The 53,403-nt window shown below is 41.1% G+C and carries 46 protein-coding genes and 1 pseudogene; 27 read left to right on the top strand and 20 right to left on the bottom strand.

Annotation, left to right across the window (positions count from 1 at the left end; genetic code table 11):
• The first annotated feature begins 91 nt into the window (after positions 1-91).
• From H6G18_RS18870 to H6G18_RS18840, 7 genes are all read left to right on the top strand, one after another.
• The gene (locus H6G18_RS18870; RefSeq protein WP_313954444.1) at positions 92-712 is read left to right on the top strand and encodes an antibiotic biosynthesis monooxygenase; all 621 of its coding nucleotides are present in this window, start codon (positions 92-94) and stop codon (positions 710-712) included.
• A 177-nt stretch (positions 713-889) separates the two neighbouring features.
• Entirely contained in the window at positions 890-1,186 is a 297-nt protein-coding gene (locus H6G18_RS18865) for an HU family DNA-binding protein (protein ID WP_190408637.1), read from the top strand.
• Positions 1,187-1,299: 113 nt separating this feature from the next.
• Positions 1,300-1,548, top strand: coding sequence for a hypothetical protein (locus H6G18_RS18860; protein ID WP_190408636.1), 249 nt, complete (start codon positions 1,300-1,302; stop codon positions 1,546-1,548).
• A 565-nt stretch (positions 1,549-2,113) separates the two neighbouring features.
• Positions 2,114-3,433, top strand: coding sequence for a hybrid sensor histidine kinase/response regulator (locus tag H6G18_RS18855; protein WP_190408635.1), 1,320 nt, complete (start codon positions 2,114-2,116; stop codon positions 3,431-3,433).
• Between the two features lie 187 nt (positions 3,434-3,620).
• Complete coding sequence (gene ldpA, locus H6G18_RS18850; RefSeq protein WP_190408634.1) at positions 3,621-4,847, top strand: circadian clock protein LdpA; 1,227 nt, start codon at positions 3,621-3,623, stop codon at positions 4,845-4,847.
• A 39-nt stretch (positions 4,848-4,886) separates the two neighbouring features.
• Positions 4,887-6,623 carry a R3H domain-containing nucleic acid-binding protein gene (locus tag H6G18_RS18845; RefSeq protein ID WP_190408633.1) on the top strand — a complete coding sequence of 579 codons (1,737 nt, stop codon included), beginning with the start codon at positions 4,887-4,889 and terminating at the stop codon, positions 6,621-6,623.
• A 263-nt stretch (positions 6,624-6,886) separates the two neighbouring features.
• Complete coding sequence (locus tag H6G18_RS18840) at positions 6,887-7,951, top strand: lysophospholipid acyltransferase family protein (protein ID WP_190408632.1); 1,065 nt, start codon at positions 6,887-6,889, stop codon at positions 7,949-7,951.
• A gap of 50 nt (positions 7,952-8,001) precedes the next feature.
• On the opposite strand, the gene H6G18_RS25275 is transcribed toward H6G18_RS18840, so the two are convergent.
• The 5 genes from H6G18_RS25275 to rppA form a co-directional block, all read right to left on the bottom strand.
• A complete protein-coding gene (locus H6G18_RS25275) occupies positions 8,002-11,025 on the bottom strand; it encodes a formylglycine-generating enzyme family protein (protein ID WP_390825383.1) in 3,024 nt (1,007 codons plus the stop codon).
• Positions 10,995-11,999 (bottom strand): AAA family ATPase, encoded by a 1,005-nt coding sequence (locus H6G18_RS18830; protein ID WP_190408631.1) that lies wholly within the window; start codon positions 11,997-11,999, stop codon positions 10,995-10,997. Before H6G18_RS18830 ends, H6G18_RS25275 begins: the two co-directional genes overlap by 31 nt.
• 11 nt (positions 12,000-12,010) lie before the next feature.
• On the bottom strand, positions 12,011-13,111 hold the full coding sequence (locus H6G18_RS18825) for a hypothetical protein (RefSeq protein WP_190408630.1): 1,101 nt from the start codon (positions 13,109-13,111) through the stop codon (positions 12,011-12,013).
• 122 nt (positions 13,112-13,233) lie between these two features.
• On the bottom strand, positions 13,234-13,680 hold the full coding sequence (locus H6G18_RS18820) for a hypothetical protein (RefSeq protein ID WP_190408629.1): 447 nt from the start codon (positions 13,678-13,680) through the stop codon (positions 13,234-13,236).
• Positions 13,681-13,807: 127 nt separating this feature from the next.
• Entirely contained in the window at positions 13,808-14,500 is a 693-nt protein-coding gene (rppA, locus tag H6G18_RS18815) for a two-component system response regulator RppA (protein WP_190408628.1), read from the bottom strand.
• Between the two features lie 79 nt (positions 14,501-14,579).
• On the opposite strand from rppA, the gene hisG reads away from it, so the two are divergent.
• From hisG to H6G18_RS18790, 5 genes are all read left to right on the top strand, one after another.
• Positions 14,580-15,224, top strand: coding sequence for an ATP phosphoribosyltransferase (gene hisG / locus H6G18_RS18810; protein ID WP_190408627.1), 645 nt, complete (start codon positions 14,580-14,582; stop codon positions 15,222-15,224).
• 328 nt (positions 15,225-15,552) lie between these two features.
• Positions 15,553-16,896: an adenylosuccinate synthase gene (locus H6G18_RS18805; protein WP_190408626.1), complete on the top strand. Its 1,344-nt coding sequence runs from the start codon at positions 15,553-15,555 to the stop codon at positions 16,894-16,896.
• Positions 16,897-16,957: 61 nt separating this feature from the next.
• On the top strand, positions 16,958-17,257 hold the full coding sequence (gene rplY, locus H6G18_RS18800) for a 50S ribosomal protein L25 (protein WP_190408625.1): 300 nt from the start codon (positions 16,958-16,960) through the stop codon (positions 17,255-17,257).
• A gap of 172 nt (positions 17,258-17,429) precedes the next feature.
• Positions 17,430-18,998 carry a bifunctional aminoglycoside phosphotransferase/ATP-binding protein gene (locus H6G18_RS18795; RefSeq protein ID WP_190408624.1) on the top strand — a complete coding sequence of 523 codons (1,569 nt, stop codon included), beginning with the start codon at positions 17,430-17,432 and terminating at the stop codon, positions 18,996-18,998.
• 96 nt (positions 18,999-19,094) lie between these two features.
• Positions 19,095-19,616: a hypothetical protein gene (locus tag H6G18_RS18790; RefSeq protein WP_190408623.1), complete on the top strand. Its 522-nt coding sequence runs from the start codon at positions 19,095-19,097 to the stop codon at positions 19,614-19,616.
• Positions 19,617-19,757: 141 nt separating this feature from the next.
• On the opposite strand, the gene recG is transcribed toward H6G18_RS18790, so the two are convergent.
• The 7 genes from recG to H6G18_RS18755 form a co-directional block, all read right to left on the bottom strand.
• Positions 19,758-22,247, bottom strand: a complete 2,490-nt coding sequence (recG, locus tag H6G18_RS18785; RefSeq protein WP_190408622.1) for an ATP-dependent DNA helicase RecG — start codon at positions 22,245-22,247, stop codon at positions 19,758-19,760.
• An 82-nt stretch (positions 22,248-22,329) separates the two neighbouring features.
• On the bottom strand, positions 22,330-23,154 hold the full coding sequence (locus tag H6G18_RS18780; RefSeq protein ID WP_190408621.1) for a hypothetical protein: 825 nt from the start codon (positions 23,152-23,154) through the stop codon (positions 22,330-22,332).
• A 225-nt stretch (positions 23,155-23,379) separates the two neighbouring features.
• Positions 23,380-24,321 (bottom strand): translation elongation factor Ts, encoded by a 942-nt coding sequence (gene tsf / locus H6G18_RS18775; protein ID WP_190408620.1) that lies wholly within the window; start codon positions 24,319-24,321, stop codon positions 23,380-23,382.
• 342 nt (positions 24,322-24,663) lie between these two features.
• Positions 24,664-25,461 (bottom strand): 30S ribosomal protein S2, encoded by a 798-nt coding sequence (gene rpsB, locus H6G18_RS18770; RefSeq protein ID WP_190408619.1) that lies wholly within the window; start codon positions 25,459-25,461, stop codon positions 24,664-24,666.
• A gap of 128 nt (positions 25,462-25,589) precedes the next feature.
• The gene (locus H6G18_RS18765; protein ID WP_190408618.1) at positions 25,590-26,147 is read right to left on the bottom strand and encodes a hypothetical protein; all 558 of its coding nucleotides are present in this window, start codon (positions 26,145-26,147) and stop codon (positions 25,590-25,592) included.
• Positions 26,137-27,519 (bottom strand): AAA family ATPase, encoded by a 1,383-nt coding sequence (locus H6G18_RS18760; RefSeq protein ID WP_190408617.1) that lies wholly within the window; start codon positions 27,517-27,519, stop codon positions 26,137-26,139. Before H6G18_RS18760 ends, H6G18_RS18765 begins: the two co-directional genes overlap by 11 nt.
• Before the next feature lie 245 nt (positions 27,520-27,764).
• Positions 27,765-28,733: a glycosyltransferase family 2 protein gene (locus H6G18_RS18755; RefSeq protein WP_190408616.1), complete on the bottom strand. Its 969-nt coding sequence runs from the start codon at positions 28,731-28,733 to the stop codon at positions 27,765-27,767.
• Positions 28,734-29,185: 452 nt separating this feature from the next.
• On the opposite strand from H6G18_RS18755, the gene H6G18_RS18750 reads away from it, so the two are divergent.
• Entirely contained in the window at positions 29,186-31,351 is a 2,166-nt protein-coding gene (locus H6G18_RS18750; protein ID WP_190408615.1) for a PhoX family protein, read from the top strand.
• 131 nt (positions 31,352-31,482) lie between these two features.
• On the opposite strand, the gene H6G18_RS18745 is transcribed toward H6G18_RS18750, so the two are convergent.
• Both H6G18_RS18745 and H6G18_RS18740 read right to left on the bottom strand, forming a co-directional pair.
• Positions 31,483-32,022 (bottom strand): PEP-CTERM sorting domain-containing protein, encoded by a 540-nt coding sequence (locus H6G18_RS18745; RefSeq protein WP_190408614.1) that lies wholly within the window; start codon positions 32,020-32,022, stop codon positions 31,483-31,485.
• A gap of 252 nt (positions 32,023-32,274) precedes the next feature.
• Complete coding sequence (locus tag H6G18_RS18740) at positions 32,275-32,832, bottom strand: PEP-CTERM sorting domain-containing protein (RefSeq protein WP_190408613.1); 558 nt, start codon at positions 32,830-32,832, stop codon at positions 32,275-32,277.
• A gap of 273 nt (positions 32,833-33,105) precedes the next feature.
• Between H6G18_RS18740 and H6G18_RS18735 the strand changes: the two genes are divergently transcribed.
• Positions 33,106-34,308 carry an argininosuccinate synthase gene (locus H6G18_RS18735; RefSeq protein WP_190408612.1) on the top strand — a complete coding sequence of 401 codons (1,203 nt, stop codon included), beginning with the start codon at positions 33,106-33,108 and terminating at the stop codon, positions 34,306-34,308.
• Between the two features lie 60 nt (positions 34,309-34,368).
• Here H6G18_RS18735 and H6G18_RS18730 read toward each other — a convergent pair whose 3' ends face one another.
• Positions 34,369-34,998, bottom strand: coding sequence for a DedA family protein (locus H6G18_RS18730; protein ID WP_190408611.1), 630 nt, complete (start codon positions 34,996-34,998; stop codon positions 34,369-34,371).
• Positions 34,999-35,537: 539 nt separating this feature from the next.
• Between H6G18_RS18730 and H6G18_RS18725 the strand changes: the two genes are divergently transcribed.
• Complete coding sequence (locus H6G18_RS18725) at positions 35,538-35,891, top strand: STAS domain-containing protein (protein WP_190408610.1); 354 nt, start codon at positions 35,538-35,540, stop codon at positions 35,889-35,891.
• Between the two features lie 667 nt (positions 35,892-36,558).
• Here H6G18_RS18725 and H6G18_RS18720 read toward each other — a convergent pair.
• On the bottom strand, positions 36,559-37,119 hold the full coding sequence (locus H6G18_RS18720; protein WP_190408609.1) for an Npun_F5560 family protein: 561 nt from the start codon (positions 37,117-37,119) through the stop codon (positions 36,559-36,561).
• Between the two features lie 202 nt (positions 37,120-37,321).
• Positions 37,322-37,648: a 30S ribosomal protein S6 gene (gene rpsF, locus H6G18_RS18715; protein WP_190408608.1), complete on the bottom strand. Its 327-nt coding sequence runs from the start codon at positions 37,646-37,648 to the stop codon at positions 37,322-37,324.
• Between the two features lie 173 nt (positions 37,649-37,821).
• On the opposite strand from rpsF, the gene H6G18_RS18710 reads away from it, so the two are divergent.
• Complete coding sequence (locus H6G18_RS18710; RefSeq protein ID WP_190408607.1) at positions 37,822-38,595, top strand: fumarylacetoacetate hydrolase family protein; 774 nt, start codon at positions 37,822-37,824, stop codon at positions 38,593-38,595.
• Between the two features lie 18 nt (positions 38,596-38,613).
• Here the strand turns inward: H6G18_RS18710 and H6G18_RS18705 are convergent, their stop codons facing one another.
• Together H6G18_RS18705 and H6G18_RS18700 are read right to left on the bottom strand one after the other, a co-directional pair.
• Positions 38,614-39,093 carry a Tic20 family protein gene (locus H6G18_RS18705; RefSeq protein WP_190408606.1) on the bottom strand — a complete coding sequence of 160 codons (480 nt, stop codon included), beginning with the start codon at positions 39,091-39,093 and terminating at the stop codon, positions 38,614-38,616.
• An 82-nt stretch (positions 39,094-39,175) separates the two neighbouring features.
• Positions 39,176-39,373 (bottom strand): hypothetical protein, encoded by a 198-nt coding sequence (locus tag H6G18_RS18700; RefSeq protein ID WP_190408605.1) that lies wholly within the window; start codon positions 39,371-39,373, stop codon positions 39,176-39,178.
• Between the two features lie 699 nt (positions 39,374-40,072).
• On the opposite strand from H6G18_RS18700, the gene glyA reads away from it, so the two are divergent.
• From glyA to H6G18_RS18660, 8 genes are all read left to right on the top strand, one after another.
• Positions 40,073-41,356 (top strand): serine hydroxymethyltransferase, encoded by a 1,284-nt coding sequence (gene glyA / locus H6G18_RS18695; RefSeq protein ID WP_190408604.1) that lies wholly within the window; start codon positions 40,073-40,075, stop codon positions 41,354-41,356.
• A gap of 173 nt (positions 41,357-41,529) precedes the next feature.
• Positions 41,530-42,576: a glycosyltransferase family 4 protein gene (locus H6G18_RS18690; RefSeq protein WP_190408603.1), complete on the top strand. Its 1,047-nt coding sequence runs from the start codon at positions 41,530-41,532 to the stop codon at positions 42,574-42,576.
• Between the two features lie 88 nt (positions 42,577-42,664).
• Positions 42,665-43,915 carry a competence/damage-inducible protein A gene (locus H6G18_RS18685; RefSeq protein WP_190408602.1) on the top strand — a complete coding sequence of 417 codons (1,251 nt, stop codon included), beginning with the start codon at positions 42,665-42,667 and terminating at the stop codon, positions 43,913-43,915.
• Positions 43,916-43,981: 66 nt separating this feature from the next.
• Entirely contained in the window at positions 43,982-44,239 is a 258-nt protein-coding gene (locus H6G18_RS18680) for a type II toxin-antitoxin system HicA family toxin (RefSeq protein WP_190408601.1), read from the top strand.
• Positions 44,236-44,457 carry a type II toxin-antitoxin system HicB family antitoxin gene (locus H6G18_RS18675; RefSeq protein ID WP_190408600.1) on the top strand — a complete coding sequence of 74 codons (222 nt, stop codon included), beginning with the start codon at positions 44,236-44,238 and terminating at the stop codon, positions 44,455-44,457. Before H6G18_RS18680 ends, H6G18_RS18675 begins: the two co-directional genes overlap by 4 nt.
• Before the next feature lie 122 nt (positions 44,458-44,579).
• Entirely contained in the window at positions 44,580-46,175 is a 1,596-nt protein-coding gene (locus H6G18_RS18670; RefSeq protein ID WP_190408599.1) for an NACHT domain-containing protein, read from the top strand.
• 2 nt (positions 46,176-46,177) lie between these two features.
• Entirely contained in the window at positions 46,178-48,382 is a 2,205-nt protein-coding gene (locus H6G18_RS18665; protein ID WP_190408598.1) for a hypothetical protein, read from the top strand.
• 2 nt (positions 48,383-48,384) lie between these two features.
• Positions 48,385-49,533: an AAA family ATPase gene (locus tag H6G18_RS18660; RefSeq protein WP_190408597.1), complete on the top strand. Its 1,149-nt coding sequence runs from the start codon at positions 48,385-48,387 to the stop codon at positions 49,531-49,533.
• A 127-nt stretch (positions 49,534-49,660) separates the two neighbouring features.
• Here H6G18_RS18660 and hemW read toward each other — a convergent pair whose 3' ends face one another.
• Positions 49,661-50,848: a radical SAM family heme chaperone HemW gene (gene hemW / locus H6G18_RS18655; RefSeq protein WP_190408596.1), complete on the bottom strand. Its 1,188-nt coding sequence runs from the start codon at positions 50,846-50,848 to the stop codon at positions 49,661-49,663.
• A 251-nt stretch (positions 50,849-51,099) separates the two neighbouring features.
• On the opposite strand from hemW, the gene H6G18_RS18650 reads away from it, so the two are divergent.
• From H6G18_RS18650 to H6G18_RS18640, 3 genes and pseudogenes are all read left to right on the top strand, one after another.
• Complete coding sequence (locus H6G18_RS18650) at positions 51,100-52,176, top strand: PIN/TRAM domain-containing protein (RefSeq protein ID WP_190408595.1); 1,077 nt, start codon at positions 51,100-51,102, stop codon at positions 52,174-52,176.
• A gap of 255 nt (positions 52,177-52,431) precedes the next feature.
• Entirely contained in the window at positions 52,432-52,944 is a 513-nt protein-coding gene (locus tag H6G18_RS18645; protein ID WP_190408594.1) for a DUF1499 domain-containing protein, read from the top strand.
• A gap of 81 nt (positions 52,945-53,025) precedes the next feature.
• Positions 53,026-53,295: pseudogene (locus H6G18_RS18640) on the top strand (DoxX family protein); the annotation flags it as partial.
• Between the last annotated feature and the right edge of the window lie 108 nt (positions 53,296-53,403).

Here is a 53,403-nt window from a genome sequence, read left to right as displayed (position 1 = left end):
TTAGATTGTTAGTTTATTATCTTAAACATCGTTGTATTCCAATGCCGAGGCTTTGCCCCCCTGAGAATATGGCGATCGCATAATTCATATTGTGATTCAGCAACGCCAAATTTTACCCGGAACGTTAAATTCTATGTTCGATGAACCGTTAGCAATTAATATCAGTGAAGAAAGCTGTCCAGTCACTGCTGTTATTTCTCATATAGTGAGACCAGGGCGTGAGCAAGGTTACGAAGCATGGTTTCATGGCATTGCCGCAGATGCACGAAAATTCAAGGGACATCTGGGTGTCAGCACTATTCGACCCCAGGATCATGCCCATCCTGAGTACGTGGTCATTCTCAAGTTCGATTGCTACGGCAATCTCAAGACTTGGCTAGAATCAGATATTCGGCGGGAATGGATTGAGCGATTGCAACCGTTGATTGAAAAGCCAGAAGATATTCAAACCCTGACCGGATTGGAAACCTGGTTTACTCTCTCAAACAAACCTATGATGTCTCCACCACCCCGCTACAAAATGGCGTTAGTGACCTGGCTAGGAGTATTCTTCACGCTTCCTCAGCTCAATATGTTGCTAGTACCGTTGTTGTCTGGGCTACCTGTATTGCTCAATCAATTGATTAGCACAGGACTCGGTGTCGCTCTGCTCACCTATGTGATCATGCCGCTTCTAACGCAATTATTTCGCAAATGGCTGTATCCCATTTGATATCCCCTCTCCTGAAACTCAACTGGTTTTACCCATCAATTCAAAGTCGCCACAGCAGTAGCCGTGCATTGTTAATTTTCGTGTCCTGCTTGATTGTTACTCGTTTTCCCCCTATCCTCAAAAAAGTTAGTCGTGGTAAAGTAAATCTCCTTTACTTGCAATACTTCAGGGTAATTTATGAACAAAGGTGAATTAGTGGATGCTGTAGCAGCAAAGACCAACATCACAAAAAAGCAAGCTGATGAGGTAATCAGTGCTTTTTTGTCAGTTGTTACTGAAGCTGTAGCGAATGGAGATAAGGTAACACTTGTTGGTTTTGGCTCATTCGAGCGACGCGTTCACGAAGTGTGCCGAAGGTATCGCTCAGAGCGTGAAGGGCGTAATCCCCAAACCAACGAGAAAATCACCATTCCTGCAACTAAAATACCTGCATTTTCTGCTGGTAAGCAGTTTCGGGAGAAAGTAGCACCATAGATGAATTGCTTTGTTACCAGTAATCCAATCATTACAAAGACGTAGCCTTCGCTGTTCTCAATCTTTATGAACAAATCATTGGTCTTAGTTACAAAAAAATAGAAAAACCCATTTTGGAGAAAACAATTACAACAGATTTGCCTCAAAAATTAGAGCCAGAAGCTAAAAATATTAAGACTCCCGAACTAGCACTAGAAGCCAAACAAAAACTAGAAGAGAAGAATAACAAGTTAAAGTATGCTTCTAACTATTGTTATTCTCCAACGTTTGACAACAATCAAATAAAATTAGTTGAAAACTCAGGGTGGCAGGTGTCAGATATTTGGCGAGAAATTCGAGTAAATAGTTACTGCGATAGTTGATTTAATCAGAGGCAGGGAGAAGAGGAAACTGTAGGTACAAACTTTATCCGCAAGTGGCGTGAAGACTCCCTTGCTCCTTGCTCTCTTCACCCCTGCTTTTTTATAGGCTTTGAGTGCTAGCAATAATGTCAAATAGGAACTGAAGCAAAATACCTTGTGAGGTATAAAACTGCAAGGGCAGAGGATAAGGTCAACATTTAAAAGTCAAAAATTAAAATGGGGGTGTATTTGCTTTCATTTTTAATAAAGATATCAGATAAAGGTGCGTTAGAATTGAAGCAATGGCACTTGATTGAGTCAAAGCTAGATTAAAAAATTGAAAGTAAAAAGGTAATTTTATTTTCAATTAATTAATAGAGTAAGCTTTTCACTTTCTTATTACCAAGATGACGGGCTAAAAACCGTATTATTTAGTAGCTCATCTGCTGATTGAAAAGGTGCAAGATGTAAGTATCCTTTTTTATTTAATTAAAATTACTTTCCTACATTTATCAAATTTTTATATATGTGTGGTCAAACACCATTTAATATATTTATTAAGGGAAAGAATAGTTTTTAATTTGTAATGATTTTAAATAATAATTATAAAGGTAATGTTTTGGTGGTAGATGATACACCAGATAATTTACGACTGTTGTCGGCGATGTTAACTGCCCAAGGCTTTGAAGTCCGCAAAGCTTTAAACGGTAAAATGGGTCTGACTGCTTGTCAGATGGTTTTACCTGATGTAATTTTGCTGGATATTAGTATGCCAGATATGGATGGTTATCAAGTTTGTCAACAACTTAAAGCTGATGATAAAACTTCCGATATACCAGTTATTTTTATTAGTGCGCTTGATGATGTATTAGATAAAGTCAAAGCTTTTGATGTTGGTGGCGCAGACTATATTACTAAACCGTTTCATGGAGCAGAAGTAATATTAAGAATTGAAAATCAAATAAATTTACGTTTGTTGCAACTTAAACTACAAGAAAAGAATTTATTATTGCAAAATGCCCTTCATAACCTAAAAGTATCACAAGTTCAACAAATTCAAAATGAAAAAATGGCGGCACTGGGACAATTAGTAGCAGGTATTGCCCATGAAGTTAATAATCCTATAAGTTTTATCTATGGTAACTTGCAATATGCTAGTCAGTACATCGAAGATTTGGTGAATATTATTGAAGCTTATCAACAAGAGTACCCAGAGCCAACATCCAAACTCCAACAATTATTTAAAGATACAGACTTGAATTTTGTGATGCAAGATTTGCAAAACTTAATGGATGCAATGTATAGAGGGTCTGATCGTATTCGAGAACTTGTGTTAGCACTGCAAAACTTTTCTCGCCATGATGAAGCTGAAATGAAATTAGTCAATATCCATCAGGGTATAGACAGCACCTTAATGATGTTACAGCATCGACTCAACGCAACACAAAATCGTCCAGTAATTAACGTAGTGAAAGAGTATGGTAACTTGCCTTTAGTTACTTGTTATCCGAGAGAGTTAAACCAGGTATTTATGCACATTTTAAATAATGCAATAGATTCCTTAGAACAATCAAAGGTCGAAAGCCAAAGGTCAAAAGTTAACAATTCTCAACTCTTGACTATGGACTATAAACTATTGACTAAACCGCAAATTCGTATTCGCACAGAACTACTAGACTCAGATACCGTAAGGATTGCGATCACAGATAATGGTATTGGCATAAAAGAATCTTGGCAATCCCGTCTGTTTGATCCCTTTTTCACAACAAAAACCGTAGGAAAGGGTAGTGGACTAGGATTATCAATTAGTTATCACATTGTAGTGCAGAAACACCAAGGGCAAATTACTTTTTCATCTTCTTCAGGTCAAGGTGCAGAGTTTGTCATCACAATTCCTATTAAGTAAAGTCATGACTACTGACGTCTTTCAAATTATCCTCTGTTTCCCTGTTCCCTTATTCTTGAGCCTCTGTTTTCAAAACAGACATAACAGGCAAACTCAAGAGTAACTGACTTGCCACCTGATATTAAGAATCAAAATTTTTCTTGAACACAGACTACTATTTTCCGTCACATAAAAGCATAATATAAGTGTGACTGATCTGTTATCCCCTTTACAATCCTTAAATCGAGGTCACTGGTTCAAGCTCATCTGCGGAGCTAGTTTCCAGCACCTACCTGCTGTCAGAAGTTTAACCTTAGCCTATACCTTAGCAGGTGCTGACTGCATAGATGTGGCTGCTGACCCAGCAGTCATTAGAGATGCCAAAGATGCAATACAAGTAGCCAAAAATCTGGTGCGGGAAGCCCAAGCCAGAGGACTGGATTATAAAGGTCATGAGCCTTTGTTAATGGTGAGCTTAAATGATGGCGAAGACCCCCATTTTCGCAAAGCTGAATTTAATCCCAGTCAATGTCCACAAGATTGTCCTAGACCTTGCGAGAAAATTTGCCCTGCTCAAGCAATTGTCTTTAAACATAAAAAAGATAACTTTTCTGGTGTTGAATCCCAGAAATGCTACGGCTGTGGGCGTTGTCTGCCAATTTGTCCTTATGATATAATTTATACAACATCGTATATGTCAACGCCAGAGGCGATCGCGCCAATGGTCATGTCAGCCGGAATAGATGCCGTAGAAATCCATACAAAAGTGGGCCGTTTGGCAGAATTTAAGCAGTTATGGCAAGTAATTTCACCGTGGGCAGACCAATTGAAGGTATTAGCTATCAGTTGTCCCGATGGTAAAGATTTAGTTGAATATCTTCAATCGATTTATGATTTAATCTCTCCACTTCCTACCACCTTAATTTGGCAAACCGACGGTCGCCCCATGAGTGGTGATATTGGAGATGGTACCACTTTAGCAGCCGTAAAACTAGGGCAGAAAGTCTTGGCAGCTAAATTACCAGGATATGTACAGCTGGCAGGTGGCACTAACAGCTACACAGTTGCTAAGTTAAAGGCAATGGGACTACTGAAAAAAGCAGGGGAGCAGGGGAGCCACTGCGGTCTTCTCTACGAGACGCTACGCGAAGGGGTCTCCCCAAGTGGAGCAAGTGGCGTAGCAGGGAGCAGGGAGGAAATTTCTTCTCCTCTGCCCCCTGCCCCCCGCTCCTCCGCCTCCATTGCTGGAGTTGCTTACGGTAGTTATGCCCGTGTAATGCTGACACAAATTATTGAGCAGTTAGAAAACAAGGAGGTGAGGAATACTAATATTAAGGCAACAGTCCGCCTGGAAGAAGAACCAGAATTGCTCTGGCAAGCCGTAGAGCTTGCCCGTTCCCTCGTTTCCCAGCTCAAGTCACAGCAGGAGCGCTAATCGCTCTTCGTTATCTCTCAAAACGTCACAATAGAAAGCATGACGATTACAGACGATCTCCAAAAGTTATTAGACATTTTGCCCCAAGACCTGCGAAAAGTACTAGAGAATCATCCCAAACGAGATAGTTTAGTAGAAGTGGTCTTGGATTTGGGTCGTCGCCCAGAGGCTAGATTTCCTAATCAAGCCGAATATCTGAGCGAAACACCAGTCACTCAAGCACAGATAGATGATTGCATTCAGCGAGTTGGAAACTTTGGTGGAGATAATCGGGCAGGAATTGAGCAGACTTTGCACCGGATCAGTGCTATCCGTAACCGCAGTGGTAAGATTATTGGTCTGACCTGTCGTGTTGGTCGAGCGGTATTCGGTACGATAGGCATGATCCGCGATTTGGTAGAAACTGGTAAGTCGATTCTCATGCTAGGACGACCTGGTGTAGGTAAAACTACAGCCTTAAGAGAAATTGCCCGTGTTTTAGCAGATGAATTGCATAAACGTGTAGTCATCATCGACACCTCCAACGAAATTGCCGGGGATGGTGATATTGCTCACCCAGCCATTGGTCGTGCTAGGCGGATGCAGGTAGCTCATCCAGAACTTCAGCATCAAGTGATGATTGAGGCAGTAGAAAATCATATGCCCGAAGTCATCGTTATTGATGAAATTGGTACAGAACTGGAAGCTTTAGCTGCCCGTACTATCGCTGAACGGGGTGTGCAGTTGGTAGGTACTGCCCACGGAAACCAGATAGAAAACCTCATCAAAAACCCCACACTGTCTGACTTGGTTGGGGGTATCCAAGCTGTGACACTGGGAGACGATGAAGCGAGACGCAGAGGTAGTCAAAAAACCGTTTTGGAACGGAAAGCGCCTCCTACCTTCGAAATTGCGGTGGAAATGCTAGAACGGCAACGTTGGGTAGTACACGACAGTGTTGCAGATACCGTGGATACTCTGCTGCGGGGTCGCCAGGCTAGTCCACAAACACGCACGGTAGATGATCAAGGTAAAGTCTCCATTACACGACAGTTAGCCGTTGTAAATGGTCGTGGCGGACAGTTAACAACACCGGAGGAGTCCTTTGTACCAGCTAGACAATCCAATGGTTGGCGTTCATCAGGACAAATGTTAGCCATACCATCAATACCTGTAGAACGGGAACGAATTGCTGCACCAAGCGAATTTGACCGCTTATTAGATGAATCGTTCAACTACCCAGAAGCGATTGATTTGGGCAGTGCTAGACACCCAGGCCCCAATGGTGAAGACTTGCCCTTGCACATTTACCCCTATGGTGTGAGTCGGCATCAACTGGAACAGGTGATCAACGTCCTCACTTTGCCTGTGATATTGACAAAAGACATCGATAATGCAGATGCAATTTTAGCATTACGATCGCACGTCAAAAACCACGCTAAATTGAGACAGATGGCTAAAGCCCGTCACGTCCCCATCCATGTAATAAAATCCAGCACCATTCCCCAAATTACTCGTGGTTTGCGGCGGTTGCTGAACATGGATGACCCAGAAGTAGCTGATGACAGAGAACTGCAATTATTCTTGCACAACGGTAGCGACGACGAAATGGACGCGCTGGAAGAAGCAAGACTTGCAGTTGAGCAAATTGTCATCCCCAAAGGACAGCCAGTGGAGTTATTACCCCGTTCTCCCCAAGTCCGCAAAATGCAACATGAATTAGTAGAACACTATCGGCTCAAGTCCCATAGTTTTGGAGAAGAACCAAATCGGCGTTTACGGATTTATCCAGCGTAAATTAACCGAGTTTGTCGAATAAACCAAGCGATCGCTCTAAGGTATTTTCAGTATTTTAGGGCGATCGCACTATGAATCAATTCAAAATTCAAAATTCAAAACATTTAAATACTCCACCTCCTTACCTATGGTGATTTTTTGACAAGGAAGATAAATTCAAAGATAGTGTAGTAAATTTTACGTCTATAGTCAGATACAAATGATAAATTTATCAAGATAGGATGTTTGCCTAATAGAACGCCCATCTCTTATATCCAGTATTTGTGATTAATCAACAATCTGAAAGCTTGATAAATTCCCACTTAGAGCAGAACATCAACCAGGGGTATAAATTTGGCTGGTTTGATTGGTTTTGTTTGTGGTATCCTCCTGGTTGGTTGATTTTATTTAACCGTCACTGGCAACATTATCATCAAGACCCAGATGGTTGGAATTGGCTAGAATACATCCTATTTTTAATTCCTTGTGGATTTTATTTAGCATTTTTGAGTCGATGGTTGCGTCTGGGTTGTCGTTCTCCCAGGACAGAGGTTGAGGAATTTAACCCAAATTATCAACAAGCTTTTCGTACAGAAATTCTCGCCCCGATTGTGCAGTATTATTTTCGCGGAGAATTGCAACAACTGGAGAATTTACCATCAACAGGACCAATGATTGTAGCCATGAATCATGCAGGGATGTCTTTCCCTTGGGATTTCATTAGCTTGGGGTATTTATTAGGTCAAACAAGAGGGTGGATAGCGCAACCAATAGCAGAAGGTTCATTATTTGAACATCCTTGGATGGTGTGGTGGCTACCTCCCAAATGGTCGCAGGTTTTGGGTGCAGTGCGGGCAGAGTTAAGCAATTTTGAGGCAGCAGTAGCACAGGGTAAAATCTTGTTATATGCGCCGGAAGGGATAAGGGGACCGCGTAAAGGTTGGCGACAACGCTACCAATTACAAAAATTTGATCTGAGTTTTTTACAGTTGAGCGATCGCTATCATATCCCCATTCTCCCTGTAGTCTGCATTGGCAGTGAATCTTTACATCCTTGGACTATTAACCTGAAAAAAATCCAAAAAATATTTAAACTACCGTTTTTACCCATATCACCTTTGATGTTTGCTTTAGTTCTCTTCCCCTCGATGGGTGTTTGGGCAATGAGAACTCGCTTACATTATTTTGTTGAGCCTATGGAAACAGAGTTTGGTACTCTTTCTCAAGAACGTAAGATAGTTTATCAACGCGCTAAACGATTTCAAGCTCAATTGCAAGTCCGGGTTAATGAGTTGTTGAGTAAGTCCGTGATTGTTTCACGCAGAGGTGCAAAGACGCAGAGCAAATAAGAGGGGCTTTATCGAGAAAATATTGAGAATTTAGCAACTGTTCGGTTTTATTAACTGAGGAAAGAAGTTCTCACCCCTACACCATCACATACAACCCGAAAACCAATATAGTTGCTACGACGATTGCGGTTGAAGTAGTTGCGAAAAGCAGAACGGCAATCCTCAGGAATGTCATACCAAGAACCACCACGTAACAGATGGAGAGATTGATTGTCATTATCATTCAGCCATACACTACCATCTGTAGGCGCGCCGTTATAACTGTCATGCCAATGGTCTTGACACCACTCCCACACATTGCCATGCATATCATATAAACCAAAGGCATTGGGTGGAAAACTACCTACTGGAGTAGTTTGCCGACGAAATAGACCTTGAGGTGCTGAGGCGTAAGTACGACTACCATCATAATTAACCAACTCTGCCGTAATCGTTAAACCAAAATAAAACGGTGTAGTAGTTCCAGAACGACAAGCGTATTCCCATTCCGCCTCACTAGGCAAACGATAGTTGCGCCCTGTTATTTGCCTTAATTTTTGACAAAATTCTATCGCATTCTCCCAACTAACTTGTTCTATAGGTCTGGTTTCACCTTGAAAATTAGCAGGATTATTCCCCATAACAGCTTGATACTGTGCCTGCGTAACTTCATATTTACCCATGAAGAACCCAGAAAGATTTACTTGACGTTGGGGACTTTCAAATAAATTTCTTCTTTGCTCCTGTCCCGGTGAACCCATCATGAAAGAACCACTGGGAATTGCCACCATTTCCAGAGTTACACCATTACCCAAATTTTCTATAAAATATTGTGCTGTACGCTGGGCTCTATCAGCAGTATTTCCCTGTGAATTTACTACTACTATTTCAAAATCAAAAGCTTCTAACAAATTAGGAGCAGAACCTGGAGAGGGCCAGGTATTAGTATTCCGACTATAATTTTGAGTAATGTGATGGGCTAATGTTGATGTCAGCAAACTTACTCCTCCCCAAACAAACCACTTCAAAAATCGCCTGCGGTTGATTAACGAGGAATTAGAGTTAGCTAATTCAACAAAATTCCTTCGATGACTTGGTACTTGATTCACTATTCCCAATTTTCGTAATACTTTTATCCACCAATAAAATCTTTTCTGCCTTTGGAGTACACGACTAAACTCATCTGATACTTTTATAGCAAGTACAGGCTCATGTCTCATAAAATCTAGAAATATATAATCTCTTAATGGACTATTGACATCTGCTCTTTTAGATAATAAATCAAGTATTGAATTAGCTAATTTTGTTAATAAAGTATGATACTTTCTAGCTATTTCTAACTGCAATTTACTGACAGAACCTTGAACAGCCGTAATTAATAAATTTTGTAGTGCAGTCCGAATTATCTGCTGTTGCTGTGGTGTCAATGTATTAATTAGGTAAACACGCAACCAGTCCGGAATATAACCATAACGTAACCACGGTAAACGAGCCAAATCAGCCAAAGAACACACATCTATTAGCGATGCTCCCGACTCTGTTTTCAACACATTACCTAAATAAATAGTGATATGCCAATGCAACTCAGGAAAAACAGCGCAAGCACTCAGCCAATAAAAGCCATCCTTACTCAAATATTTTTCTAGCGAATCCAACATGAAATTAACTTGCTCGGATGGCGGCGGGTTTCGTTCAATCCAGAGATAAGGTTGTATACGCAACTCATCCGGTAGAGGTATTCGCGTTTCCTCCGCTAGCAAATAAGTTGCAACTCCTTGGCGCAGTCTTTGACTCAACACCAAAAATCCTTGAATTGTCGCTGGTAAAATAATAAACTGTTGTCCAAGTTCTAATTCTTTATACCCCCAATTTTCCGCAGGTGTAGGTGTTAAAATAGCCCGGTTTTCCCAAGCCATCAGTTGATTTACCCAAAGTTCTAATTCCCCACTAAGAGAATTAAAAAAAGTCTCTGTATCTGAGATAATCACTAGAGAATATTGACTATAATTTGATGTAATTTCTCTCAGCCTTAATGGCAAACCATCATCATCATCAGGAAAACACATTCGTGGGTCATCATGAAAGAAATAGATAGTAATAAATACGCCTTCATTTTGCAACCGCTCAATAATCTCTTCTACAAAGTTAGCTTGATGATCCCGATAACTAGTGCGATTAACGAGAAACAAGTATTCTGAAGGAATTTGGTAAGTATGATAAACAGGAGTTAGCCATCCTCCTTGGCACACAGTTGCATTAATAGTTTTGTCGATATCAAGCTCACGAGATGGAATACGAATTCGATATCTTAAACTCCGGGCAATTTGTAATAACACGATGCTATTAACTAAACTTTCCTCAAACCCAGTAATGTAAATTTTTTGTAATGCTGGTTCTTGGGTCGTACTATGACGTTGCAAAAATAAGTTAGCACGCCACAACCACCATAGGCGCCACATTATAAATGCGACATAGATAGTCACATAAAGTAACAATATTTGCAAATTAAATGGCAGGTCTTTCGTTGGTGTTTCTATAATAATTTCTGTTTCAGATTGTCTAAGAGGTACTTCTGGAAGTTCGCCTGTTGGTACTGGAGGTAATTCTGTTGATGCTGGTGTTTCTTCTGGTATTGGTTGATTATAGACCTTGCCTGTTCCGAGCGAGAGAGAGAGAATAGATAGAACAATAGTTATTGAAATAATAGTTATTGAAAGGATAAGTATTAGAAACTGTATCCGATACGAGAGAGCGCGTTCTGTTTCTAGTTCGGCTGAAAATGCTACTGCTTTTACGTTTACTTCCTCTGTTGATAAATTAGTTTGGCTAAATAACTTAGTCCAACGGTCAAAAAGTAATTGAAATTCTTCCTGCTCAATTGGTGAACTACAAACAATTGGCCCCAGTAAATTCCTCAAATCCTCTGGATGATCCAAAGTTTCCCCTTGAGCAATCAATATCAAAATTAAATCCTGAGCAGCAATATACTGGGATACACCAATTTTATAACCCGCTTCCCTCAGTTGATCAATAAACTCAATCAAAGCATCGGGACTTAGCCAATCTAAATTGTTTTCGTCTGTTCTTTTATCCACTGTTCTATAATTTTTTTAGCTTTTTCTTGATCCTCAGTAGTTTTAATTAAGCTACTCAGACTAGCAAAAACGACATCCGCTTGCATTAAAGGATTTTTTGATTCACCAGAGAATTTCTGTAAAATTATCAACCAGCCTAATAATTCAGCCGTTGCAGGTTTTTTCCTCAACCCACTTTGAGGGGAACGTAACTTATAAAACAAATCCAGGGCTGCTTGTAAAAATGGACTACGGCTACTAGCATTAATCCCCAACCGATTAGCTACAATTTCCGCCAAGCGCTCAATTTTAGGAAAAGGAATATTGTAATAAACACAACGCCGCAAAAAAGCATCTGGTAAATCTTTTTCCGAATTACTAGTAATAACGACAATCGGTTGTAATGTTGTATCAGCCACAATTTTTTCATTCCTTATATCTGGAATCCGAAAATACATCAACTCCAATTCATTGAGTAAATCATTGGCAAAGTCACGAGGAGCTTTATCAATTTCATCAATTAAAACCACAGAACGCACTGGAATCTCATGTACCATTTCTGATGGCAATAAATCCTTAACTTCATCTGGATTTCTAGTGCGTAAAATTGCCAGTCCCAAAGCTTGATAATTAATGTAATTTAAAACCTCAGTGGGAACAACACCACTCTGCACATCTTGGAAGCGTTTTAAAGCATCGTAAGTATAGAATAATTCACGAGCTATACTAGTAGACTTCGTTTCAAACTTCAACGGCTGGCCAAGCCCAAGTTCCCATGCCAGACTATAAGCAAGTTGAGTTTTACCAGTCCCTGGTTCTCCAGTAATCAGTAGTGGTTGTCCTAGCAACAGTGCCACATTACAAGCGTCTTGCAACCCTGAATCTGCAATATAATTCTCTGGCTTGAGTAACTGAGAACGAGGAGAAGTTGAAAGATTTACTGGTAAGCTGCTTTGTTGGGGATTTCCATTACCTTCATATATGCGAAACTTCATACTGATTCATCCTATACTGCTGTCAGCGATTTCAGTAGCTCAACTAACTTTTCTGCTAAATCACTCATAGGAATTGTATCAGACAGTTCTTGGTCTTCCCAAGAAGCAAACATCTTAGCAACTTTTTGAATTAACGGTTCAATCATGTCTTCTCCTACCAGTTGTTTAGTATGTTCACTCCGCACCCAATTTTCGACTTCCCCCCTATTTATTCCTTCCAATTCTGACAACACAGTTACTAATAAAGGTTGAAAATCCTTCAAGTCTGAATTGGTTAGGTTTTGTAGATACTGACGGACTTTTTTATTTATCTGCTGATATCGATATTGTTTGAAAAAACTACGCCCAAAACCGAATAAAAAATTCATCCAGAAAGTTTTCTTTGATTTATTACGTTTAATTTTATATTGGATAAATATATAAATAATTAATTTTTGTTTGATAATTTCTTGATGTAATTGCTGGCAAAACTCTAATAATTTATCTATGCTTCCAAATCCTTGTTTGTCTAAATCTTCTGTAAGTAAATGAGTATGAATTATAACTGGATGGGTATACTTACTCAAAATACTATTGATTTTTTCGGAACAGTAAATATCATTCCCCAACAAACTATGTGCCAAATTTTTATATAGCTGTTTTAGGAGAGATTGAGAATTTTTAAATTTTGTAGGCCATTCCAGATGATATTTAGGAATAATTGGTTGGTGTGGTTCTAGCTCTAGCCATTGAGGCAGAGAAAACTTTCGCATCCGTTCTAAAAAATTGTAATGACATTGGGACTCATCACCATGAATAATGCAAACGAAATGACCAGGTGAATCTTGCTTGATAAACTTCAAGAATGCTTCACCTAGTTGTGATTCCTGCTCTCTACGGTTAGCTAAATAAGGCAGGAAATGGGGAAGCTCCTTTTTAAGCTGAGATGGATGAATTGCGGAACTACTCGTTCCACTTTGTTGAAAAAATATGTTTTGGACATTTTGAAAATTCAGGGCTTGTCCATTATCCAACTGACCAATATTCTGCCCTGAATTTCGACCTATTTCCTGCTGAATTTGATTACTCGCCTGAGGTGCTTGAGATTCTCGTTGGTTCTGCTCTTGAATCATTTGTCATCAGATTAAGTAAGTTAGCACAACACAAATAAACTGCTTGCAAAAAGACGAATTAGGTAAAAATTTTATGGATTCAAATCAATGAATAATTATCGAATTTATGTAACGGATAACTATTAAAGTGTGACATCTCCCTGAACACTACCGATGTTACCGATGTTTTTAGCTTCACTATTTTGCATCTGTCCAATCATTTGCCCCTCAACTGTTCCTGCGGTTTGCTGAATTTGAACCCCATTTGTACTAACTTCATTTTTATCTTTGAAGATTTCTGCAATGAACTCTGCAAGAGCTTTATCTTTTTGCAACAGTGTTTCTAATTCTTCCTGAAGCGCAGCTTTCCAAGCTTCACTCTCTGGTTTATCTGCCAGTTGTGTCGCAGCGATATTGGCTGCTGCTTCCGCTTCTATTGAAGGCCACAACTTTGCCCAAATTGCTGTGGCTTTATCCCAAGTATCTTGGCCAAGTTTGGTAGCAGCTCCGCTTAATGCAGACTCTCCAACTTTTTTCAATAGAAAGGGTAAACACGGTGCTAGAAATGATGTCAAAATTGTCACGTTCATATATTTTAATTTTGAGATTATATAAGTAACTTTACGTAGCTAATAAATATCACAGCTTCCTATGGAAAAACAAGCCCACAAACATTTGTTTAACTGTCGGGCTATCAGGCTACGTCTACATTATTTTTCATTCAACTGAAGATGTACCGAAGCGGTAGCCTTTACCGTAGACGGTGTGAATTAAGGAAATTTCTTTTCCTACCTCAATTTTACGGCGCAGCAATCTGATTAAGGCTGCAATGACATTGCTATTTGGTGGTTCGCTATCTTGCCAAAGATTTTGTAGAATTTGGGAGTGAGTTAATAACTGTCCAGTGTGTTCCATAAAGTATTGCAAAAGCTGGCTTTCTTTTTGCGATAGTTCAATAACTCGTCCTTGACGGTAGGCGACTTGATTTTCACAATCAAGCTCTAAGTCGGCTACAGTTAATCTTCCTGGTGTGGTTTCATAGGTTTGAGAACTAGAACGCCGCAACAAAGCGCGGACTCTCGCTAGCAACTCTCGCAGTTCAAATGGTTTAACTAAATAATCATCTGCACCAGCATCTAAACCTTGTACGCGGTCATCTAAGGTATCTTTAGCAGTGAGGAATAAAACGGGTGTAATTTTGCCTTGGTGGCGCAACTCTTGACAAATTTCTAAGCCTGTTTTCCCTGGTAACATCCAGTCTAAAATCAGTAGGTCGTAATTACCTACTGTGGCCATGTCGCTACCGCTTGTCCCCTCATAAGCTGCGTCTACGGTGTAACCTTCACGAGTTAACACCCGACTTAAGGGGTCTGTTAGTTCTACTTCGTCATCAACTAATAAAATTCTCATGCTGCTTGTGGTAAGCAATAGAGATATTCTCAATATTGACACTATCAAGTGTCTCTAGCCAAGGATACCAAGAAAACGAATGTTAACTGTTGCGTTGCCGAAAGGGGAACTACTCAAAAATAGCATCCGCCTACTGCAATCTGTAGGTTTGGATTTTAGTGCTTTTTTAGACTCAGGAAATCGCCAACTGCAAATTACTGATGCCAGTGGAACGGCGAAAGGATTGTTAGTTAGGGGACAAGATGTGCCTGTTTATGTAGAGTATGGACAAGCACAAATCGGTATTATTGGTTACGATGTACTCCGCGAAAAACAGCCGCAGGTTGCCCATTTAGTAGATTTGCAGTTTGGCTATTGTCGGATGTCGGTAGCTGTCAAAGCATCTAGTTCTTACAAATCACCACTAGATTTGCCTGCTCACAGTCGTGTTGCATCTAAATATGTAAATTGCGCTCGTGAATACTTCCAAGGCTTAGATTTACCTGTGGAAATAGTTCCGCTTTATGGTTCTGTGGAACTAGGCCCGATTACGGGAATGTCTGAGGCAATTGTAGATATCGTTTCTACTGGCAGGACTTTAAAAGAAAATGGTTTGATTGAAATTACTACTTTGTATGAAAGCACGGCACGATTAATCGCTCATCCTCTCAGTTATCGCTTGAATACGGGGAATTTACACCAATTAGTTGAGCAACTACGAGATGGGGTTTTAACTAAAGTTTGATGTGAGCAAGTGCAATTTCATTTCGCTAAGGGACTTACAGATAAAAAAATCTCCAAGTAGGTAGGGTGCGTCAGTGCAAGAAAACTTAGCTGTACCAAGAAATTATTCATACTGACGCACCCTACTAACCGTCAAGTTGGAATAATTTATTTTTTGGTGTTCCCTAATTTTGCTATCTATATTCTGCCCTGATTAAGTGGAGATGGATAGCAGATGCGTCAAAGGGTGCATTTTTGATGAAAGTTTTTCACTAATAACTATTGACATTCGTCACGGATTATGTTGATAATGGTTCTTTGTGGAAACTTTACCTCAATAAAATAAACACTTGGCTAACGTCATTGTAATAGGCGCTCAATGGGGCGATGAAGGAAAAGGTAAAATAACTGACTTACTCAGCCGCTCCGCAGATGTGGTAGTACGCTATCAAGGGGGTGTCAACGCTGGACACACTATTGTAGTCAAAGGTCAGACCTTTAAACTACATTTGATTCCCTCCGGTATTTTGTACCCTGATACGGAATGTATGATCGGCTGTGGAACAGTCATCGATCCACAAGTTTTGATAAAAGAACTCGACCAATTAGAAAGTTTAAATATTTCTACTAAAAATCTGCTCATCTCTGAAACAGCCCATGTCACCATGCCCTATCATCGGCTAATTGACAAGGCATCAGAAGAGCGACGCGGAAGCCATAAAATTGGAACCACTGGTCGAGGGATTGGCCCTACCTACGCTGATAAATCCGAGCGTACAGGTATCAGGATATTAGACTTGATGGACCCGGTAGCCTTACGCGACCAGTTGGAATGGACAATCAATTATAAAAACCTCATTTTAGAAAAGCTGTATAACCTGCCGCCCCTAGATCCTGAAGAGGTAATCCAAGAGTATTTAGGGTACGCAGAACGGTTACGCCCTCACGTTGTTGATACATCATTAAAAATATACGATGCCATTCAACGGCGACGCAACATATTGTTTGAAGGCGCACAAGGTACGCTCCTAGACTTGGATCATGGGACTTATCCCTATGTCACCTCCTCCAACCCAGTAGCTGGGGGGGCTTGCGTAGGTACAGGGCTAGGCCCGACAATGATAGACCGGGTAATTGGTGTATCCAAAGCCTACACAACGCGAGTCGGAGAAGGGCCATTTCCTACCGAACTGCATGGGGAGTTAGGCGAATTACTGTGCGATCGCGGGGCGGAATTTGGCACAACCACCGGACGTAAGCGGCGCTGTGGCTGGTTTGATGCAGTTATTGGTCGCTATGCTGTGCGAATTAACGGCATGGATTGTATGGCTATCACCAAACTAGATGTCCTCGACGAGTTAGAGGAAATTCAAGTTTGTGTAGCTTATGAAATAGACGGCGATCGCTGCGATCATTTCCCAACTAGCGCTCGTCAGTTTGCTCGGTGTCGTCCCATCTACAAAACCCTCCCAGGATGGCAAGTGCCAACCAGCGAATGTCGTAACCTGGAAGACTTACCCCAGCAAGCACTGGACTATCTAAAATTCCTCGCAGAATTAATGGAAGTCCCGATTGCGATCGTTTCTTTAGGCGCAAGCCGCGATCAAACCATCATTGTAGAAGACCCAATCCACGGGCCAAAACGTGCCTTGCTGCACCCCGATGGTACTCCAGCCTCTTTGCTAAGTGCTTAGTCTACAGTCTAAATTGACTATTGACTAACAACAACTGACAACTGACAACTAACCAAATTATATGGCTCTGACAGTCGAAACTAAAAAACGACCAGAAGGCACCAAGCCGAAGGCTTTGCGTCGCTCTGGACTTATCCCCGCTAACTTATACGGACACAACGGTAGAGAATCTATTTCTTTGGTAGTTGACGCCAAAGTAGTTGAAAGATTACTCAAAGCTGCTGCTGTGAAAAAAACAGAAATTGAACTCAACATTCCCGAACTGGAGTGGACTGGTAAAACTGTTCTTCAAGAAGTTCAGGTGCATCCAGCCAAGGGTACACCATATCACATCAGCTTCCTTGCCACTGCTAAAGACTAAAGCAGGTGCGAAATTTATCTTACTTGCCATTTAAAGTTTGTGATAATTGCTGATCAACCAGGGTTTAACCCCTGGTTTTTTGTTGTTTGTAGTGAGGACTAAAGTCCTCTCTGCGAAACACTACGGGAAAAAATCAGGACTAAAGTCCTTACTACGAACTTGAAAAATTCCTATGACAGAAATGACTCTTCCAGCTTTAATCCAACAGATGTTACAACCCGGATTTTATCCTCACGAAGTAACAGAACCTATCCAGCTAATTCAAACTCACGTTTCCTATGTGCTACTCACGGGAGAGTATGCCTATAAACTGAAAAAGCCAGTGAATTTTGGCTTCTTGGATTTCTCAACTTTAGAGAAGCGACAACATTTTTGTCAGGAAGAACTACGCTTGAATCAGCGAGGAGCATCTGAATTATATTTGGAAGTGCTACCAATCAGTTTGGTAGATGAGCAATATACTCTAGGGGGAACAGGTGAGGCTGTTGAGTATGTGCTGAAAATGCGCCAGTTTCCCCAGGAGGGTTTATTCAGTGAACTTTTTGCCCAAGGTAAGCTAACTGAGTCACATTTAGAAGAATTAGGGCAGGTAGTGGCTCAATACCATGCAAAAACTGAGACTAATGATTACATTCGTAGTTTTGGTGAAGTGCCTCAAGTTCAGGCTGCATTTGATGAGAATTATGAGCAAACCGAGAAATATATCGATGGTCCCCAGACGCAGTTGCAATTTGATGAAACTAAAGCCTACACCGAGCGTTTTTTTGTAGAAAAACAAGAATTATTCCAGCGCCGAATCCAAAATAACTACATTCGGGAATGTCATGGAGACTTACACCTGAGAAATATTTGTCTATGGCAAGATAAAATTCTCCTGTTTGATTGTATTGAATTTAACGAGCCTTTCCGCTTTGTTGATGTGATGTTTGATGTTGCTTATGCTGTGATGGATTTGGACGCACAGCAACGACCAGACTTGAGTAACGCATATCTGAATACATATTTAGAGCAGACTGGCGACTGGGAAGGATTAGAAGTACTACCCATATACTTAAATCGTCAATCTTATGTGCGGGCTAAAGTGACTTCGTTTTTGTTAGACGACCCCAGCGTCCCAGCAACGGTAAAGGAAGAAGCTACTAAAACAGCTTCTGTGTATTACAAACTGGCTTGGGAATACACCAAACCCAAACAAGGAAAACTCATTTTAATGTCTGGTTTATCTGGTTCTGGGAAGAGTACGACTGCAAAATATTTAGCCCGTCAACTAAATGCAATTCAAATTCGCTCAGATGCAGTCCGTAAACACTTGGGGGGAATTCCTCTGTGGGAACGTGGCAATGATGATTTGTATACACCGGAAATGACCCAAAAGACCTATGCAAGGTTATTAAACCTGGGGACTATACTAGCTAATCAAGGTTACACAGTAATTTTGGATGCTAAATATGATAAACAAAATTTACGAGAAGAAGCGATCGCACAAGCTGAAAAATATCACCTTCCCCTCCAGATTATTTACTGCACAGCACCTATAGAAGTTGTGCAAGAACGTCTAATTAAGCGTACAGGCGATATTGCTGATGCTACAGTTGATTTGTTAGCTTCCCAACTCAAGCAAACTGAATCCTTTACTGAGAAAGAAAAATCCTACGTACAAACTTGGGATACGACTCAACCACAAAAGATACAATTGCAACAGGTAATTCGTAATACTGCTACGCGTAAGCAAGCTACTTAATTTACTGACAGCCTATTTACGGGGAGAAGAGTGTAGGGCTAAAAAATCTTAACCCTACACCCCTAAACCCTTATACCCCTATCCCTGAGTTTATTTATGGCTAATAATAACAACCTATTTAATTTCACCCCCGAATTCCTTTCGCAACTAATATTCGGAGCATTTTTAATATTTATCCTCATAACGACAGGCTCGCCCGTATCCTTAAGTATTTTTCTGGGAATTATCGGTGGTTTTGCTTTAGGCTGGTTTACTAATTCTAGTAAAAGTAGTCCCCAAGCACCTGTTGTCGCTTCTTCTGATGGTATTGATGCAGGGTTAAAATACTGGTTATTTTTCTTAATTGGTTTTGGATTATTGGGATATCCTGCACCCATGAGTATCTTACTTGGTGGAATAGGTGCTGTTGGAGGAGGTTGGATTATTGCTTGGTGGAGAAGCAAAGAAGAAACGAAGACTCAATTACCTGTTAATGTTTCCCAAGATGTTGACGGTGAAGAGACGAGCGACAGAATCACCAAGCGACAAACAAGAAGACCCGTTCGGCGTTACCGTCGCACGGACAGAAATTTTAGTTTCCTATTTTGGAGAAATAATCGGAATAATAGTGGTGAATGAATTATGTTTGGTAAATGGGGAATGGGGAAAAGAGATTCTTATGCTCTCCTTGTGTGATTTATCGCGCAACAGTTTATCTTAAAAAGTTCTCAAGGCTAGCGTCCGCCATTCATAATTGTCAGTCATTCCCTGGATTTGATATCAAGTTAAAATTGCTCCACCCATCAACCGTTCATAGCGATATTTCAACTCTGCTTTCATTAAAGTCCAACGCTCTAAAGTTGCATCTATCTCTATCACTTTCTCTGCTGCTTGTCTGGCTAATAATAAAACGTCTTCATCTTCTACTAAACTAGCTAAAGTAAAATCAGGCACACCAGATTGCCTTGTGCCTAAGACTTCACCCGGCCCGCGAAAACGCATATCCATTTCGGAGATGAAAAAGCCATCTTGAGACTGTTCCAAAACTTTCAATCTTTGTTGAGCGTCGGGACTTCTAGAACTACTCATCAATAAACAGTATGACTGCGCCGCACCCCGACCCACACGTCCCCGCAATTGGTGTAGTTGCGATAAACCAAATCTTTCCGCATTTTCAATGAGCATCACTGTTGCATTGGGTACGTCTACACCAACTTCAACAACGGTTGTAGATACAAGAATCTGTGTTTGATTGTCGCGGAATTTGGTAATAGCTTCGTCTTTCTCAGCCGAACTCATGCGACCATGCAGCAACCCGACTTGAAATTCTGGAAAAACACTCTCTTGTAACTTTTGGTGTTCTTCTACAGCCGATCGCAAATCTAGTTTCTCTGATTCTTCTACCAATGGCAACACTACATAAGTTTGTCTACCTTGGGCAATTTCCCGGCGGATGAGGTCGTAGGCTTGAGGACGTTGCTGACCACTTAACATGGTAGTTTGAATTTTTTGCCGTCCTGGTGGTAATTCATCAATTTGACTGACATTCATATCCCCGTGTATGGTTAATGCCAGCGTCCGGGGAATTGGTGTAGCAGTCATCGTTAATACATGGGGTTGTTCGCCTTTTTGTTGCAGTAGCGCCCGTTGTTTCACCCCAAAGCGATGTTGTTCATCAATGACTACTAAACCCAAGCGTTGGAAATTTACCGGGTCTTGAATTAAGGCGTGAGTTCCTACCAACAAGGGTAATTCGCCTGTTTCTAACTGGGAATGTATTTGTCTTCTTTTAACAGTCTTAGTCGAACCAGTAAGTAATTCTACTGGTAAATGTAACAAGTTAAACCAACTCACTAACTTACGATAATGTTGTTCTGCTAATACTTCTGTAGGAGCCATGAGAGCGGCTTGGTAGCCAGATTGAATTGCTGCCAAAATTGCTACCACAGCCACCACAGTCTTACCCGAACCCACATCACCCTGTACCAAACGATTCATGGGTGTGGATTTTTGCAAATCGTTGAGGATGTCATTAAGAACTCGTTGCTGTGCGCCAGTGAGTTGAAATGGTAGTATTTCGTAGAAATTTTCGATTAACTGACCCTTTGGCGCGAGGACAGCACTAGTTTGAATAGCTTTAGCTTGCTGTTGACGTTGCAATAAACCGAGTTGCAGATAGAAAAATTCATCAAAAACGAGACGACGGCGAGCAACTTGCAAAGTCGCACTTTCATCAGGAAAATGAATGTTAGCGATCGCATCCTTCAATTCCATCAAACCATACTTTTCCCGCAAACCTTTAGGTAATGGATCTTTCAAATGAACCGCCGCAGGTAAAGCCGCAAGTACCGCCTGTCTAACCATACTAGCCATCACCCCTTCAGTGAGGCTGTAAATCGGCACTACCCGCCCAATGGTCAAAGATTCAATACTGTCTCCTGGGTTCGCCAAAACTTCCAGTTCCGGGTTATCCAACATCAAGCCGTATTTAGTGCCTTTGACTAACCCACAAGCCGCCAAAACACTACCCACAGGATAACGGCGTTTTAAACTTTCCTGCCAAGCGCGACTGGTAAACCGCGCACCCGCAGAGAAACGACTGACTTTAATTTGACCTGTATTATCTTTCAGGATTAACTCTAAAATTGATAATTTTTTATTCTTCGGGCTAGTAAAACAATTACATTTTTTCACCGTGGCTACTATTGTCACTGTCTCACCCGCTTCCAACTCGCGGATATTTACCTGCCGTGCATAGTCAATATGGTCACGGGGATAGTAGAAAAGCAAGTCCCGCACAGTGTACAAACGCAAAGCCGCTAATCTATCTGCTTTGCGAATCCCTATTTCTGGTAAATCACTGAGTTTTTGGTCAATGTTCGGAGCTAGCCTACGACTCACCTCAGCCACAACTGGGGTAGCATTCGGAATTTTTAATTTATAATTTCTCCCCTGCTCCCCTGCTCCCTTGCTCCCCTGCGCCTTAGGTTCCTCCTGCTCTTTTTGCAGTTGGTAAAGATATCTACGAGTTTCAGCTATTAGGTGTTGTCTTTCTTTCTGTTCCAGATTTGGATAACTAGCAAATTTCTCCGCCAGTTCTTGCCAGCGACGACGCTCAATTGCTGGCAAAACCGTCGGGAATTTCCCAAAGGTTAGGCTAAGAAATTCGCTGAAGCGGTATTGTTTACCCAGCAAGTCTGTAAAGCCGTGTTCTGCTTCTACTGCCAAGGCTTTGTGCAATCTTATCCAATCTGGTTGGTCATTAGTCATTAGTCATTAGTTGTTAGTCAACATTCAACAGTCAACAGTCAACAGTCAACACAGCTTTGGACTGTGGACTTTGAACTATTGACTAATCCTCATACCAACTGGAACGCCATGCGGCTTCAGCTTCGGCAATTGAACGTTCTCTTTGCTTTTTTTGATACTCTCTTCCTAGTTGGTTGAGCTTTCCTAAGATGTGACGAATTTGCTTGCGACTGGAGGAAAGGGCTGGGTCAGCAAATTCTATTTCTCCTAACCTTAAATTAATTGTCGTGATTTGTGTCAGGCTTGATTCTTCTTCATCTTGCTCATTTTCAATTTCAATAACCAAGTTTAAAAGATTAGGCGGCCCTGGCATCATTTCCGCAGAAGCTTCCGATGCAGCCGCAGCTGCTTCTAAAATGGGTTCTGGTAATTTTTGGGGTAAAACGTTAGCTTTTTGCAGTAGAACATTAGCTTCATGAGAAACCTTTCTCAATGTTCGTTGGGTTTCTTCTTCTAGATGCTGTTGCCACTTTGCCAGTTCTACGGGATTAGAAGTATCCAATACATAAACTTGAGAAGCCGAAGCAACAGATATTACCTCCTCATCTTCCCCTACTCCCTCATCTACCTCATCTTCCCCTACTCCCTGACTCATCAATTGAGCCAGTAATAGTTCAGCTGCCTGTTTACCCAACTTACGAATGGCTTGTTGTAATTGCTGCCGTTGATTTAACGATAACTTCAAAAAGTTTTCGGGATACCCTTGTGTACACAGATGGTAACTCGCCAGAATTAACTGCTTCCCTAGTGCTTGACCCAAAACGCCCAGATAACTAGCATAAGCGCTGTGGAGTTCTGAGGCGATCGCTTGTATCGCTTCTTGTAAAACTGCTATATCCTGTTCAATTCGCTCAATTGCTCTTCCCATATCTTGTGTTTGTCCACCTGAACCTACTTATGGTACAAATGTACGCAATTATTTTAAAATAACCAACGAAAAAATTTAATATAACTGATAAATAAAAATACAGGTCAGGCGATTTGCTTGACCTGCTTAATAAGAGTCAATAGTCAGTTGTTAGTTCTCAGTTGTCCAAAATCTCTCATTTGTTAACTAATAACTAATCACCAATGACTATTGACTATTGACTAATTACTTCCCACCCATTTGGGCAGCGACTTCTTCAGCAAAGTTGCTTTCTTGTTTCTCAATGCCTTCACCCAGAACGTAGCGCACAAAGCGGCTTACTTCAATGTCTTCGCCGACTTTTGCCTTAACCTGCTTCACTAAGTCTTCCACAGAAATACTTTGATCGCGGATGTAAGGCTGATCTACCAGAGTCATTTCTTTCAAGCGTTTTTCAATCCGTCCTTGAACTATCTTTTCTTTAATGTTCTCTGGTTTATTCGCCAAATCTTCCTTACCAGATTCGATGTCTTTTTCTCTCTGGACGACTTCAGCAGGAATTTGGTCTACGCTGACATACTCAACATTGGGACAAGCTGCAACTTGCATAGCTGCGTTTCGTGCCAAATTTTGGAATTCTTCGTCAGATGCTGCTGCTTCAGATTTAGAGTTTAATTCAACTAACACACCAACTCTACCGCCAGTGTGAATGTAGCTGTCTACTACTCCTGATTTATCTGCTAGAGCAAAATTGATAAAGCGCCGTACCTGAATATTTTCACCCAAACTAGCAATAGTTTGTTTGATGAATTCATCTACAGTAACGCTAGCATCTTCAATATAGGGTTGACCTAGCAAAGACTCAACATTATCAGCAGTTGCTGCTTGTTGAGCTAGGTTTTTAACTAGAGCTTTAAAAGCATCGTTACGGGCGACAAAATCTGTCTGGCAGTTAACTTCTATCAGTACACCCACCTTACCACCAGGCAAAATGTAGGTGTCTACTAGACCTTCTGCCGCAATGCGATCGCTTTTTTTACCCGCAGAAGCGATACCTTTCTTCCGCAGCCAATCTATGGCTTGTTCGATGTCGCCTTCAGTTTCTTTCAGCGCTTTTTTGCAGTCCATCATGCCAGCACCAGTTTTTTGGCGTAGCTCTTGGACGAGTTTTGCAGATATTTCCGCCATGTTGCCTCAATTCCTAACTTGACCTTGAGTTGTAATCGCTCACTAAAATAGTGCTGAGTTAAGAGTACGGGGTGCTGAGTAGATGCTAAAAAATCAGCACCTATTTTTTTACTCCCTATTATTTTGTTTGAGAAACAAGCAATTTTGTCTGACTTATTTCTCTAAACATTTTTTTTGGGATCATACTCAGCACTCATTAATCAGGACTCAGCACTATGCAAGTGTGTTGAGTATTTCTATCTTACTCAGGGCTGGGGAAGAAAAAGCGATGAAATCTCAAGCCTGAAGGATGAACTCTGAAGTGTAAGCTTGTAAACTTCATCCCTCATCCCACAATTTGGCTTATTCTGCTTCCTCTTCGTCGTCGGGAATCACCGCGTCGGTATACCCGCTTTCATCGTAATCGTAGTCTTCCTCAGAGCCTTCGTAATCTTCGTACTCTTCTTCTGCATCCAGTTGACCGTGACGGCCTTCATAAATGGCATCGGCCAATTTACCAACTATCAGCTTAATTGATCTGATAGCATCGTCATTAGCTGGGATAGGTATATCTACTACGTCTGGGTCGCAGTTTGTATCCAACATGGACACAATGGGAATACTCAGTTTTTGACATTCTTGAACTGCGTTGTACTCCCGGCGTTGGTCTACAATTACCACAACATCGGGTACTTTCCGCATTGTTTTAATGCCGCCCAAGTATTTTTGCAGTTTCGCCAGTTCCCGCCGTAGCATAGACGCTTCTTTTTTCGGCAGTAAATCTAAAGCGCCGCTTTCTTCCCGACGCTCCAAGTCTTTCAGGCGGTCTACTCTGGTTTTGATAGTTGCCCAGTTGGTGAGCATTCCCCCCAACCAACGCTGGTTAATGTAGTGGGAACCACAACGAGCGGCTTCTTGAGCAATAATACCTGCTGCTTGACGCTTTGTACCAACGAAGAGAAATTTCTTCCCTTGCTCAGACTGCGATCGCATATAGTTATAAGCCTCATCCATCAACTGGGCTGTTTGCACCAAGTCGATGATATGTACACCATTGCGAGAGGTGTAAATGTAGGGAGACATTTTTGGGTTCCAACGTCGGGTTTGATGCCCAAAGTGAACCCCAGACTCCATCATTTGAGCCAATGAAACGACTGGCATATATTTTGTAACTCCTATTCGGGTTAAACCTCCACCTGGGTGTATTTCCTCATGGGAAACACCCGAATTCCCAGATGTGCGGAATTTGGTTAGCCATACTAGGGTAACACACAGGTCAACCAACTATGTCAACCTATCCGTTTGTTTTGGTAATTCGCTAGTAGGCGATCGCTTTCTACCACTGCACCATCTTTTAACCATGTGATCGGCTGTTCTTCTTCTACTTTATCTGGATTTACCCAAACAATATTTTTTAGTTCATCAATTTTAGCCGATGCCTCGCTAAAAAATTTTCTAGCGGTGTTGTCATCAAGCGATATGACAATTTTATCTGTTACTAAAGCTGCTTCAACTAACCGTAAATCTTTAATCATTGCTTGACATTGTTTCTCTGTAGCAGCGAGAGTTTCTATTTGATTCCATAATTCATTATTAATAGATATATCTATAAATTTAAATTTTTTCTTGGCTACCATTTGTCGCCGCCATGTAAGAGAATATTTTGATTGATGTTTATCCCATTCTTCTTTAATGTCTTGTGTCATTACTACTTGATGGCAGATATCTAAAACAGCCTTCAAAAAATCTCGACAATGTACTGAAGCTGGATAAGTAGACTCTTCACCCCCAGCCGCACGTGCCACAGAAGCATCTATGACAAGACGCTTGCTTATTTTATTCGCCATGTATACCTTGCATTAAACGAGCTTCCGCAGCACTTAAATAACGGTTTTCTAATTGTAGAGATACATCACCAAAATCTTCTGGCCAATCTCCAAAAGCACCAGTTTCGTCTAAGTCAGCACTATTGATTTTTGTTATACCATCTTCTTGACGTATAAACCAGTGCAGTTTTACTAAATCTGGTGATAAATTGCCTTCAGCAACTAAAGATTGAATTGCTAAAATTAATCTGTCACTATGTGTTTCTACAACTACTTTTACACCTCGTTTTGCTGCGTTAGCTAATATTTCTGCCATAGCAACTTGAGCGCGAGGATGTAAGTGTATTTCTGGTTGTTCAATATAAACTAATTGTCCTGGTTCTGCTACAAGTAAGGCGACTAATACAGGTAAAGTCTGAGACACCCCGAAGCCAACATCAGCAATGCTGACCATATCCTTTTCATTATCAGAATTTCTAAGAAGACGAGCAACTCGAAGCTCTACCTGTGTATCATCAAGTTGTTTAGCTTGTACTTTACAAGTGAGTCCAATAATTTCCAGCCCTTTGCTTAATTCTTTCAGACGTTTATCTCTAGATTTCTGCCAGTAATTAATTATACTTGCTACATAGTTATCAAATGTGCCAGGAAATTCATCACCTACCGCAGTTGTTTTATAATTACGTTCTGGATTTCCTCGTAATCCTGGTATATGTATAACTTTACGAATATGCCTACCGAATAATTCGGTATAGTCGGGAATTATAGCGTTTATCAATGGACTCAAATCCATCATTTTTTTTTGATTTATTAAATCAAATAGAACAAATTCTAAGAAACAACGGTTTCTAGAAATAATAAAAGATATTTTCTCCTGTAGAACATCTGATTCTTTAAGAATTTTATAAAATCGTGAATGTTGTTCAGGTAGGATATTAATTATATCTCCTGGTAATGTATCAGTTGACAGTGAAACTTTACTCTTATTGTCCTCAACTATCATTTCCTGCAAGTCAATCGGTTGTCTAGGAATCTTAGTAAAGATATTTTTAACAGATTGATTATTTTCTATTACTATACCAATTGCAAACCTCCGAATACGTTCTTTACCAGGTAAATGAGAAAATAATTGTTCTGCTGATGTAAACTTAACATTAGCACCATTAAGTAACAAAGCCCCAGGATCATAAGTTGCTTCTAGAGTTTGTTTCATCAACAATAACGGTTGTATGATGCTTGACTTGCCTGAACTATTAGCACCTGCAAGAATGGTTAATGGACGTATTTCTATGCTGCATTCATCATAAAGTGACTTATAACCACTAACAGAAATTCTTGTTATTCCTTTAGCTGTTTCGTTTTCATTACCATTACTAGAATGAGATGAACTCATGATGCTACTCTCTTCTATTTATCTTGTTATCTTAATTATCCCTGTCTTAATGGAAATATGGTAATGACGCTGCGATCGCTTCAATATCTACAACTATAGTATTAATCTCAATATCGGAAATATGGTTGTGGTGGGCATTGCCCACCCTACAGGTTTGTAACTTCGCGTCTACCCTGTGGGAATGCCTTACGGCAAATGCGCCTTTGTGTGAGGCAAATTAATTTTTTAATCAACAACGCCAATATTTAAGACACTTTCTGCATTTGGGAATAAGCCTCATAGACACCCTTAACGTTGTACCAGTTGAGGAAAATTCGCGCGATTTCCAAAGCTAACTGGGGTTTACCAGATTTAATCAACCACTGCAACAGAGGAGCCATTGTTTTTTCATTCAATGCACCATTAAGTGAAAGAATCCCCCAAAGTACACGGTGTAACCATGTCATTTGAATCATCATCCTTACTTCCCATGTAGGATGTTTTTTGTAGAACAAAACACCCATGCGCCCGCGTTGAATTTCTTTATCTATTAAGTTGGGGACTTGCTCTAAATTAAATGGCGGATGCCAGTGATAACCTACAGCCGCAGGACATTTAATTAGTTGTAGTCCGAGGTTTTTCAGCCTGACACCTAATTCTAAATCTTCCCAACCGTAGAGTTGAAAGCCAGTGTCAAATAATCCGGCTTTCTCCAACCAATGTTTAGGAATGGCAACATTTCCTGTAGCAAAAAAAGCGGCGGAAAAGTCTGTAATTTTATAAGGTTCAGCCGTGGGATTATCGAAATTACAAGTATTAATTACTGCACCATACGTAAAGAGGCGATCGCTCCCTAATTTTTCTTGCCCCTGCACTAACGCATCTGCATGAGCTTGTAAGAAATTTTCCAGGACTACTAAATCACTATCTATAAATATAATGATGTCCCCTTGTGCCTGTTCCACACCTAAATTACGAGCCGCAGCCGGCCCTGCATGATCTTGCTCAAAACACTGTACATGGGGAAATTCTTCTTTGTGTGTTGCTAACCACTCTAATGTGCCATCTGTAGAACCATCATCCACTAAAACAATTTCATAGTCTTTGATGACAGTTGATGCTCGAAGTTGCTGCCTCTCTAAGGCACGGAGGCACTTTTCCAAAATCGGCTGGCGATCGTAAGTCGGTATCACAACACTAATAAACACGGTCTCACCCACAACATTACTACCCATATCCAGAATAGGACAGTGTGGTACTTCAGACTGTTCCTTATCTGACTTTGCTTACGGAGGGAGATATTTACTTCAGTATTATTACTAATGTATCTAATATCATGTCTTCAACATATCAATATACATTCATGCTCAAGTAAGTATTTTTCCGCAAAAAATATATTTTTACTCCAAAATATCTCTGTTAATAAATTCTAATTAATCAATATATAACCTGATGTTAACACTAACTACCTAAATTAGCTAAAAGCTTGACAAACATCATAACTGTAAGCATTAAAACTCGCCTTACCTGTATTTGTTACGGAATCTTACCGTTAAAAATACATGAATAATCGAGATGTTTCTGAGTGATCTATGTAAATCCGTAGAGTTTTATTTACTCAATTGCCATTGCTATCAAGCAATGAGATGAATAGCAAAAATTGTGAACTTTAAGTGGAGTACTCAGAATGAAAGGACGCTTTCACCCTAAAAATAATCGCACTATCAACCCATCTGGTAACGAGTCAATTCGTGATGTAATTGACCGTATGAGTATGAGTCGCCGTAAGTTCATCTTCACAGCAGCTAGTGCATCAGTGCTAACTGTTGTCGGTGAAGTTTCTATTGGCGGCCTTCTCCAAAGTGTTCAAGCATCTCCAATTCCCAAAGGAACAGGATTTGCGGGTATTGGCTTCAAGAGTGTTCCCCCAAACCTACTCAACCCAGCTACAGGACTTCTGGAAAAGGACTTGGTTAGTGTTCCCGAAGGATACACAGCCAAAGTGTTGATTGCTTGGGGAGACCCAATCATGCCTACCGCACCAGACTGGTTGCCAGACGCATCCCAAGATGCTGCTGCTCAAGAAATGCAGTATGGTATGCACGTTGATGGTATGCACTATTTCCCTCTATCACGTGGGAATGCTGTTGGTCGGACAGTTGGTTCACAAGCTAGATCATTAAGAAGCTTTTTAAACCAGGACATAAACACTGGACTGTTGTGTGTAAACCATGAGTACACCCAGGAATCGATTCTACATGGTTCCGAAGGTCTGAGTCCGGTCACAATTGCGAAGGTACGTAAATCTCAGGCTGCTCATGGCGTGTCTGTCGTACAAATTACCAAGAATGGTAACGACTGGACTTTCGAGCGCAATTCTGAGTATGGTCGCCGTATTACTGCCAACACCCCAATGCGAATTTCCGGCCCTGCGGCTGGTAGTGATTTGTTGAAGTCCAAGAAGTTTGCTATCAACCCAGACGGTTCTGTTGAGATTGGTACAAACGACGGTTTCACCGCTTACGGTACAGCAAACAACTGCGCTCATGGTTACACACCTTGGGGTACTTACTTAACCTGCGAGGAAAACTGGAACGGTTACTTCGGTAACAACGGTGAACCTTTAGCTTCTACTCCAGGGATTGCAGATTCAGAAATCTTGGCAGGGCAAAATCGTTACGGTCTTTCTGCCAATGGTTTTGGCTATCGTTGGCATGAAGTTGACCCACGCTTCAACAACCGCACCAACCCACTCGAACCCCACACCTTCGGCTGGGTAGTAGAAATCGATCCATACACTCCCGGAAGCACACCAGTTAAACGTACAGCCTTAGGACGCTTCAAGCATGAAAGCGCTCAGGTTGTTGTTGATGACAATAATCGTGTAGCGTTCTATCAGGGTGACGACGAGCGCAACGATTACATTTACAAGTTTGTTTGCGCCCAACCCTATGATCCTAGAAATCGTGAGGCTAACCGCGATTTACTCGATACTGGTGTTCTTTATGTTGCCAAATTTAATGACAACGGCACTGGTCAGTGGCTACCTCTAGTTCATGGACAAAACGGTTTAACACCAGAAAATGGCTTCAGAGACCAAGCTGAAGTATTGGTTAAAACACGTCAGGCTGCTGATAGAGTCGGCGCGACCATGATGGATAGACCAGAATGGGTAGCTGTACGTCCTCGGATTGCTGGATTTAGAGAGATCGAAGTCTACTGCACCCTGACCAACAATAACCGCCGTGGAACAGGAACCGAATCTGTTAACCAACCAGACGGTTCAACAACCGCAGGTAGTGCGCGTCCTCCTGTAGATGCGTCTAACCCCCGTCCTGATAACCGTTATGGTCACATCATTCGCTGGCGCGAAGATGGACGCAGTGTTGCAACTACTACCTTCAAATGGGATATTTTCGTGGAAGCTGGTGATAGCCAAAGAACTGAATCCAACCTTCAAGGCAATATCAACGGTGATGATTTCAGTTCACCAGATGGTCTCTGGTTTGATGACTTCGGTCGTCTTTGGATTCAAACTGACCACTCCGGTGATGGTGTGGGCGACCTAATCAACATCGGTAGTAACACCATGTCGTGTGCTGACCCCAACACCAAACAGGTGAGACGTTTCCTAACTAGCCCTACTGATTGTGAAGTAACTGGTGTCATCACTACACCTGATGGCAAAGCGATGTTTGTCGGCATCCAGCACCCTGGTGATGGTGGGACTACCGCGAATCCAACCCAGAACAGCCACTGGCCTTACAGTCAAGGTTATGGTCTGCCAGGCCGTCCCCGTTCTGCAACGGTAGTAATTACCCGTAACGATGGTGGTGTTATCGGCGGTCTGTAATTTAGATTTTTCTAGTTAATCAATCATAAAGAGACGTTGCATTGCAGCGTCTCTTTATTTTTATGTTTCTGTTTTTATAAAAAAAGACAGGTACAAAACCTGCCTAGCTCACAATATTTAAAACATTGTTTCTAGCTTGCTACTGCGGCTTTTTTCTTACGCTTCATAAATAATCCTACAGTAGTAGCGATCGCTATACCACTAACTGCAAAGGGTTCTGGCACTTGACTGTAACTGACAGTACCTACTTGTGTGGTAATTACTGATTCGTCAACCAAATAAAATTTGTTTCCACCTACATCTAGATCACTTTCATCGCCGATGAAAAACTGGTTTGCAACAAAATAGCTGAGTCCCTGAAGCTGTCCATCATTAAAGCTAACGATGGGGAAAAGGTCAAAATCAATATCGTCTGCCTCTGTATAAGTAGTACCCAAGTAGTTGAATGCAACTGTTAGTCCATTTTCAACTCCTAATGTTTCAAGTCCTAAACCAGTCAAGAATGAGTCATCATATCTAAAAGAACCGAAGTACTGACCAGGATTGCTGCCAGATGTAGCATCTACAGTGAAGCTGTAATTAACGATAGCAGCTTGTGTTGGTTTAACTCCAGCAGCTGCAACGGAAATTGCCGCAAGGGTAGCAACACTCAAACTCTTAGCTAATTTCATCAAAAATACTCCAAGTCTAAAAAGTGAATCGTTACGCAATTACACTTAATAAGCTTTCAAACAATGACAAGAGGTTAAGGAATATCAAACTCAGGGTTAAATACAAATAGCCTGACCGTGAAATTACGGTAATAACAACAATTAATAGTGCGAGGAACTCAAAATAAAAACCCCACTGTAACAGTGGGGTGGGATTCAATCAGGATTTCTCTTGTGAGTACAATTGTACTATAAAGGTAAGAAAATAACAAGCTATGCTGACATTTGGTTATTTTTTTTCTGGCGGTTCACCAAAAATCCAGTAACAGTGGCGATCGCTGTTCCAAAAAGCGCCAAGGGTTCTGGTACTGTAGAGTAACTGACTGTACCGACTTCCTCCGCAGACAAGAAGTCCGTAGTGGTATAAAATCTATTTCCTCCAGTGAATGGAGTATCTAAATCGCCACCGATAAAAAACTGATTCTCAACTAAATAGCTCAGTCCTAAAAGTTCACCATCTCTAAAGCTGACTAAAGGGCCTCCGCCTATAGAGTATTCTATATCATCTATTTCTGTATACGTAGTACCTAAGTAATCAAAGGTAATAAATAATAATCCATTGTTAACATCTAAGTTCTCTTCACCTATGCGATTTAAGTTTGAGTCATCATAGCCAAAAGAACCAAAGTACTGCCCCGGATTGCTGCCAGATGTGGCATTAACAGCGAAATTATAATTAACTACAGCTGCTTGTGTTGCTTTAGCTTCAAAAGTAGCTAAAGAGATAGCAAGAGCAAAAGTAGCAATGCCAAAATTTTTGGTTAATTTCATCAGACAAAGCTCCAAATTTCAAAAGTGAATATTGTTGTGATTTCACTTAAATAAGCTTTGAACCAACGACAGGAGGTTAAAAACCAGAGAATAAATGGTTAAGCCGATTACAAATATCTTACAAAGTCTTTTAGCGTAGGCGGAGCATCGTCGTAGAGATCGCTCCCTCAGCAAAAAATAAATTTCCCAATCATCAGTTGCACAAAAAAAATATACACGGTGTAGTTAGATATAATAATGACTCATTATTTGTTTTCCTAACTGGAGAAAGCAATGGGTCGCGCCAAAAAGGTTGTTCTGGCATATTCTGGTGGAGTAGATACCTCCGTTTGTATTCCCTACTTGAAGCATGAGTGGGGAGTAGAAGAGGTAATTACCCTAGCAGCAGATTTAGGCCAGGGAGATGAATTAGAACCAATCCGAGAAAAAGCACTAAAATCGGGTGCAAGTGAATCCCTAGTAGCGGATGTCAAAGAAAGTTTTATTAAAGATTATGCTTTTCCCGCGATTCAGGCCAACGCCCTCTACGAAAATCGCTATCCTCTAGGAACTGCTTTAGCCCGTCCGTTGATTGCTAAGATATTAGTCGAAGCTGCGGCAAAATACGGTGCTGATGCGATCGCACATGGTTGTACCGGTAAGGGTAACGATCAGGTACGCTTTGATGTCTCTTGTACTGCGCTCAATCCTAATTTGAAGATTCTCGCCCCAGCGCGGGAATGGGGTATGAGTCGGGAAGCAACTATCGCCTATGGTGAGAAGTTTGGTATCCCCTCACCCGTGAAAAAGTCTTCGCCTTACAGCATTGATAAGAATTTGCTTGGTCGCAGTATTGAAGCTGGTGCGTTGGAAGATCCCAAATTTGAGCCACCAGAAGAAATCTATGAAATGACAAAGGCGATCGCCGACACCCCCAATGAGCCAGAATACATTGAAATAGGATTTACTCAAGGTCTTCCTACTACTCTCAACGGTATACCTAAAGACCCTGTAGCACTCATCCAAGAACTTAATCAGCTAGTGGGTAGCCACGGTGTCGGACGCATCGACATGATTGAAAACAGACTAGTGGGAATCAAATCACGAGAGATTTACGAATCCCCAGCGATGTTGGTGCTAATTCAAGCTCACCGTGACTTAGAGAGCCTGACATTAACCGCAGACGTTAGCCATTACAAACGAGGCATTGAAGAGACCTACAGCCAAATAGTTTACAACGGTCTCTGGTACAGTCCCCTGAAAGCCGCCTTAGATGCTTTTATTCAAAAGACCCAAGAAAGGGTATCGGGAATTGTCAGATTGAAACTGTTCAAGGGTAACGCCACTATCGTCGGACGCTGGAGTGATAATTCACTCTACACGCCTGATTTAGCAACCTACGGTGCTGAAGACCAATTTGACCACAAAGCAGCCGAAGGTTTCATTTACGTGTGGGGATTACCAACTCGTATCTGGGCGCAGCAGAACAGAGAATAGGGATAAGGGATTAAGGGGATGAGGAAGGAGGATAAAAATTCTCCCATCTTCCCCCACTCCCTACTCTTCAGCCGCACGTTTAACTTGGCGAGACTCCAGCCATATAGGCACAAAAATCAACGCTGCAAGTATTAATACAGCCACAATGGCAAATTGAGTTACCCAAGCAACCAATTGTTCAAGGGAAATAACTTTACCCGCAAAAAAGGCTAATGTCACCATCAAACTAGCCCACACAGTTGCTCCTGCTAGGTTATAAGCGAAGAATTTTCCAAAAGGCATCTCAGCTATACCAGCTAATGGTGCCGCAAAAATTCTTAATAATGCAAAAAAGCGCCCGAAAAATACAGCTTTAGCAGCATTTTGACTAAATTGTTCTTTGATATTTAATAGTCGTTCTTCAGATATCCGAAAAATTTTTCCTATTTGTAGTAAGAAAGGCCAACCGCCTAGTTTACCAATCCAATAGCCGAAAGTAGCGCCAATTACGGCTCCAGTAACGGCGACACTGAGAACTAGCCAGTAACTCAATTCATCACTACCAGCCAAAAATCCACCCACTAGAGTTACGGTTTCACCGGGTATGGGAAGACCCAAATTTTCTAGTAAAATTCCTAAAAAAATAGCCCAGTAACCGTACTGATGGGCAAACTCCTGAATGTTTTCTAGTGAAATCAGCTCAAGAGACATCCCGCACCGCCGTCTTTACAATTGTTTACCATATAGCTTATCTTGGCTCGTTTATGGCTGGGGTGTCAACGAAGAGGCAAGGGGAAAAGGGTAGGGGACAGGGGAGACGAATCAAGCATTCTCCTTGCTCCCTTGCTTTTATTGATGAAGGAAGCCGCTTTTGCCGATAGAATAAATTTGAATCTATTATATCTATTACTTATTAAATATTGACAATCAAATATACAGCAGTTAATAACACAAATGCACAATCATAAGCATAAATCAACTACTAATTATGAAAAATTTATAAAAGCCCTATAAAAATATAAAAATTATGTAAAAGATACGATTGATACTGAAATCATTAGGCGTTTGTGCCTATATTGAGAAAAGTTAACATAAATTATACGGAATAAATACTGACAGACAATTGGTCTACTGCATGGTTGTTAAATTACGCTTATGCGAATATAACAGCAATTTTGCAGATGAGATTTAACCAGTATTAATTTCCGTTTCCTGCTTTTGTTAAGTGTGCAGTATACTTAGTTAAATTTATGACTCTTACTCAAGAACCACAAGTAGTTTTGTTTAAGCCCCAAGGCAGCATAGATTTGCAGGGTGGCTTGGCTTTAACTGAACAGATGACTCAGGCAGGCTCTCAACCTCATCAACTCTGGATAATTGATTTAGCAGAGGTAGATTTCATGGATAGCTCAGGGTTAGTTTCACTGGTGACGGGACTGACATCAGCGCGCCAACTTGGTTGCCGCTTGGTTCTGTGCAATGTACAAACTCCAGTACGATTGATTTTAGAACTTACTCAACTAGACTCTGTATTTGAAATTTTTGACACTTACGAAGACATCCTTACCCTCGTCAATGATCAAAGCCTCTCGTTGGTGGGCTAATTCAATATCATACGATAGATAGATGGCAATATCAATAAGAATTGAATTCCTTTAGCTAATAACTACCCTTTCTCACCATTACCTGTGATTGCATCTATCTTCGCTGATAAAACTTTACTGATAAGTAGCATCTCATAAGAGAAGTGTCAGCCTATGCTTTAACGAACACAAGGGACTTTGACATCAGTTAAACAATCATACAATCGTTTTACTGATCAAAGCAGGTGCAGTGGGAAATAGCTAAAGTTGACTTAATCTTCTTTGCTACCCATACTGCACCGGATAGGTGACTCGTGAAGTTAGTAGAAATACTATATACTTGGTAAAATTTTAATAATCGGGTTATCCCCAAGTATTGAAGAATTAGTAAGTAATAGACGCTTTATCTGAATTAAAATAAAATTTCTCAAACCAATATCAAAGGTCTCGGACTTAGTTTGCTTCGTAAACTCTAGTGCTATGAACGAGACTATGTTGTTTCAGCTTTCAACTCACATCAGCCATAATAGATAAATAGCTACTAAATATTTAGTAATTTTAGTACAAAAAATATTTCCAACCCATGCAATCAAAGTCTATTCAGTAGACTTTTAAGAATGAATATTAAGCAAAAACGAGAGGATATGATATTTCCTTAAGTGCTGATATGGGGGAAGTCTAAACAAAATCAAGCATTCTGCACACTAGGTACATTGTCTTGTCCCGATACTGGACGAGGGAAATTAGGTAAATCAATGCCACTGTGGCTAGAAGTACGAGTTTTGAGCGCTAGGCGGTAACTGACACTTTGGAGTTCTGCTTGCAATTGGCGGTTTTCTCGCTGGAGCATCGCTACTTTTTCTCTGACTGGAGCCATGCGCTCTTCAAACTTACGACGGTAAATTTGAGGTAATTCCTGTACTACTTGCTCTAACATTCGGCTGCGGTCTGTGAGTTCTTGTACAGACTGGCGCAGTTGGTAAATTTCGGTATCACGAGATGTAATTTGCTCTTGATAAAACGTCACTTGCTGTTCAACAGCTTGTAACTGCTCTCGCAATGCCTGTAACTGACGTAAATCATACTCAGATTCCGACCGTTGGGGCATAAAATTAGTGTTGCCCTTGACTAGCCGGAAAAGTTCTTGAGATAGCTGTTGCACTAGTTGATCTCGAAGCTGTAGTTCTTGACGCAGCTGCGATATTTCCGTCGATAGAGCTTGGATGTTGGGTGTGTCAGTTTGGATCACGGTGGCTTACAGTTCCCATTGACGAATGTCGAACCTTATGTCTAACTGCAATAGTACTGCTTTTGGCAAGTACTTGTTAATCTAGCATTCCCAACTAAATCAAAAAAAAGCCAAAAGGTAAAATTTTTTAGTCTGACTTGTACCCATACTGAGTTTTGAGCTAAAAAACTCAGTACTCAGTATGAGTTACTCAGAGACTATATTAAGCGGTAACGGCTTCTTTGTCTTCTTTTTCTTTTGTTACTTCTTGCTTAATTGTCATGTAGCGAATTACTTCTTCGCTCAACCGCATGGCACGTTCTAATATAGCGATCGCTTTTCCTGGTGCATTGTAGTTAAATTGGATGTAGACACCATCGCGCTGCTTTTTGATTTCATAAGCTAGACGACGCTTACCGCGATTTTGAACTTCCAGGTCAGTAGCGCCTTGTTCTTGCAGCAGGTTTTGATATTTGGCGATCGCTAGCTCTACCTGTTCATCTGTCAAGTCAGGACGTAGGATGTATAAGGTTTCGTAAATTGTGGACATTGTTATAAGTCTCCTTTTGGACAAACTGGCTGCTGATATTGATTTATACAATAGTTTGATAATAACTACTTGCATCAATCAACATCTGAGCAACAAGGAACTATAATCTTACCAGTTTTCAATTTGAATCATCAGCTTAATCTGCCGAAATATCAAGGATATTCATCAAAGTTATGGCGCAGCGCTATGTGCGAGTTCAAAATCAAGAAGGCAAGATTTACTATGGGTTACTACAACTATCTTTCAATGTGCAGGTTTTAGATGCTCCACCGTGGTTGCACGGACAACCCACAGATTTAATTTTAGAACCAGAGCATTACCAAATTCTGGCTCCCTGCGCTCCTTCTAAAATTGTCGCTGTCGGGAAAAATTATGCAGATCATGCAGCCGAAATGGGAACACCAGTTCCGAGTGAACCATTAATTTTTCTCAAACCACCAACATCGATTATTGCCTCGGAGACAGAAATTAAATATCCTCTCCAGTCGCAACGAGTGGATTATGAGGGTGAATTAGCTTTAGTAATAGGCGATCGCGCCTGTAACTGTACACCAGAGGAAGCCCAAACTAAAATTTGGGGATATACGATCGCCAATGATGTCACAGCACGGGATTTACAGCGAAAAGACGGGCAATGGACTAGAGCTAAAGGATTTGATACTTTCTGTCCTTTAGGTCCTTGGATTGTCCGAGAATTGAGTCCAGGGGCAAGATTGCAAACTTTCATCAATGATGATACTAATCCTGTACAATCGGCGGGGATTGATCAGATGGTATTTGCACCCGATTTTTTGGTGTCATATATCAGTCAAATAATGACGTTGCTACCCGGCGATTTAGTTTTAACCGGTACACCAGAAGGTGTAGGGGCCTTGCGTCAAGGCGATCGCGTGCGTATTGAAATTGAAGGCATTGGTCGCCTAGAAAACACCGTAGCAACCCGTTAAGCTATTTATCTGCACAAGTTATCGCACTTGCATATGAACTGCATCGGAAATTGCGGGAATTTCTGCGTAACGTCCTAGTAAAGACTGAGCCACAGAATAGACAACAGCAGCGATGATGCCGATAAAAATTGTATTTGCGATCGTTTCGACTGCAAAGCCCGTACCGGGAACTTGAGTTAAAATTCGCACTAATATAGAACACAGAAATATCACAATATCTAACAGAATTGCCTGCATGGTGTTGAAACGGATAAAGTGATTAATTTTTTCGTTTCTCACCACAAACATAAATAAGGCAAAGAAAACGATAAGTTGACCCAGCTGACCTAAACTACCATAGACTATCAACACTGGTTGCAACGGTAACAGTAGTAATTGTAAGACTGGAAACTGTCTTAATAAAAAACTTCCAAAAACCAGACTGTCAACTACAGGTAATAAGTAAGGCAAACAGGCAAAAATTCTATCTTTAATTGTTGTAGACCCGCGCCATGTCATTGTGCGTTCTCCTGTGGCTAAATTTCATGAGCTACTTGAGCTTAGGATAACGCAGTTACTCAGCATTACTTCCAAGTTATGATTATTCTATATGGGCGACACGAAAGCCCATAAGACATTCGTACTGTTCTGGCTGTTGTTGGGCAAGTTGACGAATAGCTTGACCGCAGATGAGTTTACCACCACGCCATCGGGGTTGACCACTGCCGTTAGCGAGTAAACAAGATTGGCAGACTCTCTCAGGGTCGAGGATTTGATCGTCCATTAAAATGACTAACATCTCATCCCTCCTGTAACTCCTCAAATTGACCAAGATGAGTGCTAAGTTGTGAGTGAATTTACCCTTACTCAAGACTAATGTAGTTGGTACAAGCCTCACTTCTTGTCGAGCAAGTTACTGGGCGGTCTTTTAACTCAGCACTGGGTAATGCCCGGCTACAATCACAGCACTCACTACTCACGTTGGTGAAAATGGGTTTATTAACAAAAAAATTACCAAGTGAACCTAAATTTATTGTATGTTGTATATCTCAGAGATTAACTCTTTGGGTCAAGACTCATACATAAATTATTATTCCTTTTGACAGTGAAGTTGAGTAAAGCCAGGGATTTTATTCGTCCTCATGCTCTATTGATTGACGGAGAATATATATAGTTCATATTTCCCCAAAGAGGTCAATGATGTTTAGTCCATTAACCAACCTGGGAGCTAATAATAAATAAATCAGCATACATAAAAGTCAATAGTACAAATGCGATTCATCGTAGATGTACGGTAGCCAAAATACAGTGAACTCTTGATTGGTGACTTTTTGGTTATGGCAGTTGCCAGATAGATTAGGACATAAACTAATCATAAAACTGTGACAATAAAAGGCTGGAAAGCCTGTTTTCTGTTCCCTGTTTTCTGTCCTCTGCTGTAAATGCTGCGCTCAAACAAAATCAACTGTTGTACGAAATTCCATTAGGTATAGTTGAAGTGACTAGAACAAATTCCGATTTTCTCACTAATTCTGATCCAGCGATCGCTGGATTAATTAATCAAGAACTCCAACGTCAACGCGACCACTTGGAGTTAATCGCCAGTGAAAACTTTACCTCGGCTGCTGTCTTAGCGGCTCAGGGTTCGGTACTGACAAATAAATACGCTGAGGGTTTGCCTGGGAAGCGCTACTACGGTGGTTGTGAATTCGTCGATAAAATTGAGCAGATAGCCATTGACCGCGCTAAGGAGCTATTTGGTGCGGCTCATGCCAACGTTCAACCCCATTCCGGCGCACAAGCTAATTTTGCTGTCTTCCTGACTTTACTCGAACCAGGAGATAAAATCATGGGGATGGATTTGTCTCATGGTGGACACCTCACTCACGGTTCCCCTGTAAATGTTTCCGGCAAATGGTTCCAAGTCAGCCATTACGGTGTCAGCCAACAAACAGAACAATTAGACTACGACCAAATTCGGGAGCTGGCGCTAAGGGAGCGTCCTAAGCTCTTAATTTGTGGTTATTCTGCCTATCCCCGGATTATTGACTTTGAAAAATTCCGCAGTATCGCTGATGAAGTTGGCGCTTACTTGCTGGCGGATATTGCCCACATCGCCGGTTTAGTCGCAACTGGACTGCACCCCAACCCCATACCATATTGTGATGTAGTCACAACCACCACCCATAAAACACTCCGTGGCCCCAGAGGTGGTTTAATTTTGACCCGTGACGCAGAACTCGGTAAAAAACTAGATAAATCCGTTTTCCCTGGAACCCAAGGCGGGCCTTTAGAACACGTCATTGCTGGGAAAGCAGTTGCTTTTGGTGAAGCCTTAAAACCAGAATTTCAAGATTACTCAGCCCAAGTAATTGAGAACGCCCGTGCTTTGGCATCTCAACTACAAAACCGTGGGTTAAAGCTAGTATCAGACGGCACTGACAACCATTTAATGCTCGTAGATTTACGGTCTGTAGATATGACAGGTAAACGAGCAGATCAATTGGTTAGTGGAGTAAATATTACTGCTAACAAAAATACAGTTCCCTTCGATCCCCAATCACCATTTGTTACTAGTGGTTTGCGCTTGGGTTCACCAGCCATGACCACAAGAGGCATGGGAGTCGCAGAATTTACCGAAATCGGTAATATTATTGCCGATCGCCTGCTTAACCCAGACTCAGACACAGTAGCTCAAGATTGTAAACAACGGGTAGCCGCATTGTGCGATCGCTTCCCCTTATATCCACACTTGGAAATTCCTTTACCAGCCCTAGTGTAGGAATAGGAATGAGGGAGATGAGGGAGATGAGGAGGATAAAAATTCTTGCCCCACTCCCTCCCAATCCCCACTCCTAAATTCCTCACTGATCAGGGTCTGAAAATATAGTAAAAATAAGTAGGAAACTGCCCTCCGCACATTCTTGTTTCATAAACTACTCATTAAAAATACAGATGCCTGCTCAGATTTATCATCTGATTGCCTTTCTTGTGTCGGCAGTAGTCGTTCTCTGGACTACGCCTGATATTAAAAACATTGGTATAAAAAGTGGACGTGTAGACCGCCCTGGTGGTCGAAAAATCCATGACCGTCCAATGGTTCGCCTGGGAGGAGTTTCTATCTTCGCGGGTACGATAATCTCCCTACTGGTCGTTTGGTGGTTGGGTGGATTTGATAACCTGTCTCCGGAAAAAGAATGGCAAATTTGGGGTGTTACTTTAGGTGGTTTGGGCTTTTTTCTCATCGGTTTAGCAGATGATTTATTAAGCCTATCTCCCTTGGGACGCTTGCTCATCCAAGTTATTGTTGCTGCTGGTGCATGGAAAGCAGGAGTCAGCATAGATTTTATTAGTATCCCAATGATGGGAATAGTTGACCTCAACTGGCTGAGTTTGCCCATCACAGTTATATGGTTGGTGGGGATGGTAAATGCCATCAACTGGATTGATGGTTTAGATGGTTTAGCGGCTGGGGTTTCGGGAATTGCGGCTGTGGTAATGCTGCTTGTGTCCTTGTTTATGCACCAACCAGCAGCAGCGTTAATTGCAGCCGCCTTAGCTGGTGCAGCCTTGGGATTTCTCCGCTACAATTTCAACCCCGCACAAATTTTTATGGGTGATGGCGGTTCCTATTTTATGGGCTTCACTTTGGCGGCGGTGGGTGTGATTGGGTTGGTAAAAATCCCAGCTTTTACTGCTGTTATCTTGCCTTATTTAATTTTGGCAGTTCCTATTGTTGATATGTCCGCCGTGATTCTTTCCCGAATCCGCCGTGGTAAATTGCCTTGGGTTGCAGATAAACGCCATCTCCATCACCGATTACTACAGGCTGGTTTATCTCATCGCTGGACGGTGTTATTTATTTATTCCTTAACTCTGTGGGTGGGAAGTTTAGCGTTAGTTGTGGCTGGTGTACCTAGCAGTATTGCTTACGCTGGTGGGTCAACTTCTTTATTAAGTTACGTGATCTGGCGAGCTTGGAGGGTGTCTCAGCAAAAGTAAAAAGTGATGCAATACTCAAGACTCAGCACTCTTGACTAAAGCAATACAGTAGTATTAGCTAGCGTCTTTTGCCTTTTTACTTAATTACATGAGTGCAGAAATTATTTGTGTTGGTACTGAACTGCTTTTAGGCGATATTCTCAACGGGAATGCTCAATATCTAGCACAACAACTAGCCCAATTAGGTATCCCCCATTACCATCAAACAGTGGTTGGGGATAACCCAGACCGCATTAAGAAAGTTATAGAAATTGCTATTTCTAGAGCCAAAATTTTGATTTTTACTGGTGGTTTAGGCCCCACACCAGACGACCTCACTTGTGAAACCATCGCTGATTTTTTTGGCTCACCGTTGGTAGAAAGTCCAGAAATTATCGAAGATATTACGCAAAAATTTGCTCAACGCGGTCGGGTGATGACACCAAGCAACCGCAAACAAGCTTTGATTCCTCAAGGTGCAGACATCTTACCTAATCCTACTGGAACAGCCCCTGGTATCATCTGGCAACCCCGTCCTGATATGACAATTTTTACCTTTCCTGGTGTGCCTAGTGAAATGCACCGGATGTGGGAGGAAACAGCAGTACCATTTCTCAAAAGTCAAGGCTGGGGTCAAGAGATTATTTATAGTCGCAGTCTCAAGTTTTGGGGGATTGGGGAATCTGCATTAGCCGAAAAGGTGACAGCTTATTTAAACTTACCTAATCCTACGGTAGCACCCTATGCTGGAAAGGGAGAAGTAAGGCTACGTGTTTCGGCAAAATCACCTTCAGAAGCAGCAGCAGCAGCTTTGATTGCACCTGTGGAGAAGCAAATTAAAGACATTGCTGGCTTAGATTTTTATGGTGTTAATAATGATACCTTGGCTTCTGTCGTCGGTGAGTTGTTGCGTGCATCAAGTGAAACCCTATCGGTAGCAGAATCTTGTACTGGTGGGTTATTGGGGCAGATGTTGACGGAAATTTCCGGCAGTTCTGATTACTTTTGGGGAGGGGTAATTTCTTACGACAACTCGGTGAAGGTGGGGTTGTTGGGAGTGAACCCAGAAGATTTAGAAAAATTGGGCGCAGTCAGCGATACTGTAGCCGAACAAATGGCTATAGGTGTAAAAACCAGCCTATCAACAACTTGGGGATTGAGTATTACGGGGATTGCTGGCCCAAATGGGGGGACGGAGACTAAGCCTGTGGGTCTGGTTTACATCGGGTTAGCCGGGCCAGGAGATGAGGTGACAAGCTTCAAATATAATTTTGGCACAATGCGTGATCGCTCTTTCATTCGTCATTTAAGTGCGTGTACGGCGCTGGATTTGCTAAGGCGGCGCTTGTTGACACGATAAATGAGGAGGCGATCGCACCTAATAAGCGATCGCTCTTCTGATTTTGTCATAATTTAGGATATAAACATGGCAAAAAAGCGTAAGCTGTTCGAGAAAATCCTTTCTGGCTCCAAAAATATTCAATTTAATGAATTAGTTAGTCTGGTTGAAGCATTTGGATTTTCTCTATCAAGGGTTAATGGTAGTCATCACATTTTTACTCACCCAGATATTCCTGGCCTTCTTAATCTGCAAAACCGTAAGGGTGAAGCGATTCCCTATCAAGTACGTCAATTCTTGGTTTTGATTGAAGAATATGCACTCACTTTAGAGGATGAGGAATGAAACACTATCACATTAATATCTTTTACAGTGAAGAAGATAATGGCTATATTGCTGATATTCCCGATTTGAAATATTGTTCAGCAATTGGTGCAACCGAAGAAGAAGCACTTCATGAGGTATTAAGAGCAAAAGCAGCATGGTTGGAAGCTGCAAAAATAGAGGGTAAACCAATCCCTGAACCAAGGTATCGACCAGCTATTTACCAAATAGCCTCATAATTAGCGATTACCGACCATCGGTCGTAGGCGATCGCTATCATATCTCCGCGTCTGTGCTAAATTTGGTCATCTGTCGCTAGTATAAGTTTGAATGTGTAAAATTATGCTTGCTTCTAGCTCAGATGGATATTAGCTCTGTAATTACGGCAATTACTAAAATTGTTCCTGCTGTGGCTCCTCAAGCCGTGAAGACAGCGCAACGAAATGAACTTGTAATTAAAATCTTACAAGAATTAAAGTTTAACCCAACACAACCACCCAATGATTTTGATGGTGTTTATGCTTACGCTTTAGTCGAGTATGGGGTGTTGAAGCCTAAATCGCTTCTAAAACTTTTTAGAGAAAAAGAAATCAAAGCCGCTTTTTGGAAAAAATTTAATACAGATAATCCCTCTGTTTTACCTGAAGAAGTAGAATCTTTTCTGGATTGGAATGTATTGGGTGATGAAATCCGAGATTTGAACATTAATCTTCAGCAAGAGTTTGAGGAATTTTTAAGAATTTTTATTGATGTAGCTAAACTTACTAGAACGCCTGCTGAGGTATTACGAGACAAAGAACTAAGAAAGAATGAGCATCATAAAATTATTAATGTTTCAACCATTCCGGCAGAATTTGCACCGCTTATTCAAGAAAAAATTCGCTCGTTTTGTGGACGTGGATTTGTATTTGATGCTTTTAATGATTTCCTCAAGCATCCCAAGGGCTATTTTACTGTGATTGGGGATGCGGGAATGGGGAAAAGTGCTATAGCCGCTAAGTATGTTTATGATCATAAAGCGATTTGTTATTTTAATGTTTTGCAAAATGGACGCAATCGTCCAGAATTATTTCTGAAAAGCATTCATCAACAGCTAATTAATCGCTACCAATTAGAAAATACAGAAAATGATGATTTATCAGCTTTATTAGTTAAAGCTAGTGACAAAATTCCTATGGGTGAACAGTTAGTAATTGTTGTTGATGCTTTGGATGAGGTAGAACAAGAACTAGGGGCAGAAAATATCTTATATTTACCTAAGACTCTACCAGATAAAGTTTATTTTTTGCTGACGAGGCGACGCTATGATCATAGCAAAAAGCGGTTATATACTGAGGGTGTTGAGCAGAAAGAGTTAGATTTAACAGCAAGTCAGTATATTGGACTAAGCCGTGATGATATTCAAAAATACATCCGCTTCTGTCTCAGGAATGACCCAGAATATAAAAATGGTTTGAAAAAATGGATTCAAGATCGTAATCATGACGAAGAACATTTTATAGATCAGGTCGCAAACAAGAGTGAAAATAATTTTATGTACCTGCGTTATGTTTTACCAGGAATCGCACGAGGTTCATATGATGACCTGAATTTAAAGCAGTTGCCAGATGGTCTTCAGGAATATTATGAAACTCACTGGGTAAGAATGGGAATGGATGATAAAACCCAGCAACAAATGGTGATTATTCTCTTCATTTTGGTAGAAATTGGTACGCCAATACCTTGTGAAATGATAGCAGATATTGCTAAGGAGGATGAATTTGAAGTGCAAAAAGTTCTAGATGATTGGGTTGAGTATTTAAAGCATCAGAATATATCAGGAGAAAACTGTTATAGCATCTATCACTCTAGCTTCCTAGATTTCTTAAAAGCAAAACGGGTCTTGGATTCAAAACGTAGGCTATTTCAAGTTGTTAATGAGCAGATTGCAGAATATTTAGCAAGGGAGATGGCTTAGGAATGGGGGAATTTGCTGAAAAATTTGCTGCAAAAAGCCCTGCATTTCAGCGTGCTTATTTGGGAAGTTTACTGCCAAATATATTAAAGTCAGGAAATTTTAGTGAATATTACCAAGCTCTAACTAACTTTGATTTTTTGGTTGCAAAGATTAAGCATACTAATTTTGGTGTACAAGCACTAATTGATGATTATGACTTAATAAGTGTTCCAGATGTATTGCACGACCCAAATTGTAATCTAGATAAAATTAAAATACTAAAGTTAATTCAAGGTTCACTGCGACTTTCCGCACACATATTAGTTGAAGATAAGAGCCAGTTGGCAGCACAATTGCAGGGGAGAATGCAGTGTTTCAAATTACCAGAAATTGAGGCGTTGTTGGAACAAAGCAAGCAAAGTAAAACTCCGTACTTGTCCCCTTTAATACTCAGCTTAACTCCCCCTGGTGGGCGATTGTTACGTACTCTTGCTGGTCATCGTAGTTGGGTAATTGCAGTTGCTATTACACCTAATGGAAAGCAGGTAATTTCTGCTTCACCTGACTACACTCTCAAAGTCTGGAATCTTGAATCTGGGGAGGAACAATTTACTCTTATAGGTCATAGAGCATCAGTAAATACAGTTATGATTACTCTTGATGGGAAACAAGCAATATCTGGCTCATCTGATAGAACTATCAAAATTTGGAGTCTGGAATCTGGAGAAGAAAAATTAACTTTTAAAGGACATAGAGATCAGGTAAATACAATTTCTATCACTTCTAATAACAGGCAGATAATTTCTGGATCATCTGATAAAACTATCAAAATTTGGAATCTCGAATCAGGGGAAGAACAATTCACGCTTAAGGGGCATAAAGCATCAGTAAATGTAGTCGTTGTAACTCCTGATAGTAAGAGAATAATTTCCGGGTCATCTGATACAACTCTCAAAGTCTGGAACATAGAATCTGGACAGGAAGAATTAACCTTAAAAGGTCATAGTGATTCAGTAAATGCAGCTGCCGTCACCCTAGACAGTAAACAAGCTATCTCTGGGTCATCCGACAGAAGCATTAAGATTTGGAATTTAGAATCTGGAGAAGAACAATCTACTCTCAAAGGTCATAGTCATTGGGTAAGAACAGTTATTGTTAGTCCAGACGGCAAGCAAGTTATTTCTGGTTCAGACGACAGAACTATCAAAATTTGGAATCTCGAATCAGGGGAAGAACAATTCACCTTTAAAGGTCATAGTGATTGGGTAAGAACAGTCGTTGTCAGTCCAGATGGCAAGCAAGTTATTTCTGGTTCAAATGACAGAACTATCAAAATTTGGAATCTCGAATCAGGAGAAGAACAATTTACCCCTAAAGGTCATCGAGCATCAGTATATTCAGTAGCCTTTACACCAGATGCCAAGCAAGTTATTTTCGGAGATAACTATACTCTCAAAATTTGGGATTTAGAAAGTAGAAAGAAACTATATACGCTTAAAGGTAAAGCAATAGCTCTATCAGTAGCACCTGATGCGAAATCAGTGATTGCTGTTTCAGGTAAAAAAATCCTAAAAATTTGGCATCTAGAAACTAGAAATCAAAAATCTTTTACCTTCAGAGATCAAGTAAAGACTATAGCCGTAATACCTGATAGCAAACTAATAATTTCTAGTTTATTTGACAAAGGAACCCTCAAAGTTTGGGATATTGAATCTGGAAAAGAACAGTTCATTCTCAGAGGTCATATAGGCGAGGTTAATGCAGTAGCCGTCACTCCAGATGGCAAGCAAGCAATTTCTGCTTCATATGATAGAACTCTTAAAATCTGGAATCTTGAATCTAGAGAGGAAAAATTCACTCTTAGAGGTCATCTTAATGGGGTAAACACAGTGGCTGTCATACCTAATGGGAAACAAGCAATTTCTGGCTCATTAGATAGAACCCTAATTGTCTGGAATCTTGAAACAGGAGAAGCTCAATTCATTCTTCGGGGTCATACTTCCTCAGTTTTAGCGGTCGCCATCACACCCAATGGGAAACAAGCGATTTCTGGATCGTCCGATAGAACCCTCAAAGTCTGGAATCTCGAATCTAGAGATGTAATCGCCACTTTTACTGGAGAAAGTCCTATCTATTGTTGTGCAGTTACACCTGATGGGATGACAATAGTAGCAGGAGAAGAATCAGGGCGAGTACATTTTCTGCGTCTTGAAGGGATGGAGGTATAACCATGAATACTACGCCTCGACCCCCAACTTTTCACTTACCAGAGTTTCAGCAAATCATTGAAGCAAAAAGCCATAACTTTGTCGGGCGTGAATTTGTCTTCACAGCGATTCATGACTTTATTCACCGTTATCCTCGCGGTTACTTTACTATCATTGGCGCACCGGGTAGCGGTAAAAGTGCGATTCTGGCTAAATATGCCCTAGATAATCCTGATGTTTTCTATTACAACGTGGAAATTGCCGGAAAAAATCGGACTGACGAATTCTTAAGGAATATCTGCACGCAATTGTTAGAGACGCGTGAAACGTCTCTACAAAACATCGCTGATAACGCCACAGAGGGGAGTTGGTTTTTATCGCTGCTGCTTCAGCAAATCAGCGAACAGTTGCAACCAAATCAAAAGTTAATTATTGCCATTGATGGGTTAAATTTTATTGACCGCAATTTACAACCCCCAGGCGCAAATTTGTTTTATCTCCCTCGCTATCTCCCGGATGGTGTCTATTTTCTCCTCACGCGTAGACCATTTCTCAGGGAAAAGTCGGGTTTGTTAATTGAAGCGCCATTCCAAAGTCTGGATTTGGGGGATTATCCCGAAGAAAATCGGCGGGATATTGAGGCTTATATTTGGAAGAACCTAACCCCCCTAACCCCCCTTCCCTACGAGGGAAGGGGAGGACAAGAGACGGGAAGGGGGGGACAAGAAAATTACTCCCCTCTCCTTGCAGGGGAGGGGTTGGGGGAGGGGTCAATCCGTAAGCAAGAATTCTCTACACGCCTCATCACGGAATCGGAAAATAATTTCATGTATACCAGTCAAATTCTCAGCGCCATTGCTGAGGGTTTTTATCCTGAACCTTTCTCACGCGCTCAACTTCCCCCCAGCTTGGAAGCATATTACCAACAAAATTTACAGCAAATGATTCCTGAACCGATGGAGGATTTCAGCCTAGCTGTCCTTGGTGTTTTAGTACAGCAACCATCTGTCACAGTGGAAGCTATTGCTCATACAATCGATGCTGATGAGTACGATGTAGAGGAAGTATTAGAAAACTGGATGGAGTTCTTGCAACAGCAACAAATCACAGGTGTCACTCATTACAGCCTCTATCATTCCAGTTTCCGCCAATGGTGTCAAAACAACCTGTAGAAGGCAGGAGTTAAATACGAGATGGCTATAACGGAGGCTTTGCAGGAGTTTAATTTGCACACAATTTAATGCTAGCAGATGCAGGTGAGAGAATTTTTGTCTTCAGGAAGCGATCGCTTCTTGATGATCACAACTTACTAAACAAATCTGCTAACACCACATTGGAAAATAAAAAACCATCGGGATCAGTTAAGTGCAACCTTTCACCGACAACTTGCACCCAACCTTGAGCAAAATAAGGTTGCAGACACTGGTGAATCTCTTGTATCTTATCTTTGCCAAATTCTTCTGTAATTGCGGTTAAACTCACACCTTCAGCCAAGCGCAACCCCAGCATTAATGTTTCTAATAATACATCTTCTTTTGGTGTCACTTCCCAATCAATCACACCGTTATTAGTAATTAATTCTTGCACCCATTGGTAATACTCCTTAGTCTTACGCGGACGGGTAAAGCGTTTACCTTCTACATAACTCGCCGCACCCATACCAAAGCCGTAATAAGGGCGGTTTTCCCAATACACGCGGTTATGTTGACATTGGTGTCCTGGCTTGGCGTAGTTGGAAATTTCGTAATGTTCGTAACCTGCACCAGTCAAAATCTTCTGACCCATCTGATACATTTTGACCGTGGTTGCATCCGTAGGTAAGGGAGTATCTCCAGGTTTGTAATAACGACCAAAGGCTGTTCCTGGCTCAATTGTCAAATCATATATGGATATGTGAGTTGGTGCGATTTGAACAGAAGTGTTTAGGGAATGTTGCCATTTATCTAAAGACTGATGCGGCAACCCAGAAATTAAGTCTATGCTAAATTCGGGAATCTCCACTTGGTAAATCAAGTCTATAGCTGCAAAAATATCTTTAAGCGAGTGCGATCGCCCAGCTACTTTTAACAATTCTTCTTGAAACGCTTGTACACCCAAACTCACACGGTTCACACCAACGCTACGATAGCCTTTGATCTGTGCTAAATCAAATGTGCCTGGATCAATCTCCATAGAGATTTCTGCATCAGGCACAATCCCAAATCGCTGATCTAGCGTTACTAGTATTTGTGCTAATTGTTCTGTGGATAACAGCGAAGGCGTACCACCGCCAAAAAAGATGGTCTTGAGGGGTTGACCAGAGATAGGTGTAATGTCAATTTCTTGACAAAGAATTTCCACATACCCAGAAATAGTAACAGATGTTTCACCGCGTTGGCGATCGCCTACAACAAATATCGGAAAATCACAATAAAAACACCGCCTTCTGCAAAAGGGAATATGTATATAAGCAGAAGTAGGAAGGCTAGCAACATTAACTTTTTGCATATTTGTGAACAAGAATAAACTTAATTAACGGAAAATTAGAAATAATGAAAATAAATAGTTTATTTACAGGTTTCTATTGTTTTTTGACGTAACTATGACAAATCTTAAGCAAAGTGACTTTGGTTATAATGTTTGCAGATATTGCCTGCATAAAACCCTAGTCTAAGTCAATATAATTAGTCTCTCTTACCGATGAAATTAAAAATACTTGACTTTATCGGGTAAAACAGTCGCAGGAAAACAGCAAAATCATGCTTGATGCCATTATTATTTTCTCATTCATCCTGGCAGCAGCAGGAATAGGTTTCTACGGCACCGAACTACTACCCAATGGTACGTTAGACCGGGTAACGAACCTAGAAGCTTTACGCTTAACTGTTGCCGTTTTTGCCGCCATTATTGGTGGCGCTGTTGGTTTGAGCTTTCAAACGACCTATCGTCGCTTAGAAGCCCAAGTGCGAGATTTGCCACTGGAAGTAATTTTAACTCGTGCCATTGGCTTAGTGATTGGATTATTGCTGGCAAACTTAATGCTGGCTCCGCTATTTTTACTCCCTATTCCGACGGACTTTAGTTTTATTAAACCACTGGTGGCAGTGGTTGGTAGTATTATCCTCTCTGTCACGGGGATGAATTTAGCTGACACCCACGGGCGGGGCTTATTACGGTTCATTAACCCCAACACAGTGGAAACAATGGTAGCAGAAGGAACACTAAAACCAGCTAATACCAAAGTTTTAGACACCAGTTGTATTATTGATGGTCGGATTGAGGCGCTGCTAGAAACAGGATTTCTGGAAGGGCAAATTATCGTTCCCCAGTTTGTCTTGTTGGAACTACAACAAGTAGCTGATGCTAGCAAAGACCAAAAACGAGTCCGGGGAAGACGGGGGCTAGAAATTCTCAACCGCATTAAGGAAACTTACCCAGACCGCATTCTCATTAATCCATCCGACTACGAAGACATTGCCACAGTCGATGCCAAATTAGTCAGATTTGCTCAAGACATCAACGGCACACTGCTAACAAATGATTACAATTTATCAAAAGTTGCCAGCGTGCAGAAAGTGCCTGTTTTGAATGTTAACGACCTAGTAAATGCAGTCCGTCCTACCTATTTACCTGGGGACAACCTTGACTTGAAAATTCTCAAGGAAGGGAAAGAACCCACCCAAGGGATTGGCTACTTAGACGATGGCACAATGGTTGTCGTGGAAGAAGGTAGAGGTTACGTAGGCGGTGAACTGCGCGTGGTAGTCACTAGTGCGTTGCAAACCTCAGCAGGAAGAATGATTTTTGCTAAACCCCAAGCTTCAGCATTGGCGTGAGGTAGATGTCAGGTGCAAATAGAGTTAAAGTATGTAATCGGTGCAGTTTGACTGCACCGATTTTGTATAGAGTGAAGTTTGAAGAAAACGGTAACTGGATTTTTGTCTGTCCAGAATGTTGGTTTGGGGTGAGTGAGAATAACCCCTTTTATGTTTATGGTGGAACATGGAAAGAGCGGAAGGGGAGAAGAAGGAGGGGAGCAGGGGGAGAAGAGAACCATTGACTAATATTAAACATTGAGGAGTGTATTTATCATGTTACGTATACTAAAAACGATCGCTGACCGTGGAGTCTATCCCATTACGCGCCAACTCCTCTGGAGTATGATTTTGGCAATATTTTTTCTAGGGAGTATTGTAATATTTCCTGCGCCTACTTGGGCTTCTCATTCTGGCTTGGGCATTGATAATGGTCATCTTAGTGCTTGTCCAGCTTCCCCAAATTGTGTTGTCAGTCAAAACGCTGATACCAAACACGCGATTGAACCGATTCCCTATCATGTAGACCGGGACAAAGCGCGAGAAACTTTACTCAAAGTTCTTACGGTTGTTCCTCGTACAGAAGTTGTAGAACAAACAGATAGTTATATCCATGCCCTTTCTAAAAGCCGTATTTTTAAATTTGTTGATGATGTAGAATTTTATCTACCTGCCAATGAGTCAGTCATTCATTTGCGATCAGCATCTCGCATCGGAGATTCAGACCTCGGTGTTAACCGTAGGCGTATGGAGCAAATTCGTCTGGCTTTGCAGGATTTAAATATTTGAGAAGCGTAATAGCTAACTTCAGATAGAAGTACGGCAGGAAAACAATATTTACCATGTTGTCAGTACATTTTCTATCTGTATATGTCTTCTGTAATTGACCAAGCACATCATCGCAAAGAATTATTCCGTGGTATTTTAGCCGTGGCTATCATCATAGTCGGCATCACGCATTTTCTCAGACCAGAGCAATATGCCCGGATTGTCCCGCCACTATTCCCGCCATTCACATCAGTCTACGTTAGCGGTTTTTTTGAAATTCTGGGTGGTATTGGTTTAATAATTCCATCAGTTAGTGTCGCAGCAGCATGGGGACTGATTTCCTTATTTATTGCTGTATTCCCTGCCAATATTTAGAGGTGATTCGTAAAGAAAATCTAAAGAGCTTTTGAGTAATCTGGACTAGATTTTAATCTAGATCAGGTTGAGTAGTTGTAGAAAATATGAGTAGTCTACCTAAGA

The organism is Anabaena subtropica FACHB-260 (genome assembly GCF_014697105.1).
Lineage (GTDB): Bacteria > Cyanobacteriota > Cyanobacteriia > Cyanobacteriales > Nostocaceae > Trichormus > Trichormus subtropicus.
Note: the sequence above shows the minus strand (reverse complement) of the source record. Positions and strands in the feature narration are given on the sequence as shown.

Coding starts and splice junctions, on each gene's coding strand:
- H6G18_RS18750 (WP_190408615.1), top strand. CDS start 29,186: ATGAAAGGACGCTTTCACCCTAAAAATAATCGCACTATCAACCCATCT.
- H6G18_RS18745 (WP_190408614.1), bottom strand. CDS start 32,022: ATGAAATTAGCTAAGAGTTTGAGTGTTGCTACCCTTGCGGCAATTTCC.
- H6G18_RS18725 (WP_190408610.1), top strand. CDS start 35,538: ATGACTCTTACTCAAGAACCACAAGTAGTTTTGTTTAAGCCCCAAGGC.
- rpsB (WP_190408619.1), bottom strand. CDS start 25,461: ATGCCAGTCGTTTCATTGGCTCAAATGATGGAGTCTGGGGTTCACTTT.
- recG (WP_190408622.1), bottom strand. CDS start 22,247: ATGACTAATGACCAACCAGATTGGATAAGATTGCACAAAGCCTTGGCA.
- rpsF (WP_190408608.1), bottom strand. CDS start 37,648: ATGTCCACAATTTACGAAACCTTATACATCCTACGTCCTGACTTGACA.
- H6G18_RS18710 (WP_190408607.1), top strand. CDS start 37,822: ATGGCGCAGCGCTATGTGCGAGTTCAAAATCAAGAAGGCAAGATTTAC.
- H6G18_RS18670 (WP_190408599.1), top strand. CDS start 44,580: ATGGATATTAGCTCTGTAATTACGGCAATTACTAAAATTGTTCCTGCT.
- H6G18_RS18825 (WP_190408630.1), bottom strand. CDS start 13,111: ATGATTCAAGAGCAGAACCAACGAGAATCTCAAGCACCTCAGGCGAGT.
- H6G18_RS18665 (WP_190408598.1), top strand. CDS start 46,178: ATGGGGGAATTTGCTGAAAAATTTGCTGCAAAAAGCCCTGCATTTCAG.
- H6G18_RS18790 (WP_190408623.1), top strand. CDS start 19,095: ATGGCTAATAATAACAACCTATTTAATTTCACCCCCGAATTCCTTTCG.
- hemW (WP_190408596.1), bottom strand. CDS start 50,848: ATGCAAAAAGTTAATGTTGCTAGCCTTCCTACTTCTGCTTATATACAT.
- H6G18_RS18675 (WP_190408600.1), top strand. CDS start 44,236: ATGAAACACTATCACATTAATATCTTTTACAGTGAAGAAGATAATGGC.
- H6G18_RS18685 (WP_190408602.1), top strand. CDS start 42,665: ATGAGTGCAGAAATTATTTGTGTTGGTACTGAACTGCTTTTAGGCGAT.
- H6G18_RS18735 (WP_190408612.1), top strand. CDS start 33,106: ATGGGTCGCGCCAAAAAGGTTGTTCTGGCATATTCTGGTGGAGTAGAT.
- H6G18_RS18820 (WP_190408629.1), bottom strand. CDS start 13,680: ATGAACGTGACAATTTTGACATCATTTCTAGCACCGTGTTTACCCTTT.
- H6G18_RS18845 (WP_190408633.1), top strand. CDS start 4,887: ATGACGATTACAGACGATCTCCAAAAGTTATTAGACATTTTGCCCCAA.
- H6G18_RS18755 (WP_190408616.1), bottom strand. CDS start 28,733: ATGGGTAGTAATGTTGTGGGTGAGACCGTGTTTATTAGTGTTGTGATA.
- rppA (WP_190408628.1), bottom strand. CDS start 14,500: ATGAGAATTTTATTAGTTGATGACGAAGTAGAACTAACAGACCCCTTA.
- H6G18_RS18765 (WP_190408618.1), bottom strand. CDS start 26,147: ATGGCGAATAAAATAAGCAAGCGTCTTGTCATAGATGCTTCTGTGGCA.
- H6G18_RS18780 (WP_190408621.1), bottom strand. CDS start 23,154: ATGGGAAGAGCAATTGAGCGAATTGAACAGGATATAGCAGTTTTACAA.
- H6G18_RS18830 (WP_190408631.1), bottom strand. CDS start 11,999: ATGAAGTTTCGCATATATGAAGGTAATGGAAATCCCCAACAAAGCAGC.
- H6G18_RS18760 (WP_190408617.1), bottom strand. CDS start 27,519: ATGAGTTCATCTCATTCTAGTAATGGTAATGAAAACGAAACAGCTAAA.
- H6G18_RS18740 (WP_190408613.1), bottom strand. CDS start 32,832: ATGAAATTAACCAAAAATTTTGGCATTGCTACTTTTGCTCTTGCTATC.
- rplY (WP_190408625.1), top strand. CDS start 16,958: ATGGCTCTGACAGTCGAAACTAAAAAACGACCAGAAGGCACCAAGCCG.
- H6G18_RS18645 (WP_190408594.1), top strand. CDS start 52,432: ATGTTACGTATACTAAAAACGATCGCTGACCGTGGAGTCTATCCCATT.
- H6G18_RS18660 (WP_190408597.1), top strand. CDS start 48,385: ATGAATACTACGCCTCGACCCCCAACTTTTCACTTACCAGAGTTTCAG.
- hisG (WP_190408627.1), top strand. CDS start 14,580: ATGTTAACTGTTGCGTTGCCGAAAGGGGAACTACTCAAAAATAGCATC.
- H6G18_RS18795 (WP_190408624.1), top strand. CDS start 17,430: ATGACAGAAATGACTCTTCCAGCTTTAATCCAACAGATGTTACAACCC.
- H6G18_RS18650 (WP_190408595.1), top strand. CDS start 51,100: ATGCTTGATGCCATTATTATTTTCTCATTCATCCTGGCAGCAGCAGGA.
- H6G18_RS18855 (WP_190408635.1), top strand. CDS start 2,114: ATGATTTTAAATAATAATTATAAAGGTAATGTTTTGGTGGTAGATGAT.
- H6G18_RS18865 (WP_190408637.1), top strand. CDS start 890: ATGAACAAAGGTGAATTAGTGGATGCTGTAGCAGCAAAGACCAACATC.
- H6G18_RS18705 (WP_190408606.1), bottom strand. CDS start 39,093: ATGACATGGCGCGGGTCTACAACAATTAAAGATAGAATTTTTGCCTGT.
- H6G18_RS18730 (WP_190408611.1), bottom strand. CDS start 34,998: ATGTCTCTTGAGCTGATTTCACTAGAAAACATTCAGGAGTTTGCCCAT.
- tsf (WP_190408620.1), bottom strand. CDS start 24,321: ATGGCGGAAATATCTGCAAAACTCGTCCAAGAGCTACGCCAAAAAACT.
- H6G18_RS18680 (WP_190408601.1), top strand. CDS start 43,982: ATGGCAAAAAAGCGTAAGCTGTTCGAGAAAATCCTTTCTGGCTCCAAA.
- H6G18_RS18700 (WP_190408605.1), bottom strand. CDS start 39,373: ATGTTAGTCATTTTAATGGACGATCAAATCCTCGACCCTGAGAGAGTC.
- H6G18_RS18690 (WP_190408603.1), top strand. CDS start 41,530: ATGCCTGCTCAGATTTATCATCTGATTGCCTTTCTTGTGTCGGCAGTA.